Below are 54,812 nucleotides of genomic sequence, written 5' to 3'. Positions count from 1 at the left end.
CGATCGCGGCGCTCGCGCTCGACGCCGCCGGTCGGGTGCCGTGGTGGGGGGACGGCGGCGCCGACGTGACGCTGAACCGCGTGATCGTGCACGTGATCGCCGAGACCCACCGGCACGCCGGGCACGCCGACATCGTCCGCGAGCTGATCGACGGCTCGGTGGGCTTCGACTCGGTGGGCGACAACCTGCCGGAGCAGGACGACCGGTGGTGGCGGGAGTACCGCGACCGGCTGGAGCAGGTGGCTCGCCAGGCGGCGGGGCCGGAGCACCCGGAGCCCGGCGAGCAGCCGCGGGGCTAGGCCCTGGCGAGCTCGGGGGCCAGCCACACGTGGTGGTCGGCGAAAGCCCGGCCGTCGGGCAGCAGCCCGCCGTCGTCGTCGAACAGGACCACACCGTTGCAGAGCAGGCGCCAGCCCTGCTCGGGTCGGCTACGTACCACGGCGGCGAGGTCGCGCGCGTCGCTGGCGGGGTCGGGACAGGGGGTGCGGTGGGTGCACATGGCAGGACATCCGTTCCGCCGGGGAGAAGCCGGCAGTCACTGGTGGTACTCGCCCGATTACCGGACTCTTCCAGTGTCGGCACGACCGGGGGTCGAGGTCACGTGATCCGGGTCACCGAGTCACCCGTCCGGGTCGGCAGTTCCTGCCATGACCGGCCCGCGGCGGGCGCCCGCCGGCGCGCCGCGCCGGTTCACAGCTTGCGCAGCAGCACCCGGCGCACGGAGTGGTCGGCGGACTTCTGCAGCACCAGGCGCGCCCGCGACCGGGTGGGGGCGATGTTGTCGCGCAGGTTCGGCCCGTTCACCGCCGACCAGATGTCCAGGGCCGTCTCCCGGGCCTGCTCGTCGCTGAGACCGGCGAAGCGGTGGAAGTAGGCGGTGCTGTCCTGGAAGGCCGTGCGGCGCAGCGCGAGGAAGCGCTCGACGTACCAGCGCTGGATGTCGGCCTCGGCGGCGTCGACGTAGACCGAGAAGTCGAAGAAGTCCGACAGGAAGATCTCCGGGGCCGAGCCGTCGGTGCGCCGCCCGGCCTGCAGGACGTTGAGCCCCTCGAGGACCAGGATGTCCGGCCGGTCGACGGCCTGCACCTGTCCCGGCACGATGTCGTAGGACTGGTGGTCGTAGACCGGCGCGAAGACCTCCTCGCGGCCGGACTTCACGTCAGCCAGGAAGCGCAGCAGCGCCCGGCGGTCGTAGCTCTCCGGAAAGCCCTTGCGCCCCAGCAGCCCGCGCTCGTCCAGGACCGCGTTGGGCAGGAGGAAGCCGTCGGTGGTGACCAGGTCGACCCGGTGGGCGCCCGGGGTCGCGGCCAGCAGGGTCTGGAGCAGGCGGGCGGTGGTGCTCTTCCCGACGGCGACGCTGCCGGCGACGGCGATGACGAACGGCACCTTGGCGGTGGCGTCGCCGAGGAAGTCGCTCTGCGCCGCCCACAGCCGGCGGCTGGCCGTGACGTGCAGGCTCAGCAGCCGGGCGAGCGGCAGGTAGACCGTCGCCACCTCGTCGAGGTCGATCCGGTCCCCGAGGGAGGCCAGGGTGTCGAGCTCGGCGGCGTCCAGCGGGAGGCTGGTGCCGGCCGCCAGGGCCCGCCACGAGTCGCGGTCGAACACCGCGTAGGGCGAGATGGAGCCACGAGTTCCAGCCGTCACCCGGCCCATGGTGCCGTCTGGCCGTGCGGCGACCTGCGCGCGGGTCACCCGCGGGTGTGGGCGGGGCCGCCGACGGCGCAGCGGAGCACGCGGTGGGGACCGCCGCCGTCTAGGGTCGGGGCGTGCCTTCCCGCCCGGGACTGCTCGAGTGCATCGAGCGGTACTTCGCCGTCGCTCCCCTCCCGGATGCGCGCATCGAGACCGCGGGGGCGCTCGACGTCCCCCTCGCCGACCCGACCTGGCCCTATCCCGCCCGGCCGCGCCGGGACGCCGGCCCGGTGACCGCCGACGACGTCCGCGCGGCGCTGGCCCTGCAGGAGGCCGCCGGCCTGCCCACGGCCCTGGAGTGGGTGCCGGAGTGCTCGCCGGAGGTCGGCGCGGCGGCGCGGGCCGCCGGGATGGCGGTGGAGGAGCTGCCGCTGCTCGTGGCCGACGACGCCGTCGACCTGGTGCTCCCGGCGGGGGTGCGGCTGTTCCTCGTCGGCGCCGACGACCCCGAGCTGCCCTACTACCAGCAGCTGGCGGTCGTCGCGTTCGCCCACCCCGGCGGCGTGGCGGACGTGCACGAGATCCCCGTCGACACCTCTCCGGAGGCCGTCGCGCGCACCGCCGTGCTGCGGGAGCGGATCGCCGGGGGCCGCACGGTCATGGTGGTCGCCAAGGAGAACGGGTCGCCGGTCGCCGTGGGCTCGCACCAGCCGGTCGACATCGACGGCACGGAGGTCAGCGAGATCGTCGGGGTGGCCACGCTGCCGCGGCTGCGCGGCCGGGGGCTGGGCGCCGGGGTCGTCTCCGCGCTGGTCGCGCACGCCCGGGAGACCGCCGACCTGGTGTTCCTCGCCGCCGGCGACGACGACGTCGCGCGGGTCTACGAGCGCATCGGCTTCGCCCGGCTGGCCACCACCGGGGTGGCGGAGCTGCGGGCGGGGGAGTGACCGGCGCGCCGGCTCACCTCCCACCCGGGGAGCCGGTGCCGGCCGCCACCGCGGCCCCGGCCGCGGTGAGCGCGGCCCGCGCGGTCCCGTAGCCGACCGACCGCGGGACCTCGCTGAGCAGGACGACCACCCGGGTGCCGAGCACCGCCACCGAGTGCAGGTGCCGCTGACCGTCCACGCAGCACATCCAGCCCTGCTTGACCGCCGGTTCGCCGGGGAGCGTGCCGAAGAGCCCGAACCGCTGGTCGAAGCCGTCGGCGGCGGCGGGGGTCGCCTCCCGCATCCAGCGCAGGAGCGTCTCCGCGTCGTCCGGGTGGGCGACGACGGGCAGCAGCGCCAGGAAGCGCGCGACGTCCCGCGCCGTGGTGATCGCCTGCCCCCACTGGCCGGGGATCTCGGCGGGCGGGGGGCCGGTGCCGGAGAGGTCGTAGCGGTCGGCCACGGCGCGCACCATCCGGGTGCCGTCGAACCGCACCCAGAGCGCGGAGGCCGCCGGATCGTCGGAGCGGCGGATCATGTCGCGGAGCAGGTCGCGCTCCCCGGCCGAGAGCACCACCGAGCCCGCGCGCGCCCGGGTGAGGATGTCCTCGGCCATGAAGAGCTTCACCAGCGACGCGGTGGGGAGCGGCCGGGCGGCCGCCGGGCCGTTGTCGGAGCCGTAGGCGGCGCGCCGCGCCGTGCTCGCCTCGATCGCCCGGATGCTGCCCTCGGTGGCGCGGACGCGCTGGCGGGCGACCGCCACCGCCAGCGAACCCTCTTCCCCGAAGGCCCGCACGGCGGAGGTGATCGTGTGCTCCGGCGGCGCGCCGCCGGCGCCGGCCGGTCCCGCGCCCGCCAGCAGCAGCACGAGCAGCCCGGCCAGCGGCACCGCGATCCCGGCGACCCGCGCGGGGCCGGCTCGGCGGGGGGCTACTGGATGGTGCACGCCTCAGTTCTGCCCCGCCGGCCGGTTCCGCACGCGCGAGAGGGCGTCCGGCGCCCGCCGGCGGGTGGGCCGTGCCGCTGCGCAGTCGGTTGCCTGCGCAGCGGCGGTCCTCACTCCTGCTCGTACGTCGCGACCAGCGTCGCGCGCGCCAGCGTGTGGAAGAACAGGTTGAACCCGAGCACCGCCGGGGTCGTGTCCGCGTCGACGTCGAGCCGGTCGGTGTCCACCGCGTGCACCACGACGAAGTAGCGGTGCGGGCCGTGCCCGGCCGGGGGAGCGGCCCCCACGAACCCGGCGAAGCCGCCGTCGTTGCGCAGCTGGATCGCGCCGTCGGGCAGCCGGGGAGCGTCCTTGTCCCCGGCGCCGGAGGGCAGTTCGGTCACCGCGGCCGGGATGTTGGCCACCGCCCAGTGCCAGAAGCCGCTGGCCGTGGGCGCGTCGGGGTCGAAGACGGTGACCGCGAAGCTGCGGGTGCCCTCGGGGAACCCCGACCACGACAGCTGCGGCGACCGGTCCTCGCCGCCGGCGCCCATGACGCCGCTGACGTGCGGCATCGGCAGCGCCTGGCCCTCGGACACGTCGCTGCTGGTCACGCTGAAGCCCGGGACCTGCGGCAGGAAGTCGTAGGGGTCGGGCGGGGTGGGCCGGTCGGCCATGGTGGTCCTCTCGTCGGTGGGGACAGGGGTGGATGTCGGGGTAGCGGTGGAACGGGCAGGTCGGATGCGCGCCGTCCCCGTCGGACCCTAGGCAGCCGGGCCCCGGCACGCGCGTCGGCCGCCCGGTGCCGATCCCGCCGCCCGATACCGGACCGCCGCCGTCCCGACACGTGCGCGGCGCCGGGCGCCGGTAGCGTCTCGGCGTGTCCTCTCCGCGATCCCTCGGCCTCCCGGACGGCGTCCGGGCCTGCCTGTTCGACCTCGACGGCGTCCTCACCCGGACGGCGACGGTCCACATGGCGGCCTGGAAGCGCACGTTCGACGACTTCCTGCGCTCCCGCGATCCCGGCGCCGCGGAGTTCACGCAGGAGGACTACAACCGGCACGTGGACGGGAAGCCGCGCGCCGACGGCGTCCGCGACTTCCTGGCCAGCCGCGGCATCGACCTGCCGGAGGGCGAGCTGGGCGACGCCCCGGACGCGGACACCGTGCAGGGGGTGGCCACCCGCAAGAACGAGCTGGTGCAGCAGGAGCTCGAGGAGCACGGCGTCGAGGTGTACGAGGGCTCGGTCCGCTACCTGCGGGCGGTGAAGGAGGCCGGCCTGGCCACCGCGGTCGTGACCGCCTCGGCGAACGGCGAGCAGGTGGTGGCCGCCGGCGGCTTCGCCGACCTGATCGACACCCGGGTGGACGGCGTCGTCGCGCGGGAGCAGGGGCTGGCGGGCAAGCCGGCGCCCGACACCTTCCTCGCCGGGGCCCGCGCGCTCGGGGTGACGCCGGAGGAGGCCGTGGTGTTCGAGGACGCCCTGGCCGGGGTCGCCGCCGGACGGGCCGGCGGCTTCGCGCACGTCGTCGGGGTGGACCGGGTGGGCCATGCCGACGGGCTGCGGGAGTCCGGCGCCGACGTCGTCGTCACCGACCTGGCCGAGCTGCTGGACCGGCCGTGACGGAGGGCCGGGCGGTCTTCCCCGTCGAGCCGTGGGCACTGACCGAGGTGGGGCTGGACCGCGACAGCCTCGGCGTCCACGAGTCGGTGTTCGCCCTGGCCAACGGGCACCTCGGCATGCGCGGCTCGCTGGAGGAGGGCGAGCCGGTCGTCGTCCCCGGCACCTACCTCAACGGCTTCTTCGAGGAACGGCCGCTGCCCTACGCCGAGGCCGGCTACGGCTTCCCCGAGATGGGGCAGACCGTGGTGAACGTGACCGACGGCAAGCTGATCCGGCTCCTGGTCAGGGACTCGCCGCTGGACCTCAACTACGGCGAGGTCGTCGAGCACCGGCGCACCCTCGACCTGCGCGCCGGGGTGCTGCGCCGGTCCACCGAGTGGCGCTCGCCCAGCGGGCGGACGGTGCGGGTGACCAGCACCCGCCTGGTGTCGCTGGCGCGACGGTCGATCGCCGCGATCGAGTACCAGGTGGAGATCGCCGACGACCTCGGTGACCTCTACGTCGCCCTGCAGTCGGACCTGCTGGCCAACGACGACGGCGCGCCCTCCGACGAGGGCGACCCGCGGGCGGCGGCGGCCCTCGCCCGCCCGCTGGAGTGCGAGATCGCCGCCGGGCGGGGCCGCCGGGCCGTCCTGGTGCACCGCACCAAGCGCAGCCGGCTGCGCATGGCCGCCGGCATGGACCACGTCATCCAGATCCCCGACAGCTGCACCGAGGACATCGAGGCCGCCGGCGACCTCGCCCGCTACACCCTCGCCGCCCGCATCCCGCCCGGCGGATCGCTCAAGCTGGTCAAGTTCCTCGCCTACGGGTGGTCCTCGCGCCGCTCCGGCGCCGCGCTGCGCGACCAGGTGGAGGCGGCCCTGGCGACGGCGAAGCTGGCAGGCTTCGAGCGGCTGCTGCGCGAGCAGCGGGAGCTGCTGGACCAGCACTGGGACGAGGCCGACGTCGAGATCGACGGCGACGACGAGCTCCAGCAGGCCGTGCGGGTGGGCATGTTTCACGTCCTGCAGGCCGGGCTGCGCGGTGAGCGGCAGGCCATCCCGGCGAAGGGGCTGACCGGCCCGGGGTACGACGGGCACACCTTCTGGGACACCGAGACCTACGTCCTCCCCGTGCTCACCTACACCGCGCCGCACGCCGCGCGGGACGCGCTCACCTGGCGGCACACCACCCTGGCGCTGGCCCGGGAGCGGGCGCGGGTGCTCGGCCTGCGCGGGGCGGCGTTCCCGTGGCGGACCATCCGCGGCGAGGAGACCTCGGGCTACTGGCCGGCGGGAACGGCGGCCTTCCACATCAACGCCGACATCGCCGACGCCGTCATCCGCTACCTCGACGCGACCGAGGACGACGCGTTCGACCGCGACTACGGCGCCGAGCTGCTGATCGAGACGGCGCGGCTCTGGGCGTCGCTGGGGCACTTCGACGCCGAGCACGGGTTCCGCATCGACGGGGTCACCGGCCCGGACGAGTACACCGCCGTCGTCGACAACAACGTCTACACGAACCTGATGGCCCAGCGGAACCTGCGCGGCGCGGCCGACGCGGTCCGCCGGCAGCCGGAGGTCGCCGGCCGGCTCTCGGTGACGGAGGAGGAGGTCGAGGAGTGGCTGCGGGCCGCCTCCCTGGTGGCGGTGCCGTACGACACCCAGCGCGGCGTGCACATGCAGTCCGACGGCTTCACCCACCACGAGGAGTGGGACTTCGCCGGGACGCCGGAGGCCAAGTACCCGCTGCTGCTGAACTACCCCTACTTCGACATCTACCGGCGCCAGGTGGTCAAGCAGGCCGACCTGGTCATGGCCCTGCACCTGCGCGGCGACGCCTTCACCCTGGAGGAGAAGATCGCCGACTTCGCCTACTACGAGGCCCGCACGACCCGGGACTCGTCGCTGTCGGCCACCCAGCAGGCCGTCGTGGCGGCCGAGACCGGGCACCTGGAGCTGGCCTACGACTACTGGGCCGAGGCCGCGCTCACCGATCTGCAGAACCTGCACCACAACTCCGGGCACGGGCTGCACATCGCCTCCCTCGCCGGGGGCTGGACCGTCGCGGTGGCCGGCTTCGGCGGCCTGCGCGACCACGGGGGAGAGCTCTCCTTCGCCCCGCGGCTGCCGCCGCGCATCCGCCGGTTGCGGTTCCGCGTCGTCTACCGCGGACGGCGGCTGACCGTCACGGTGGAGCCCGAGCGCGCCACCTACCGGCTGGTCGACGGCGACCCGCTGCACATCCGGCACCACGGCCGCGCCGTGCTGGTCGACCACAGCGACGTGGTCCTCGACGTCCCGCCGGCGCCCGCCGTCGAGCCGGTGCGCCAGCCGCCGGGGCGGGAGCCGCGCCGCCGCCGCCGGGCCGCCGGCTGACGGCAGCCGTTCGTCGGCACCCGATCCGTCCGCGCCGTCCGGCGACATCCGGCGACGTCCGGCGGTCTGCGTAGGACCGTTATCCCCAACAACGAACTGACTGTGACCGGGGTTCAGCCGACGAGCCAGCTCGCGCCCAGAACAAGTGCAGCAACATCCACGACCAGGAACGCGCCGACCCAGGCGATCGCCGGCAGCCCGGTCAGGCGGGCCAGCTGGTCGGCGTCGGAGTCCGGAGCGCCACGACGCCGGCGGGCGGCCTGCAGTTCGAGCACCGCTCGCGGCGCCGCGAGCAGGAGGAACCAGGTGGCCAGCGCGGCGAACGCGGACTGACCGACCGGGGGGAGCCACCAGGTGGCGGCGAAGACGACCCCGCCGGTCAGGAGGACCGACCAGAGCCCGTACCAGTTGCGGATCTGCACCAGCAGCAGCGCGAGGAGCAGCAGCAGCGCCCAGAGCAGCCCGACGGCGTGTCCGGCCGCGTAGAGGGCCGCGGCACCCAGGCCGAACAGCGCCGGGCCGGTGTAGCCGGCCGCGCAGGTCAGCACCATGCCGGGGCCCGACGGGCGGCCCGCCGAGACGGTGAGGCCCGAGGTGTCCGAGTGCAGCCGGATGCCGGCCAGGCGGCGGCCGGCGGCCGCCGCCACCAGCCCGTGGGCACCCTCGTGCGCGATGGTCACGACGTTCCGGCTGAGGCGCCAGAGCTCGGGGACCAGCACCAGCAGCGCCGCCGCGGCCGCCGCGCCCAGCAGGACCGGCGTCGTCGGCTCGGCCGCGGGAGCGGTGACCCGGTCCCAGAGGTCGACCGCGCCCGCCACGCGGAGGAGTCAACCGCACGCCCGGGGGAGCAGGCGGGAGGCCGGGCGGGTGGGGGAGCGCCGGACCCCGCGCCCGCCCGCTCAGCGCCCGCCCACTCAGCGCCCGCCCACTCAGCGCCCGCCCACTCAGCGCCCGCCCGGCGCCCCCGACCCAGCGCCTACCGGCGGGTGCGCCGCCGGTAGGCCCAGGCGGCGAACCCCGACGAGACCACCAGCAGGCCGACGCACCACAGGACGGCGGCCCAGCCCGCGGAACCGATCGGCGCCCCGGTGAGGAGCCCGCGCACCGTCTCGATGACCGGGGTGATCGGCTGGTGCTCGGCCACGGCCCGCAGGACCGCCGGCATCGTGCCGGTGGGGACGAAGGCGCTGCTCAGGTAGGGCAGGAAGAGCATGAAGAAGGTCAGCGCGCTGGCCGACTGGACACTCGAGGCGAGCGCTCCGAGGCCCGCGGCCAGGGCGGACAGCGCGAGCACGTACAGCAGGAGCAGCCCCAGCGCGGCGGCCCATTCCAGCGGCTCCGCGTCGGGCCGGAAGCCCATGGCGATCGCGGCCGCGACGACGACGCCGGTCGCCAGGGCGTTCCGGGCGACGCTGGCCACCACGTGCCCGGTGACCAGCGCCGCGGCCGCCACCGGCATGGACCGCAGCCGGTCCACCATCCCGCGCCCCATGTCGTCGGCCACGGCCGGCGCGGTGGCGGCCGCCCCGAACCCCACGCAGAGCAGGACGATCCCGGGTACGACGTAGGTGAGATAGGCGCCGCCGGTCTCGATCGCGCCGCCGAAGACGTAGACGAACAGCGCCATCATCAGCAGCGGCAGGGCGATCGCCATGACCAGCGTCTCCACGTCGCGGCGGCTGAGCCGGACGCTGCGACCGACCAGCACGAGGCTCTCGGCGAGCGCGGCGGACCGGTGGCGGGGGAGTGCGGGGGCGGTCACACGGTCTCCTGGGTGCCGGCGCCGGTGAGGGCGAGGAACACGTCGTCGAGCGATGGGCGCGACGCCGTCACGCGGGTCACCGGGATCCCGGCGACGTGCAGCCGGTCCAGCACCCGGCGCAGGTGCTCCGCTCCGCCGTCCGACGGCAGCACCGCGGTCAGGGCGTCCGCACCGCACGCGGCGCCGTCGGCCGCGAGCGCGCGGACGGCCGCGGAAGCTGCGGGACCGTCCGGGAACGCGAGGAGCAGCCGCTCGCCGCCCAGGCGGGACTTGAGCTCCTCCGGCGTGCCCTCGGCGGCCACCCGGCCGCCGTCGATCAGCACCACCCGGTCGGCGAGGCGGTCGGCCTCCTCCAGGTACTGGGTGGTCAGCAGCACGGTGGTGCCGTCGCGGACGAGCTCGCCGACCGCCGTCCACATCGTGCTGCGGCTGACCGGGTCCAGGCCGGTCGTCGGCTCGTCGAGGAAGAGCACCGCGGGCGGGACGACCAGGCTCATGGCCAGGTCCAGCCGCCGCCGCATCCCGCCGGAGTACGTCTCGACGAAGCGGTCGGCGGCGGCTCCGAGGTCGACGCGGTCGAGCAGCTCGGCGGCCCGCCGGCGGGCGCCGACCCTCCCCAGCCGGCGCAACCGGCCGATCATCTCCAGGTTCTCCCGCCCGGTCTGGCGCTCGTCGACCGCGGCGAACTGGCCGGTCAGGCTGATCAGGCCGCGCACGGCCATGGGGGAGCGGACGACGTCGTGGCCCGCGATCCGGGCGCTGCCGCCGTCGGGACGGGTGAGGGTGGACAGGATGCGGACGGTGGTGGTCTTCCCCGCTCCGTTCGGCCCGAGCAGCGCGAGCACCGATCCCGCGGGAACGGCGAAGCTCACCCCGTCGAGCACCCGGCGGGACCCGTAGTTCTTGACCAGTGCGTCGACGTCGACGAGCACGGCTCCTCCTGACGAAGTAGATGCGTATGCGTTATGCATACGCATAAAAGCGTACGGCCTACGCTGTTCCCGCGGCAAGACCGTGTCGCGGGAGAGGAGAGGTCCGTGGACGACCAGCAGCCGGAGCTGCCCGACGACGTGGCGCTGCTCTGGGGGCGCCGGCCGGAGTCGCGGCGGGGTCGGAAGCCCTCGCTGACGCTCGCCGATCTCACCGAGGCGGCCGTGCGCCTCGCCGACGCGGAGGGACTCGCGGCGGTGTCGATGGCGCGCGTGGCCGCCGAGCTCGACGCCTCGCCCATGGCTCTCTACCGGTACGTCGCCAGCAAGGACGAGCTGCTGCTGCTGATGTCCGATGCGGCGCTGGAGGAGCCACCCGCGACGCCGCTGGCGGGGGAGTGGCGGGAGCGGGTCGCCGCCTGGGCGCGCGAGGTGCTGGCGGCCATCCGCCGGCACCCCTGGTACCGGGACATCCCGATCAGCGGCCCCCCGGCCGGGCCGCGCAACCTGGCCTGGCTGGACCGGGGCCTGAGCGCCTTCGCCGGGCTGGACATCGACGAGGAGGACAAGGTCCTCGTCTACCTCGGGGTGCTGCCGCTGATCCACGGGCAGGTGCGGTTGAGCATCGACCTCGCCGCCGGCTTCGCCGAGGACCCGGCCGCCTTCGGCGAGCGGTACGCGACCGCGCTGGAAGTGCTGGTCGACCCCGCCCGCATGCCGCACCTCGCGCGGGCGGTGGCGGCCGGGGTGTTCGCCCCCGGCGGCCAACCGGACACCGAGGCCGACGCCGACGCCGACGCGTACGACGGCTTCCAGGCGGAGTTCGAGTTCGCCCTGGGCTGCTACCTCGACGGGGTCGAGCGGTACCTGGCGCAGCGCCCGGCCACCCGGCCGGAGAGCGGGTGCTGAGCGGCGGCCGGGATCAGTTGCCGGGCTTGACCGCCTTGCCGCGCTCCCGCTCGGCCTCGTCGGCCTCGTAGGCCCCTGGGATCGCCTTCGCCGCGCCGTCATCGCCCGGCGTGACCGGGCGGTCGGTCAGGTGGTCCGGACCGGGGGAGGGCGTGCCGCCCGGCTCCCGGTGCTCGTCGGTGTCGGGGCGGTTCTCGGTCACGTCGTCCTCCACGGTCTCGGGGGTGGTCCGACCGGACGCCTACCCGACCGGCGGTCGGAGAACCCCGCTGCGGGACCGTCCGGCATCCGAGCGGCCCGGTCGCCGGGACGGAGAGCCCGTCGGCTAGTCCAGCACACCGTCGGGTGAAGCGCCCCGGCCGCTGCAGGCCGGCCGCCGCCGCCCGTGCCACGCTGCACCCGGCCGGACGGGGGACGCGGAGCCGGTGCGAGCAGGACGCGGGAGGCCGTCGTGAGCAGGTACCGGTACAAGCCCAGCAAGCCCGTCGCGCTCCTCGGTGCGGTCGTCGGGGCCGCGGTGCTCGTGTTCGGCGTGGTCGGCATGCTCTCCGGCGACGCCGCCGACGACGGGCTGGGCATCGCCTTCCTCGTCCTGTGGTGCGCCGCCGGCGTCTGCGTCATCGGCTTCAACCTGTGGGCGGCGTTCGCCGAGAAGGGGTCCCTGGCCACGTTCAGCCGCGTCGAGGAGGACGACCCGGCGCGCTGAGCCTCAGAGCAGGCCGGCGTCGTGCACCACGAGGGCGACCTGCACCCGGTTGGCCGCCTCCAGCTTGGTGAGCAACCGGGAGACGTGCGCCTTCACCGTGGCCACGCTCATGTACAGCTCGGCGGCGATGTCGGCGTTGGAGAGACCGCGGCCGACCGCGAGCGCGACCTCGCGCTCCCGCTCGGAGAGCCGCGCCAGCAGCGGGCGCGCCCGCTGCTCCGGGTCGTCCTGCGGCGCCGCCGCCTCGGCGACGTGCGCGATGAGCTGGCGCGTGACGGTGGGGGAGAGCATCGGCTCGCCGTCGGCGACGCGGCGGACGGCGTCCACGATCGCCGCCGGGGGCGTGTCCTTCAGCAGGAACCCGCTGGCGCCGGCGCGCAGCGCGCGCAGCACGTGGTCGTCGGCGTCGAAGGTGGTCAGCACGATGACCTGCGGCCCGTCGCCGCGGGCCAGGAGCCGCTCGGTGGCGGTCAGCCCGTCGGTGCGCGGCATGCGGATGTCCATGAGGACGATGTCGGGCGCGGCCCCGGCCACGGCGGCCGGCACCTCGTCGCCGTCGGCCGCCTCGCCGACCAGCGCGAGGCCGGGCGCGCCACCGAGCACCATCGCCAGCGCCGACCGCACCAGGGGGTCGTCGTCCACCACCAGCACCCGGACGTCGGGCCCGTCCTCGGTCACGCGACCGCCACGGGAGCCGGCCAGGGCAGCACGGCCCGGAGGCGGAACTCGCCCTCGGGCGTCCAGCCGTGCTCGAGCGTCCCGCCGGCCAGGCTGACCCGCTCCAGCAGGCCCACCAGGCCGGTGCCGCTGCCCGGCAGGTGCCCCGGCGCCTCGTCGCCCACGGGCGGCGGGTTGCGCACCTCGACGGTGAGACCGGTACCGGCACCGCCGGCGACCAGGACGTCGGCCACGGTGCCCGGTGCGTGCTTGCGCACGTTGGTCAGCGCCTCCTGCACCACGCGGTAGGCCGCGCGCCCCGCCGACGGGGGCACGGTGGCCAGCTCGGGGACGCGGTAGCCCACCCGGATGCGCAGGCCGGCCTGACGGCACTCCTCGACGAGCGCCGGCAGGTCACCGAGCGCCGGCTGAGGAGGCTCCACGGCACCGGGTGCTCCGGACTCCCGGAGCACCCCGATCACCTCGCGCAGGTCCTCCAGGGCCTGCCGGGCGCTCGCGCGGACCACGCCGGCGGCGGCGGCCACGTCGGCCGGCGGCGCATCGGGCCGGAACTCCAGCGCCCCGGCGTGCATGCTCAGCAGCGAGAGCCGGTGGGCCAGCACGTCGTGCATCTCCCGGGCGATCCGGGTGCGCTCCAGCTGCCGCGCCTGGTCCACGCGCAGCCGTTGCTCGGCCTCCGTGCGGACGGCGCGGTCGCGCAGCGACACCACGAGCTGGCGGCGCGCCCGCACGAACATGCCCCAGGCGACGACCGCGGCCATCACCAAGACGCACAGGGCGGCGAACACCGGGACCGGCAGGTCCGGGTCGGGTCGCAGCCAGACGTACACCGCGAGCGCGCACAGGTTCGCCGTGGCCACGGCGAGCACCGGTCGCCCGATCCGGTGCACCGCCACGGTGAACAGCCCGACGAGCACCGCGATCCCCGACATGTCCGAGACGGTTCCCACCAGCGCCAGCAGGAGCGCGGTGCCCACCGGCCACCGCCGGCGTCCCCACAGCAGCAGGCAACCCAGGCACCCGAGCACCAGGTCGGCGAACAGCAGCCCGTCGGGTGGGGGGTCGGGCCGGCTCGAGGCCTCGGCGAGGAACACCAGCCCGACGACCAGTGCGAGCAGGAACAGGCTGACGTCGACCACCCAGTCGCGCACCGAGCGACGGACGCCGCGGCGCGACGGGCGGGGGCCGGCTGCGGGGGAGAGGGCGTCGGCGAGCAGCAGCGCCGGCACCAGGGACGGGTGGTCGACGCCCGACGGCGCGGTCGGTGCCTGCCCGGTGGCCGTGCTCACGGCCTGAGGCTACGGGTGGAACGGCCGGTAGCGGCACCGACGAAGGTCGATGCCACCCCCCGTGGGGGCCGACCGAAGTCGGCCGGTCGCCGACCGGTGGCCGATGCACCCGGGGCCCGGTGCCCGCCAGGGTCGCGGGCATGATCGAGATCGAGCACCTGACCCGGAGGTACGGCACCCAGCTGGCCGTCTCCGACGTGACCTTCAGCTGCCCGGCGGGAACCGTGACCGGCTTCCTGGGGCCGAACGGCGCCGGCAAGAGCACCACGCTCCGGACGCTGTGCGGCCTGGCCGCACCCACCAGCGGCTCCGCCACGATCGGTGGGCGCCAGTACCGCGAGCTGCCCAATCCCGGCCGCCACGTGGGCGTCCTGCTCGACGCCGGCGCCCAGCACGCGGGCCGGACCGGCGGTGAGGTGCTGACGCTGACGGCGAAGGTCCTCGGGGTGCCGCGGACCAGGGTCGGGGAGATGCTCCAGTTGGTCGGCCTGGACGGCGGTGCGGCCGGCAAGCGGGTGGGGAAGTACTCGCTGGGCATGCGCCAGCGCCTGGGCCTGGCCACCGCCCTGCTCGGCGACCCCGAGGTGCTGGTGCTCGACGAGCCGGCCAACGGGCTGGACCCCGAGGGCATCTACTGGATGCGCGGTCTGCTGCGCGGCTTCGCCGACCGCGGCGGCACGGTGCTGCTCTCCTCGCACCTGCTGCGCGAGGTGGAGGCCGTGGCCGACCGGCTGGCGGTCATCGCGGGCGGTCGCCTGGTCGCCTCCGGCTCCAAGGAGGAGCTGCTCGCGGCGGCCGGCACGGTCGTGCGGGCCCGCGAGCGCGTCGCGCTCGAGCAGGCGCTGGCCGCGGCCGGCATCCGGTACGACGCGGCGGAGGACGGCGCGCTGCTCGCCGGTGACGAGCCGGAGCCGGTGGGCATCGCGGCCGCCCGGGCCGGTGTGCCGCTCCTCGAGCTGCGGCCGGCGTCCGGCGCCGGGCTGGAGGAGCTCTTCCGGTCGCTCACCCACGCCGGCGGCCCCGCCGACGCAGCCCCGACCACCCCGACCGCTCAGGAGGCCCGCGCATGACCACCACCACCGAGCCCGCCCGGAGCTCCGCGCTGGACGCCCCCGCGCCGTCGCTGGCCACCCTGGTGGGCGTGGAGCTGCGGAAGTCCCGCGACACCCGCGCCGGCTTCTGGCTGCTGCTGACGATCGGGGCGCTCGCCCTCGCCGTCCCCGCGCTGGTGCTGTTCTTCGGCGAGCCGCCGGAGAAGACCTTCGCCGAGTACGTCGGTGCCGCCCAGCTGGCGGTCGCGCTGCTGCTGCCGGTGCTCGGCATCCTGCTGGTCACCAGCGAGTGGTCGCAGCGCACCGCGCTCACCACGTTCGCCCTCGTGCCGCAGCGCTCCCGCGTGCTGGTCGCGAAGCTGGTCGCGGCGGCGCTGCTCGCCGTCCTGGGCGTGGTCGCGACGCTGGTCGCCGGAGCGCTCACCGCGGCGCTGACCCCGGTCCTGACCGACGACCCGACCTCGTGGTCGATCGACGCCGAGCAGGTCCTGCAGACCCTGCTGGTGCAGGTGCTCAACGTGCTCATCGGCGTGGCGTTCGGCCTCCTGCTCCTGAGCTCGCCGCTGGCCATCGTCACCTACTTCGCGCTGCCCACGGCCTTCACCGTGCTGGTGACCACGGTCGGCGCCCTGGACTGGGTCCGCGACTGGCTGGACCTGACCACCACCACGGGGCCCATGTACGAGGGCCGGCTGGACGGGCAGGGGTGGGTGCAGGTGGCGACGTCGGCCGCCCTCTGGCTGCTGCTGCCGCTGGTGGCCGGCTGGATCCGGGTTCACCGCACGGAGATCACCTGACCGGCCGGTCTCACAGCTGCTGGGTGAGGTTGAGCGCGTTGCCGTCGGGGTCGGTGACGTGCGCGACCCGCTGGCCCCACGGCATGTCCGCCGAGCCGGACGGAGCGGTGCCGCCGAGCTCGGCGACGCGGGGGAGGAGGGCGTCGACGTCGGGCACCTCGATGCCGAGCAGCACCCGCCCGGGCTCCCCGGTGCTCACCGAGTCGTCGGCGGTGAGGCCGAGGGCGGTGTCGCCGACGCGGAGGCCGAGGTAGAAGGCCGGGCCCTCGGCCGGGAACCGCTCGGTCTCCGCGTCGTCCAGGAGGCCGGTGTAGAACGCCCGGAGGCGCTCGGGGTCGGGGGTGACGAGGATCGGCTGGACGGTGCTCACGGAACTCCTCCGGCAGGACGTGGGTGTCCGGGACAGGACCGACCCGGCCGGCAGAACTGAGCGGTCAGTCCTGCCGGGAGAACAGCCACCGGGCGAAGGCGGCGTCCTCGTACAGCTCGGTCCGCCACAGCACCGACAGGCCGAAGGTGCCCGGCGGGACGACCAGCAGCGGGCTGCCCGGGTCGAGGACGTCGTCGTCCAGGTCGTCGGACGCGGGGGTCGGCCCGGGCTGCTCGGGGAGCAGCAGGGCGCCGTCCTCACCCGTTCCGTCGAGCGCCGCGCTGATGAAGGCCAGCCGTCCGCTGGCGACCGGGACGGCGTCGCCGGGCTGGTCGCCGGTCGACGGGAAGCGCAGGGCCGCCTCGATCGTCCCGCGGTAGTCGCCGGCGGCCACCTGGACCACCGCGACGCTGCCGTCGTCCCCGCGGAAGACCTCCAGCCAGCCCTCGTCGCCGATCTCGGGGTCGGTGAGGACGACGGCGGCGCTGCCCGGGCCGACCGGGATGCTGGTGAGCTCGTAGTCCAGCCGGGGGACCAGCGCCTCGTAGGCCTCGTCGGAGAGCCCGCGCCAGTGGGGGAGGAGCTCCTCGTCCAGGGCGAGGAAGGGCTCGCCGTTGGTCCAGAAGCGGCCGACGTGCGTCCAGGCGGGGGGCATGCCGCCATCCTCCCCGCAGGGCGCTCACCCGGTGCCGGTGGTCAGCAGATCCGCCAGCTCCTCGGGCCGGCTCAGCGCGACGCAGTGGCTCGCCGCGATCTCGGCCGGGACCACCCCGAGGCGCTCGACCGCCACGCGGCGCAGGAGGTCGGCGGGGAAGAACCGGTCCTGGGTGCAGAGCACGAACCGGGTGGGCACGGCCGGCCACGCAGGCAGCGGCCAGGGCTGGGTGTAGGCGGCGGGGGAGGGATGGGCCCGGTCCCTGCTCAGCGCCTCCTCGGCGAGCGGGCGGGGGACGTCGTGGCAGAAGGCGACGTAGGGGTCGTCGTTGCCGGTGAGCCCGCCGTCGAGCGCGGCCTGGCGGCGGACCGCCTCGCGGTATCCGGTGGCGGCCCACCACTGCTCCGGTGACTCGCCGGGTGCCGGCACCATCGCGGCCACCAGAACCAGCGCGCGCACCGGCCGGCGGGCGGCGACCAAGGGTGCGGTGAACCCGCCGAACGACTGGCCCACGACGACGAGGTCCGGGGCGTCGCCGACGGCCGCGACGACCGCGTCGGCGTAGTCGTCGAGGGTCAGCGAGTCGTCGTCGGCCGGCAGGTCCGGCGCCACCACGTCGTGCCCCCGGGCCCGCAGCCGGGGCTCGACCAGGTGCCAGTACCAGCCGCCGTCGCCGGCACCGTGGATCAGGGCGAACGTGCTCATCCGGGGTCTCCCGTCCCTCCGCCGCGTCTGCGGTCTCCTCGGGGACGGGACTCGTCACGGGCGTCGGACTCATCGGTGCGCCGGCCGCGGGCTCAGCCGATCTCGGCCGCGACGATCTCCTGGAGGGCCCGCACGTGGCCGCGGTAGGCCCGGCGCCCCTCGGCGGTCAGGGAGAGCCACAGCCGGCTCCGGGCGTCGCGGACCGAACGCTCCTGCGTGACGTACCCGCTGTCCACCAGCTGCGAGAGGTGCTTGCTGAGTGCCGACTTCGACAGCGCCAGCTCATCCTGCAGGACGGCGAACTCCACCTTCTGCGCGGCGCTGAGCATCGCGCAGATGCGCAGCCGCTGCGGAGCGTGGATCACCTCGTCGAACGCCGGCGCCTCAGCCGTCATGACCGAACTCCCGGCCGTAGCGGTACCCGGTGACCAGCACGACGCCTGCGGTGAACACCGCCGTGACGATCCAGATCCACCACGCGTCAGTGGTCTCGTCCACGAGCCAGCCCACCGCCAGGGCGCCGAGCAGGAGGGCGAGGAAACCCGCCATGTCCGAGAACTTGGCCGAGGCCCAGGAGACGCCGTCCCGGTTGAGCCAGTAGCGGTGACCGAGCAGCCCCATGACCACCGCGAGGCCGAGCACCAGGGCGCTCCCGGCCGCGTCGGGGAGCAGCTGGGCGAGGCTGATCCCCGCGACGGCCGAGGCCTGCACGACGTAGAACCAGCGGGGGATGGGCGGGTACCGGACCGCGTCCTCGTCCCGGGCGAGCTGGGCCAGCACGTCCTGGGCTTCCCGGCGGGACGGCGGCGGGGTGGCTGCGGTTTCCATAAAGGAAACAGTAGGGCAGAGTTTCCTGTATGGCAACAACTCGGACGGGTCGGTCGCGGACTGCCGGGGGACCCGGGACATGCTGGACGCCGTGGAGATCCGCGAGCGCACCGAGGCGGATCTGCCCGGCTGCGTCGCGGCGCTCCGCGCGGTGCACGCGGCCGACGGCTATCCGACCTGGTGGCCGGCGGATCCGGCCGGGTGGCTGGACCCGGCCGGCACCGCGGCGGCGTGGGTGGCCGTCGACGAGGCCGGGGCGCCCCGAGGGCACGTGTGCGTCGTCCGCGGCGTGGACGACCCGGTGGCGGCCGCCGCGGCCGGCGTGCCGACCGGGGACCTGGTGGCGATCTCGCGGCTGTTCGTCGACCCGGCCGTCCGGGGACGGGGTCTGGGTCTGGGAACGGCACTGCTGGCCGCAGCGCAGGCGTGGGCCGGAGGTCACGGCCGGCAGCTCGTGCTCGACGTCGTCGACGACGGAGGTCCGGCGGTCGATCTCTACGAGCGGCTGCGCTGGCGGCTGGTCGACCGGCGGCAGGCCGACTGGATCACGCCGGAGGGGATCCGTCATCCGGTGCGGATCTACCTCGCACCGACCGGCGCCGCGTCGGGGACAGCAGACCGGAGGGACCGCTCCCGCTTCGACGAGTTGACATAACGTCGATTATCGGCGCGGGATCCACCTGGGCGGGAAGGGGTTGTCGATCTTGTGCGACCAGCACGCGCCGGGCTGCCGCGTCACCGCACCTCGCCGCACGTCGCGCCGTCCGGACACTCGCTGCACGCTCGCACCCGGGGCCAGACGTCGCCACCCCCGTCGCCGGCCGGCCCCGGCGAGCCTGAGCGCCCGACGCCGGCCGCGACAGCACTGCGGCCGTCCTCGCCCTCGCCCCGATGTGCGACTCCCCTGTTGTCGATCTTGATGCCGTTCATGATCATCCTCGACGACCGCAGCCCGGATCGGCGCCCGAGGCCTCCGGTGGACCGTCCTGGGTCGCCCTCCCCCCATCCACCCAGTCCATCCGTATTGCGTCACTGTGACGTAAGAACTGGAGTGTCCGCGGTTCGACGGGCGCCCGAGGGCGTGCGTTCGTAGGGTCGGAGCATGAGGATTCGACGACCGTTCGCCGCACTGATGACTTCGCTGGCAGTGCTCGGCGGAGCAGCCTCGCTGACCGCCTGTGGCGACCCGGCCGGTCTGGACCGCAACGACGGTTCGACCGACGAGGTGGTCGAGACGGCCGGCCCGGAGGAAGCGGACCGGGAGAACATGCCGGACAACAGCAACCCGGAGATCGACCAGAACACCGACGAGGACACCACGGACCCGGACTGATTCGGGCGGCGGGCTCAGCTGGAGCGTTCGTTGACCCACAGCCGGTCGAGCCGGCCGGTCGACCGGACCAGGTCGGTGAGCGAGCGCTCCAGCTCCGCCTTGGTCGGCCGCTCCTGCAGGAGGGTCTGCACGTCCTCCAGGGCGCAGCGGAGTTGGAACAGCCGGTCCTGCAGCCCGTCGAGCTCCGCGCGGGACACCAGGACGACGTCGCCGGGCAGGCCGGCCTTGGCCGTGGCCGCCCGCTGCTCGTAGGCGCGCTGCCGGCACGCCTGCCCGCAGTACAGCCGCGGCCGGCCGACCGAGCCCTGCTGCGGCAGGATGCGGCGGCACCAGCCGCACCGCCGTTCCTCGCCGCTCCCCCGGCTGGGGAGGGGCGCGACGGAAGCCGAGGTCAAGGTGCCGGACGCGTGCTGCTGTGCCACGTCTGCGCACGGTAGACGTCCCTGCTGACAGCTCCCGGTGACACGCCAGGACGGCGCACGGAAGGGCTCTGCGAATGACCGATCGACCGCTCGAGGACCTCTCCCCGGTCTTCGACAGCCTCAGCGAGGAAGGGCTGCGCGCCGCGGGCAGCCTCAAGTGGACCCGCTACGGCGGGGCGATCGGCGCCTTCGTGGCCGAGATGGACTTCGGCACCGCGCCTGCGGTCACCCGGGCGCTGACCGCGGCCGTCGAGGACAGCCGGTTCGGCTACCTCACCCCCGAGGCGGCCGCGGACATGGCGCGGGCCTGCGCGCTCTGGCAGGCCGACCGCTACGGCTGGGCGGTGCCCCCGGAGTGGGTGACGCCGCTCCCCGACGTGCTGGCCGGGCTGCAGGCGGCCATCGAGCACTTCACCCCGCCGGGCAGCCCGGTGGTGCTGCCGACGCCGGCCTACATGCCGTTCCTCCTCGTGCCCGGGGTGCTCGGCCGCGAGGTGATCGAGGTGCCGATGCTCCGGCGGGGCGGGCAGCTCGGCTACGACCTCGACGGCATCGCGCGCGCCCTGGACGCCGGGGGCGGGCTGGTCGTGCACTGCAACCCGCACAACCCGACCGGCCGGGTGTTCACGGCGGAGGAGCAGCTGGCGCTGGCCGAGGTCGTCGATCGCGCGGGCGCCCGGGTCTTCTCCGACGAGATCCACGCGCCGCTGGTGCTCCCCGGCGCCGTCCACCGGCCCTACGCGTCCCTCGGGCCGGTGCCCGCGGGGCACGCGGTCACCGCGACCTCGGCGTCCAAGGCGTGGAACCTGCCCGGGTTGAAGACCGCCCAGCTGGTGCTGTCCCGCGAGGAGGACGCCGAGCACTGGGCGCGCGTCGGCTTCCTGGCCGGCCACGGCGCGTCGACGCCCGGTGTCCTGGCCGCCACGGCGGCCTACACCGAGGGCGGCCCGTGGCTGGACGCGGTGCTGCGGTACCTGGACGGTAACCGGCAGCTGCTGGCCGAGCTGCTCGCCGCCCGCCTTCCCGGCGTCGGGTTCGACCCGCCGGCCGGCACCTACCTGGCCTGGCTGGACTGCCGGCAGCTGGACCTCCCCGGGCCCGCGGGCGGGTTCTTCCTGGAGCAGGCGGGGGTCGCGCTGGTCGACGGCGCGGAGTGCGGGCGGGCCGGCGAGGGGCACGTGCGGCTCAACTTCGCGACGCCGCGACCGGTCCTGGCGACGATGGTCGACCGCATGGCGGCGGCCCTGGGGCGCTCCTGACAGGGGCCCGCACGGGTCGCGCGGGCTGCCACTAGCGTGAACGCGTGCCTGCCGCGCGGTTCGCCTTCCTCGACGGGCCGACGCCGTTGGCCATGGCGCACCGTGGCGGGGCCATCGAGCACCTGGAGAACACCATGCCGGCCTTCCAGGCCTGCGTGGACCTCGGCTACCGCTACCTGGAGACCGACGTCCAGGTCACCGCCGACGGCGTGCCGGTCGCCTTCCACGACCCCACGCTCGAGCGGATCACCGACCGCACCGGCCGGCTGGACGGGCTGACGTGGGCGGAGGTGGCGGAGGCGCGCATCGGCGGGCGGGAGCCGGTGGTGCGGCTGGAGGACCTGCTGGGCGCCTGGCCCGACGTCCGCTTCAACCTCGACATCAAGGCCGCCGGTGTGCTGGCCCCGCTGGTGCGGCTGGTCCGGCGGATGGAGGTGCTCGACCGCATCTGCCTCGGGTCCTTCTCCGATGCCCGCGTCGCCGCCGCCCGCCGGCTGTTCGGCCCGACGCTGTGCACCTCGCTGGGGCCCCGCGGGGTCGCCGCGCTCCGGCTGTCGTCCTACTCCCCCCGCGCCGCGGGGCTGGTGCGCATCTCGGCCGGCTGCGCTCAGGTGCCGCTGCAGCTCGGCGGCCGGGCCCTGGTCGACGAGCGGTTCCTCGCCGCCGCCCACGATCGCGGGCTGCAGGTGCACGTCTGGACGGTGGACGACCCGGCGGAGGCCGAGGCCATGCTCGACCTCGGGGTCGACGGGATCATGACCGACCGCCCCGCCATGCTGCGGGAGGTCCTGGAGAAGCGCGGTCAGTGGGCGCCGCGGTGAGCCTCGGCGAGCGGCTGCGCCGCTGGCATCCCCGCACCCCGTCCCTGCCGCAGGACCTGGCCGACCTCGTCCGCGCCGATGACCCCGAGTGGTTCGCGCGCGAGCTGGCGATCGCGGTGGCGCCGCCGTGGTGGTTCTGGCGCCTCCTGCTGCGCCGCTTCTCCTGGCTGGTGGCCGTCTTCGGCCGGGTGGAGGTGACCGGCGGCATCCCCGAGGAGCTGCGCGGCGGCCCGCTCCTGCTGGCGGCCAACCACATCGGCGACTTCGACCCGTTCGTCGTCGCCGTCGCGCTGGCCCGGCTCGGCGTGGCGCCGCGGATCATGACCACCGGCGGCATCCTGGCCGCCCCGGTGGCCGGGCCGCTGCTCGAGCGGACCGGGGCGATCCGCGTGGAGCGCGGCACCGAGCTGGCCCGGCACGCGGTCCGGGTGACCGAGGTGGCCCTGGTCCACGGCGGCCACGTCGTCGCCTATCCCGAGGGCCGGGTGGGGCTGGCGCCGGACCTCTGGCCGGAGCGCGGGCGCACCGGGATGGCCCGGCTGGCCCTCGGGCTGCGGGTGCCGGTGATCCCGGTCAGCCAGTGGGGCGCCCACGAGGTGCTCCAGTACGGCAACGACTGGGGGAAGCTCCGCACCGCCGCCCGGGCCGTGCTGCGCCGCCCGGCGCTGCGGGTGCACGTCGGCCCGCCGGTGGCGCTCGACGACCTGCGGATGGGCCGCGTCGGCGACGCCAACCGGGCGCGCTACCGGATCGCGGCGGCGATCACCCGGGGGCTCGGGCCGCTGCGGACCCGGGAGATGGACCGCCCGGCGTTCATCGACCCCACCCGCCCGGTCACCGCCGTCGCCGCGTACCCCGGTGGTGTGGTTCCGGAGGACATCCCGTGAACGGCCGGGCCCGGTGCTGGACCGGCCGCACCCTGCCTGGCACCCTGCCGCGGTGACTTCTGCCCCGGCCGGCGCCGGCCCGTCGGCGGCCCCCGCGGATCGCGCCCTGAAGCGGGAGCGGTTCGGCTGGTACTCCTACGACTGGGCCATGTCGGTCTTCAACACCTCGGTGACGACCGTCTTCCTCGCGCCCTACCTCACGTCCATCGCCGAGGCGGCCGCCGACGCCGGAGGCGACGTCCATCCCTTCGGCCTGTCGGTGCCCTCGGGCAGCGTGTTCGGCTACGTGCTCTCGCTGTCGGTGATCCTGCAGGTGCTGGTCCTGCCGCTCACCGGCGCCGTCGCCGACCGCAGCGGGCACAAGCGGCAGCTGCTGGCCGGCTTCGCCACCCTGGGCTCGCTCTGCACCATGGCGATGTTCTTCGTCGCCGACGACCGCTACCTGCTCGGTGCCGGGTTGTTCATCGTCGCGAACCTCTGCTTCGGCGCGGCCACCGTCGTCTACTACTCCTGGCTGCCGGACCTGGCGGGTCCGGACGAGCGGGACGCCGTCTCCAGCCGTGGCTGGGCGGTCGGCTACCTCGGCGGGGCGCTGCTCCTGGCCGCGAGCCTCGTGCTGTTCACGCAGCACGAGAGCCTGGGCCTGACCGAGGGTGAGGCGGTGCGGATCTGCCTGGCCTCAGCGGGCATCTGGTGGGCCGGGTTCACCGTCGTCAGCGTCTCGCTGCTGCGCAACCGCCGTCCCCGACACGTGGTGCCGGCCGGGACGCGGGCCGGGGCGGTCACCGGGAGCTTCCGGCAGCTGGGCGCAACCCTGCGGGACATGCGCCGCTACCGGCTGACGCTGTGGTTCCTGGCCGCCTACCTGCTCTACAACGACGGGGTCCAGACGATCATCGGGGTCTCCGCGCAGTACGGCGCCGAGCAGCTCGAGCTCTCCCAGACCACGCTGGTGTCGGCGATCCTGCTGGTGCAGGTGGTGGCGTTCTTCGGGGCGCTGTCGCTGGGCCGGGCCGCCGCCGCCATCGGCGCCAAGCGGACCGTGCTGGGGGCCCTGGTGGCGTGGACCGGGGTCCTGGTCGCCGCCTACTTCCTCGAAGCGGGCGACGTCCTGGGGTTCTACCTGCTCGCTTCGGTCATCGGCTTCGTGCAGGGCGGCACGCAGGCGCTGTCCCGCTCGATGTTCAGCCAGCTCATCCCGCGGGGGAAGGAGGCCGAGTACTTCGGCTTCTACGAGATCAGCGACCGGGGCACCAGCTGGCTCGGGCCGTTCCTCTTCGCGCTCACCTACCAGCTGACTGGCTCCTACCGGTACGCCATCTTCAGCCTGATCTTCTTCTTCGTCGTGGGCGGCTTCCTCCTCGCCAAGCTGGACCTGCGCAAGGCCATCGTCGAGGCCGGGAACACCCCGCCGGTGCGCCTGTGAGCGAGGAGATCGCCCCTCCCCCGCTGCTCGGGCCGTCGGCGGTGCCCGCCTCCGGCGACCGGCGCCGCCACCCGGCGCCGGCGCACCTGCGCTTCTTCCACGGCCCGATGGACTGCGGGAAGTCGACGCTGGCGCTGCAGGTCGACCACAACCACAGCCGGCAGGGCCGGCAGGGCCTGCTGGTCACCCAGGGCGACCGGTCCGCCGCCCCGCAGATCAGCTCCCGCGTGGGGCTGCGCCGGGCCGCGGTCGAGATCGACGGCGGCTCCGACCTGCGGCTGCTGGTGCGGGACCGCTGGGCCGACGGCCACCGGGTCGACTACCTGATCGTCGACGAGGCGCAGTTCCTCTCCCCCGGTCAGGTCGACCAGCTCGCCGAGCTGGTCGACGAGTCGCACGTCGACGTCTACGCGTTCGGCCTGACCACCGACTTCCGCACCCGGCTCTTCCCCGGCACCCAGCGGCTGCTGGAGGTCGCCGACGACGTCCAGCGCATCCAGGTCGAGGTGCTCTGCTGGTGCGGGCTGCCCGGGCTGCTCAACGCCCGGGTGGTCGACGGCGTCATGGTGCGCTCCGGCGCCACCGTCGTGGTCGCCGACACCGCCCCGCCCGAGCTGCCCGGCGAGGCCGGCTCCTCCCCCGCCGTCCGCTACCAGGTGCTCTGCCGGCGGCACTACGTGCGGGGCGAGCTGGGTCCCACCGCCGCCGGTCCGGGGCAGCTGGCCCTCTCCTGAGGGCCTCCGCTCACCCGTGCGGGGGGCGCCGAGCGGCCGGATCCCACCCCATGCGATGATGAGCAGCCGATTCGGCGGAATCTTCCCGCCTTTTCCGTCGTTCATCTCTCTGACTCCCCGGTTGCCTGGGTACTGCCCTGGCTACTGGACGTCGAGTCCCTACCGACACAAGTACGAGAGGACGGTGTGCCATGGGCGAGCGTTCCCTGCGCGGCAGCCGACTGGGCAGCGTCAGCTACGAGACCGAACGGAACACTGCGCCCATCGAGCGGCAGTACGCCGAGTACCGGTGCCCCTTGGGCCACCTGTTCACGGTGCCCTTCGCCGATGACGCGGAGCTCCCCGACACCTGGGAGTGCAAGTTCGACGGCGCCGCCGCCAAGCTCGTCGGTGGGACGGAGCCGGCCCCCAAGAAGGTCAAGCCCCCGCGCACCCACTGGGACATGCTGCTCGAGCGGCGCAGCGTCGAGGACCTCGAGGAGGTCCTCGCGGAGCGCCTCGAGGTGCTCCGCGGCCGGCGTACCCGCGCCAGCTGAGCACCGGCCCGCCTCCCCCGGAGGCGGGCCGCCGCAGGACCTCGGGACGGCCCCGGTGGAGATCCTCCACCGGGGCCGTCCCACGTCCGGCCGCGGGCGGAGCGGCCGGTCAGGCCGGCGGCCGCCGATCGGGGCCCGGGAGGACCTCCCCCTCGATCACCAGCGGGTCACCGTCGGTCTGCGGCCGCCCGGCCATCCCCGGCACCCGGGTGCTCCCCACCCGGACCGGGCCGCGGACGTGCTCGGGCAGCCGCGCGAGGACCAGCCGGGTCAGGACCCGGCGCAGCAGCCCGCGCGTGCCGGGGATCAGGCAGAGCAGGCCGACCACGTCACCGATGAACCCGGGCAGCACCATGAGCAGGCCACCGACGGCGACCAGGCCGGCGTCGCCGAGCTCCTTGGCCGCGCCCTGGCGGGTGCGGGCCCGCGTCCGCAGGTCCAGCAGCGCCCGCCTCCCCTGCCGGGCGAGCAGCGCCCAGCCCAGGGCGGTGGTGAGCAGGGTGGCGAGGATCGTCCAGCCCAGCCCGATCCAGGCGGCCACGAGGACGAACACGACCAGCTCCGCCAGGGCGGTGAGGCCCACCACCACGCGCAGCCGCCGGCGCACCACGTCAGCCACGACGGTCCCTCCTCCCGATCGTCCCGCTCCTGCCGCGGTCCCGCCGCAGGCGGGTCACCGCCCCGGTACCCCGGCCCGACCGGCCAGGGGCGGGCGCACCCGGCCCGGCAGCCAGTCGGCCAGCCGGTCCTGCACACCCCACATCGTCACGCGTGCCCATGCCTCCCCAACGATCGGGCCGCTCATCTTGCTCCTGCCCCAGGTGCGCTCGGAGAAGGTGATCGGCACCTCGGTCACGCGGGCGCCGGACCGGAGGGCCCGCCACGCCCAGTCGACCTGGAAGCAGTAGCCCTCGCTGGCGACCTCGTCGAAGGGGAGCCGGTCGATCAGCTCGGCCCGGGCGGCGCGGAAGCCACCGGTGGCGTCCCGCAACGGCAGGCGCAGGGCCCAGCGGGTGTACCGGTTGCCCACCCGCGACAGCACCAGGCGGTGCAGCGGCCAGTCCTCGACCCGCCCCCCGTCGACGTACCGGGAGCCCAGCACCAGGTCTGCGTCGGCGAGGGCGCGCAGCAGGGCGGGCAGCTGCTCGGGGGCGTGCGAGCCGTCGGCGTCCATCTCCACCAGGACGTCGTAGCCGTGCTCCCGGCCCCACCGGAAGCCGGCGACGTAGGCCCGGCCGAGACCGGCCTTCGCCGTCCGGTGCAGGACGTGGACCCGCGGATCACGGGCGGCCAGGGCGTCGGCGAGCGCGCCGGTGCCGTCGGGCGAGGCGTCGTCGACGACCAGGGCGTGGGCGTCGGGCACGCTGGCGTGCAGCCGTTCCAGGACCCGCCGCAGGTTCCCGACCTCGTCGTACGTCGGCAGGACGACCAGGACGCGGTCGCTCACCCCGCGCTCCCCGCGCGGCGCCGGCGGAGCGACTCCAGCACCGCGCCCGCGGCCAGCGCGGTGAGCAGCCACTCCGGCGCGGCACCCAGCCGCTGGGCCACCGTGCGGTCGTCGCGCTGGGCGATCTCGGCGACGAAGACCGCCGGCTCGAACAGCTCCGAGGAGCGGACGACCGTGCCGTCGGGGGCGACGATCGCCGAGATGCCGCTGGTCGCGGCGATGGCCACGGCGCGGCCGTGCTCGACCGCCCGCACCCGGCTCATGGCCAGCTGCTGGGCGCTCTCGTCGGTGTAGCCGAAGGTGGCGTTGTTGGTCTGCACGACCAGCATCCCCGCTCCGCCGTCCACGACGTCCCGGACCAGCCCGTCGTAGACCACCTCGAAGCAGATGAGGTCGCCGAGCCGCATCCCGCCGACGTCGAGCACGCCGACCTCGTCGCCGGCGGCGAAGTCGCGGCGCACCAGGTCGACCTTCTCGCTGAAGAACCGGAAGAAGTCGCGGAAGGGCACGTACTCGGCGAAGGGCACCGGATGGCGCTTCATGTAGGTGGCGCCGGGGCCCTCGTCGGGCGCCCACACGATCGCGGTGTTGCTGATGAACTCCTGCGGGCCGCCGACCACCGCCCCCACCAGCACGGGGGCGCCGACGGCGTCGGCGGCCCGCTGGATCTGCGCGGCCGCGTCGGCGTTGCGGTAGGGGTCGATGTCGGAGCTGTTCTCCGGCCACAGGACGACGTCGGGCTGCGGCTCCTCCCCCGCCGCCACGGCCTCGGCCAGCTGCAGGGTCTGCTGCACGTGGTTGTCCAGGACCGCCCGCCGCTGGGCGTTGAAGTCCAGCCCGGCCCGCGGGACGTCGCCCTGGATGACCGCGACCGTGGCGGTCGGGCCGCCGTCGGTCAGCGAGGCGCCCGGCAGGGGCAGCCAGGCCAGCGCGCCCAGCAGCGGGACGGTCAGGACGGCGGCTCCGGCCCGCAGCACCCGGCCGCGGGCCCTCCGCGCCTCCCCCGCCTGGTCGCCGGCCCGCCGCCGGGCCCGCGCGAGCGCCAGGACGGCGGCGGCCAGCAGCGTGCCGGTCAGGGCGACGGCGAAGCTCAGTAGCGGCACCCCGCCGTAGGCGGCGAACGCCAGCAGCGGGCCGTCGGTCTGGGACAGGCCCAGCCGCCCCCAGGGGAAGCCGCCGAACGGGAACCGCCCGCGGACCGCCTCGTCGGCGACCCACAGCGCCGCCGTCCACAGCGGCCAGTACGGCAGCCGGGAGACCGGGGCCGTCAGGCCGCCCAGCAGCGCGAGGAACAGCGCCTGGCTGACCGCCAGCGCGAGCCACGGGAACGAGCCCACGTACACACCGGTCCACGACAGCAGCGGCACGAAGAACGCCAGCCCGGTGACCAGGCCCAGCCACAGCCCGGTGCGGACCCGCTGCCCGTGGACGGCGAGGGCGAGCGCGGCCGGCCCGAGCACGGCCAGCGCAGGCAGGTCGTAGCCGGGGAAGGCCAGCACCATGGCCAGGCCGCCGGCCGCGGCCAGGAGCGTCCGCCACAGGAGGCTGCGCCGCCGGTCGGCGACCGGCGTCCCGGCCGTTCCCGGGGACGAGCCGGGGCCCTCCGGCCGCTCCAGCGTCCCCGTTCCCGGCCCGCCGTCGACTGCGGGCACCCAGCGCCTCCCCGGTGCTGCGGCCCCGGTCGGGGCGCATCCTCCCCGCACCGCTCGGGCGGGGTCCGGGCCGCAGCGTTCCTGCGGCCCGACCCCAGCATCCCATCCCGGCCCGGCGCGGGGTGGGGCGTCGGATGACGCCGCCCCGTCCGGGCTGCGGATGCCCTGCCCGGCACGGGCCGGCGGGGACCGCACGGAGGCGACGCGGCTTCGGGCCGACCGGCCGGTCGCTGGCTGCGAGCGGCACGACCGTTGTCTGATGGCGCGGGTCTCCGTGGGCTCCGCCGGGGGAACCGCCGCCGTGCTCCCCGGGGCCCGCCGCTCCCCCGCGACCCGGAGCGCGGACGGCCGGGGGCCGTGCCGCGCGGCCGGGGGGAGCCGGCGCGCCTGCCGGAGGGCGCACGGTGCGGTGCGTCCGGTCAGGAACTGCAGCGACTGTAGGAAACGCACCGGACTCGACCGGCACCGGGGAGTAGCCCGGGGCAGAGTGTGACCAGATCGTTACTGATCGCGATGGTTCCGGGCGGCTGCGGTCAGGGGTGGCGGTCAGCCGGCGGTGTGCACGGACTCGCCGTCGACCAGCAGCAGCCGGCACGCCGGACGGGCCCGGTCGGCCAGCACCCGGGACAGCCCCTCGGAGCTCGCCCACAGGGCGAGGTCCGCCGCCGCGCCGGGCGCGAGCGGGCCGGCGGGGTGCTCCTCCCGGGCGGCGATCCAGCCGCCGTGGGTGGCCGCGTCGAAGGCGTCGAAGGGGCGTAGCCCGGCGCCCGGTGTCCGGTGGTCGACCGCCGCGTGCACCCCGCCCCAGGGGTCCAACGACGTCACCGGCGCATCACTGCCCAGGGTCAGGGCCACGCCGGCGTCGGCCAGGTCGGCCAGGGGGTTGGTCGCCAGCGCGCGGGGCACCCCGAGCCGCTCGGCGTACATCCCCGCGTCCCCGCCCCAGGCGGCGTCGAAGGCCGGCTGGACGCTCGCGACCATGTGCCAGTCGCGCATCCGGTCGATCCCCGCGGCCGAGGGCATCTCGAGGTGCTCCAGCCGGTGCCGGCAGCGACGCACCGCGGCGAGGCCGAGCTCCTCCACGACGGCGCCCACGGCGGCAAGCACCTGGTCGATGGCGGCGTCCCCGATGACGTGGAAGCCCGCCTGGACGCCGGCCAGGGTGCAGCGGCGCACGTGGTCCACGAGGGCGCCGGTGTCGAAGCGGAGCGCGCCCGAGGTGTCGGGGCGGTCGCGGTAGGGGGCGCCCAGGGCGGCGGTGTGCGACCCGATGGCGCCGTCGCAGAACAGGTCTCCCCCGGCTCCGGCCAGGCCGAGCTCGGAGACCAGGTCCAGCCCGCCACGCTCGGCCAGCTCGCCCCAGTAGCCCAGCACCCGCGGGCCGGGGACCGCGGCCGCCAGCTCCAGCAGGTCGCGCAGGTCGTCGGCGGAGGAGACCTCCGGGCCGGCCATCTCGTGCACGGTGCCGATGCCGAGCGCTGCCGCCGCGGCGCGGGTGGCCTCCTGCGCCGCCCGCCGCTGGGCGCCGGTGACCGCGCCGTAGGCCGCCTTCCGCGCCGCGTGGTGGGCGTCGAGCCGGAGCCGGCCGTCCGGGGAGAAGCCGGGCAGGTCGGCGATGCCGGGGATGCGCTCGAGCATGGCGGTGGACACCGTCGCGGAGTGCACGTCGACCCGCGCCAGGTAGACCGGCCGGTCGCCGGCCACCGCGTCGACGTCGGCGCGGGTCAGCCCCCGCTGCTCGGGCCAGCCGGTCTCGTCCCAGCCGGTGCCGAGGACGACCCCCGGACCCGAAGCGGCCACGTGCGCCCGCAGCCCGCCGAGCGCGGCGTCGAGGCTCGAGCTCGAGTGGAGGTCGAGACCGGTCAGCGCCAGCCCGGTCGCGGTGGCGTGCACGTGGGCGTCGACGAACGCCGGCGTCAGCAGCGCCCCCTCCCCCGGGAGCACCCGGTCGGCCGCCGGCGCGTCGCCCGCCGCACCGGTCCAGGCGATCCGGCCCGCCAGCACGTGCACCGCGCGACCCGGGCGGTCGCCGACGGTCACGTCGGTGATGAGCAGACTCATGCGGGGCCGTCCTCCTCCGGATGGGCGCCGCCGGCCGCGGACGCGGGCACAGCAGATCACGCGACCCGGGATCGGCTCGCCGGGGCGCCCCGGAGCGGCGCCGGCGCCGTGGATGCAGCGGCTGCAACGACCGCGCCCCTCGCCGGTCCCCCGGGTGGCCGGACGTCTCCACCGGCGGTAGGCAGGAGCGATGTCGGCGCCCGAGGAGGACCTGCGCACCGACCGGCTGGGGCTCCGGCCCTGGCGGACCGACCAGGCCGACCTCGACCGGCTCACCGACCTCTACGGCCGCGACGAGGTGACCCGCTGGCTCGGCGGTGCACCCACCCTGCCGGCGGTCGAGCTGGTCGCCCGCTGGGCCGAGGTCCACCGGCGCGATCTGCGGTACCTGTGCTGGGCGATCGAGCGCCCCGACGGGGTGCCGGCCGGAACCGTGCTGCTCAAGCCGCTGCCCAACGGCGTCGGCGAGGTGGAGGTCGGCTGGCACCTGCACCCCGACTCGTGGGGCACGGCTACGCCACCGAGGCCGCGCGGGCGGTGATCGAACGGGCGTTCGGCCTGGGCCTCCCCGAGGTCTACGCCGTGGTGCGCCCCGGCAACGAACGGTCCGTGGCGGTCTGCCGGCGGCTGGGCATGACGCCGCTCGGCCGGATGTGCCGCTGGTACGACGTCGAGCTCGAGGCGTTCCGGCTCATCGCGCCGGCGGTGGTGGTCTGACCGGGCGTCAGTGGCGGCGCAGGAGGCCGGTCATCCGGCGGCGCAGGGAGGGGCGACGGCGCCGGGTCGCGAGACCGGCGGCCCGCACCTTGTCCGCCGCCGCGGCGTCCCCGGGGGTGGGGGCGGTGCCCCCGAGGTGGGCGGGCAGCCACCAGCGGTCGGCGTCACCGGCCGGCTGGTCGGGGTAGCTGCGCTGCGCCTCGTCGAGCAGCGCCTCCATGGCGACGCGGATGCGGTCCAGCAGGGCCGGGATCCGCTCGCCGGGCTGGGCGGTGATCGGCTCGCCGAGGAGCACGGTCACCGGCACGGAGCGGCGCAGCTGGACCTTGTGCCCCTTCGTGGCCACCCGGTGCCCGCCCCACACGGCGGCCGGGACCAGCGGCACACCCGCGTCGATGGCCATGCGGGCCGCACCGGCCTTCAGCTCCTTCACCGTGAAGCTGGTGCTGATGGTCGCCTCGGGGAAGATGCCGACGACCTGCCCGTCCTTGAGCGCGCGCACGGCGGCCTCGAACGCGGCCGAGCCGGCCTTGCGGTCCACCGGGATGTGCCGCATGGCCCGCATGAACGGCCCGGACAGCCGGTGGTCGAACACGGCGGACTTCGCCATGAAGCGCACCAGCCGGTGCTGCGGGAGCGCGCCGAGGCCGAGGAAGGTGAAGTCGAAGAAGCTGACGTGGTTGCTGCAGATGATCGCCCCGCCGGTGGCCGGCACGTGCTCGGAGCCGCGGACCTCGAACCGGAAGCGGAACAGCCGGAAGACCACGAGCGCCAGCCGGATGATCAGCCGGTAGGGCCGGTCGCGCGGATCGGGCGCAGCGCCGAACAGCTCGGGTCGGATGACGTCACGCCAGCTCGCGGTGTACCTGCTCCCGGTGGACATGGGCGGGAATCTAGCGGCTTCCCCCGGCGTCCGGCTCGGCGGCGTCGGTACCTGCGGTGACCGCGACGGCGGCCCGGACGACCGCGCGGAGGTCGCCGGTCTCCCGGTGCACCCGCCGCTGCAGCTCCGCGCCCGTGCCGCGGGCGAGCAGCGCGTGCACCCCGTCGGTGACCCTCGCCTGGTCACCGGCATCCGCCAGGGCGGGGCCGACGTGCCCCAGGAGATCGGCCAGGACGTCGGCCGCGGGCGCCGGCCGGCCGGTGCGCGGGTGGACCAGGTCGCCGCCGAGCCCGGAGCGGCTCGCCCGCCAGGCGGCGAGGCCGAGGACCTCCGAGGGGACGTCCGGTGGCGCGGTCCCGGCCCCGGCTTCCCGCGCGGCGGTCTCGACGAGCGCCCGGACCAGGCCGGCGAGCGTGACCGCGTCCTCCACCCGCAGCAGGACGTCGGCCGTGCGCACCTCGACGGTGGGCCAGGTGGCCGACAGCCGCGCGTCGAAGTAGAGCTGCCCCTCGTCCAGCACCGTCCCGGTCGCCAGCGCCGCGCGCACGAGGCGGTGGTAGCCGGCGGCATCGCCGAAGGTGCCGGTGGGACCGGCCGAGGGCCAGCGGCGCCAGACCTGCGACCGGTAGCTGGCGTAGGCGGTGTCGGCGCCCTGCCAGAAGGGCGAGTTCGCGCTCAGCGCGGTGAGCACCGGCAGCCACACGCGGATGCGGTCGAGCACGGCCACGCCCTCCTCGTCGTCGCCGACGGAGACGTGCACGTGGCAGCCGCAGGTGAGCGCCTCCTCCGCCGTCCGGCCGAACGCGTCGAGCATCCGGTCGTACCGCTCCCCCGGCGTCGGCACCGGGTCGACGGCGACCGGTGAGGTGCCCAGGGCGGCCACCCGCAGGCCCCGGCTGACGGCCGCCGCGTCGGCGCGGTCGCGCCAGTGCCGCAGCTGGTCGTGCACCTCGCCGAGCGTGCTGCAGACCGGCGTCCCCAGCTCCAGCTGCTGCGCCTTCAGCTCCGGCACGAGCCGGGCGTCGTCGGGGACGCCGGCGTCCTCCCCGCGATCGGCTCGGTCGTGCTGGTCCACGTCCTCGGCCTCGCCGCGCCGTGCTGCGGTCGCCAGGGCAGCCGGACCTCCCGGCACCGGCACACCGTCGGCCCCGACCACCAGCAGCTCTTCCTCGACGCCCACGGTCCGCACCGCCCCATGATCGGGAACGCCCGCGTCCGGGTGTGCACCGGCCCTGCTGGTGTCTGGCCGCCCGGAGGGCGGCCCCTCTTGTCAACGGCAGGTGACCACGACGAAAAGTCGTCCTGTTGTTGGGGATAACGGTAGTGTCGCGTCATGCCGCGCGCGTGGCAGCAGCCGCTGCCGGAGATGCCGTCCCTGCCCCCGGCTCGCGCCTGGGCGCGCCTGCTGCCGCCGCCCGGGTACGAGGTGCAGTGGGGCCGGCTGGTCGATGCCGCCCTCGAGCTCGGCCTGGGGCCCGATGCACTGGCCGCCGGAGGGCTCGGCGACGTGGCCGCCGCCCGCGGGTGGCGGCCGGCGACGGTGGCGCTGTACAGCAAGGTCGCCCGGTACGGCGGGCTGGCCCTGCCGCTGCCGGCCACCCCCGAGCCGGACCCACCGCTGCTCGATCTCCGGCCGCTCACGCAGCTCCGCGGCGAGGACCCGGAGCACCTGCGGTCGGTGGCCTGGTGCGCCCTGGCGCTCGGCTGGCCGGCACCGGTGGGCACCTTCCGGTCGCTGCGCCGCGACCAGGTCCGGGCGACCACGCGGCGGCTGCTGGTGACCACCGAGGACGGCGAGTGGGCCGTCGCCGGCGCGGTGAGCGCCTGGCACGCCTGGGAGGCGACCCGCGCCAGGTACCCGGCCCTGGCCGCGAGCCCCTGGGTGCTGCCCGCCCTGCGCCGAGGGCCCGGCATCGACTCCCGGATCGGCGGCCGGCTGTCCAACCAGGCGCTGCAGGCGACGTTCACCAAGCACGTCCGCACCACGGTGGGGCACCTGCGGGCGACCGCGGCCCCGTCCCGTCGCGAGGCCGTGGAGGAGCTCGCCGCCGCCTACCGCTCGCTGTCCTACGACTCCTACCGCCGGCTGGCGCTGGCCGCGGGCGCGCCGCCGGTGGGGCGCCGCGGCGTCGTCCGGGCGACCCGCGCCGTGGCCCGCAGCGCGCGGCTGGCCGGCTGAGCGCGGCTCACAGCAGCGACAGCTGCTCTCCCGCCGGGGTCGGCGCCGGCCCGGCGGGTGCGCGTCCGGCGGGCACCGGGATGCCGTCGGCGGGCAGGCTGCCGGCCGGGAAGCCGACCTCCTCGTCGTCGGGCACGCCGGCGGTGCCCTCTCCCACCCGGCGGGCCGCTCCACCGGAGCGCCGGTCCAGGCCGTGCCGCGCCAGCAGCGGGGCGACCCGCCGGGCCAGCCAGGCCCGGTACTCCGGCGGTACGTAGGCCCGCCGGGCGTAGAGCCGCTCGTAGCGCGGGACCAGCTCGGGGTGGGCCGTGCCGAGCCAGGCGGTGAACCACTCCCGGGCCCCCGGGCGCAGGTGCAGCGGGATCACCGTCACCCCCGTGGCGCCCGCGGCGGCGATCGCGGCGAGGGCCGCGTCGAGGTGCTCCACCGAGTCGGTGAGCCCGGGGAGCACCGGGGCGAGGAACACCCCGCAGGGCAGCCCGGCGTCGGCGAGCGCCCGCACGAGGTCCAGCCGCGCCCGCGGTGTGGGCACCCCCGGCTCCAGGCCGGCGTGGAGGTCGTCGTCCCAGATGGCGATGGAGACGCCCAGCCCCACCGGGACGTCCCGCGCGGCGGCCGCCAGCAGCGGGACGTCCCGTCGCAGCAGCGTGCCCTTGGTGAGGACCGAGAACGGGGTGCCGGACCGGGCGAGGGCGCCGATCACGCCGGGCATCAGCCGGTACCGGCCCTCGGCCCGCTGGTAGGGGTCGGTGTTGGTGCCGAGGGCCACGTGCTCCCGCTGCCACGACGGCCGGGCCAGCTCGCGCTCCAGGACCTCCACCAGGTTGGTCTTGACCACGACCTGGCGGTCGAAGTCGCGGCCGCTGTCGAACTCGAGGTACTCGTGCGTCCGGCGGGCAAAGCAGTAGACACATGAATGGCTGCAGCCCCGGTAGGGGTTGATGGTCCACGGGAACGGCATCGCCGACTCCCCCGGCACCCGGTTCAGCGCGCTCTTGGCGCGCACCTCGTGGAAGGTCAGCCCGGGGAACTCGGGCACCTGCACGCTGCGCAGCAGGCCCCGGATGCTGGGCATGCCGGGCAGCGCCCCCGGCTCGTCGAGGTCCAGTCGCTGCGCATCCCACCGCACACCCTCATCCGAACACACGTTCGAATCGTTGTCCACCGGTTCCGAGGTCGGCAGCGATCCGGAGTCGGCGGCTCAGCGCCGGACCGCGTACCTCGTCAGGTGCACGCCGCCGGGGAACGTCCGGGTCTCCACCAGGTCCAGCCGCACCCGGTCGTCCAGGGCCGGGAAGAACGGCGTGCCGCCACCGACCAGCACCGGATGCGTGACCAGCACGTACTCGTCGACCAGCCCGTGCCGCATCGCCGCCGCGGCGAGCGTGGCGCCACCGATGTCCATGGGGCCGCCGTCCCCGGCCTTGAGCCGGGCGATCTCGGCAACCGCGTCGCCGGTGACCAGGCGGCTGTTCCAGCCGACCGGGCCGGTCGTCGAGGAGAACACCACCTTCGGCATGGCCCGCCAGCGCTCGGCGTACTCGACGTGCGCCGGGGGGGCGCCCGGCTGCTCGTCGGCGGTGGGCCAGTGCGAGCTCATCCCTTCCCAGAGCCGGCGGCCGTACAGCGCCAGGCCGGTCGCGCCGACCCGGTCGGACCACCACTGGAACAGCTCGTCGCTCGGCACACCCCAGCCGAGGTCGCCGCCGGGCGCGGCGGTGTAGCCGTCCAGGCTCAGGTTCATGCCGCAGGTCAGGGTCCGCATGGCGTCAGCTCCGTGGGTCGGGATCCGGGGTACCGACCGGCGCGGCACGCGGAGCTCATCGGTGCGGCCCTCAGATCGGCGGGCGCGCCTCGTAGGACGTGGAGAGCACGACGGTGGTGCGGGTCGTGACGTTGGCCGCGGCCCGGATCTCCTTGAGCAGCGCCTCCAGGGCATCGGGCGAGGCCACCCGGACCTTGAGGATGTAGCTCTCCACCCCCGCGACCGCGTGGCACTCCTCGATCGCGGCCAGGTGCGCCAGCAGGGTCGGCGCCTCGTCGGACTGCGCGACGTCGGCCGGGCTGATCGACACGAACGCGGTGAGCGGCAGCCCCAGCTGCTTGGCGTCCAGGGTCGCCCGGTAGCCGGTGATCAGGCCCCGCTGCTCCAGCCGGCGCACCCGTTGGTGCACCGCGGACACCGACAGGCCCACCCGCTCGGCCAGGTCGGTGTAGCTGGCCCGGCCGTCGCGGGCCAGGACGGCCATGAGCGCGCGGTCCACGTCGACCGCGGCGCCCTCAGCCGGGGAGTTCGACGAGCTCACGGGGACCGTTGTTCAGGACGCGGACGCCGTCGTCGGTGCAGACCACGATGTCCTCGATGCGGGCGCCGTGCCGGCCGGGCAGGTAGATGCCCGGCTCTACCGAGAAGGCCATGCCCGGCTCCAGGGGCAGCGCGTTGCCGGCGACGATGTAGGGCGCCTCGTGGCTGTCCAGGCCGATGCCGTGGCCGGTGCGGTGGATGAAGTACTCGCCCCAGCCGGCGTCGGCGATGACATCGCGGGCCGCGGCGTCGATCTGCTCGGCGGTCACGCCCGGCCGCACCGCCGCCGTCGCCGCCTGTTGGGCGGCGTGCAGCACGCCGTACCACTCGGCGACCTCCGCCGGCGCGCTGCCGCCGACGACGTAGGTGCGGGTGCAGTCGGACCGGTAGCCGGTGGCCGTGGCCCCGCCGATGTCGACGACGACGACGTCCCCAGCCTCGACGGTGCGCCCGGAGAGCTCGTGGTGCGGGCTCGCGCCGTTCGGCCCGGACCCGACGATGGTGAAGTCGACGCCGACGTGCCCCTCGGCCAGGATCGCCGCGGCGATGTCGGCCCCGACCTGCGCCTCGGTCCGGCCGACGGTCAGCCACTCCCCCATGCGCGCGTGCACCCGGTCGATGGCCGCGCCGGCGAGGGCGAGCTCCTGGATCTCGGCGGGGGTCTTCACCATGCGCAGCCGGTCGACGACCGGCGAGGCGAGCTCGAGCGTGCAGCCCGGCAGCGCCCGCTGGACGCCGAGGGCGTGCTCGGCCCAGGTGCGGGAGCCGACCGCCACCCGCGCCGGGGACGAGCCCAGCCGGGCGGTGGCGGCCTCGGCGAGCACCGCGAAGGCGTCGTCGGTCTCGTCCCAGGCCAGCACCTCGAGCCCCAGCGCGCCCGCCGGGCCGGCGTCGACCATGGGGGCTTCGAGCCGGGGCACCACGAGGAACGGCTCCCCCGTCCGCGGCACGGCCAGCGCGGTCAGCCGCTCCATCGCGTGGGCGTCGTAGCCGCACAGGTAGCGCAGGTCGGCGCCGGGCGTGAGGACCAGCAGATCGACCCCCCGCTCCTCGGCGAAGGACCGGGCGGCGTGCACCCGGTCGACGGTCATGAGCGGGCCGGCGGCCTCCGGTGCTGGTGCGGTTCCCACCCGCGCAGACTAGCCACGCGCACTGCCATTGCCCGCAATCGTTGCCAGACCGCTACCGTCCGCCGTCGTGACGACGATGCTGCTGGACGCCGCCTCGCTCTACTTCCGCGCGTTCTACGGGGTGCCGACCAGCGTCACCACCCCCGACGGGCGGCCGATCAACGCCGTGCGCGGCTTCCTGGACATGACCGCGCGCCTGGTGACCACCCACGGGCCCGACCGGCTGGTCGCCTGCTGGGACGACGACTGGCGCCCGGCCTTCCGCGTCGAGGCGCTGCCGTCCTACAAGGCGCACCGGGTGGCGCCCGAGGGCGGCGAGGAGACCCCCGACGAGCTGGGGCCGCAGGTGCCGATCCTGGTGGACGTGCTCGCCGCCGCGGGCCTGGCCCGGGTGGGCGCGCCGGGCTACGAGGCCGACGACGTGATCGGCACGCTGGCCACCCGCGCCCGCGGCCCGGTGGACGTGGTCACCGGGGACCGCGACCTGTTCCAGCTGGTCGACGACGCCCGCGGCGTGCGGATCCTCTACACCGCGCGCGGGATCTCCGACCTGGAGTTCGTCGACGAGGCCGCGGTCACCGCCAAGTACGGCATCCCCGGGCGCTCCTACGCCGACTTCGCCGTGCTCCGCGGCGACCCCAGCGACGGGCTGCCGGGCGTGGCCGGGGTGGGTGCCAAGACCGCCGCGGCGCTGATCGGCGAGTTCGGGGACCTCGCGGGCATCCGCGCGGCGGTCGCGCGGACCGTCGTCCCGAAGCCGCCGCTGACCGCCGCGGTGCTCAAGAAGCTGCACGTCGCGAGCGACTACCTCGACGCGGCCCCGGTCGTGGTGGCGGTGGCCACGGGCATCGACCTGCCGGCGGTCGAGGGCACGCTCCCCCGCACGCCCGCGGACCCGGGAGCGCTCGCCGCCCTGGCCGCAGCCCACGGACTGCAGTCGTCGCTGGGCCGGCTGGGCGCCGCCCTCGGCTGGCCCGACGGCGTGCTGGGCTGACGGCGTGCTGGACCGACGACGTGCTGGGCTGCCCCTGCGTCAGGGCTCCGTCCAGGTGTAGCGGGCGCCGTCCTCGTCGGTGATCTCGATTCGCAGGGTCACCTGCTCGTCGTCGGCGGTGACCCCCGAGCACTCGTAGGTCGCCCCCACCTCCACCCGCATCTCCTCCGCGCAGCGCAGGTCGAGCGGCACGCCCTCGCGCTGCTCGAACTGCGCGGCGACGTCGCGCTCGACCGCGTCCGCTTCGAGCACCGTGGGCCCGGTCGACGCGGCCAGCACGGCTCCGCCGGCGACCGCGGCCATCGCGACGGCGGCCAGCCCCGCGACCAGGCCGGCGTGGCTGCGGCGCGGCGGCGGGCCCCAGCCGGCCGGCTGCGGCCCGCCGGGGCCGGAGGACCCGTACGGCCCGCCCGGTCCCGGGGGAACCTGCCCCGGCTGCCGGGGACCGCCCGGGGGCGGGCCCCACGGCGGGCGCGGCGCCTGCCCCGGGGGCCCGAAGGTCGCGGGGAAGTCGCCGTATGGCTGGGTGGCGCCATGGGGTGGGAAAGTGCCCGACGGCGGCAGGAAGCCGGAGGAAGGCGGGAAGCCGGGCGGCGGGGACCCGGGCGGCGCCCCCCACGGCTGCTGCGCCCACCCCGCCCCGGCCGAGGGCGGCTGCGGACCGGGCGCCGGGGCCGGCGGCTCGCCCGGCCGGCCGGGCGGCACGCGCCCGGGCTCGCCGTCGCCGTGCGGGTCGGTCATGGTCGCTCCCCTGTCCGTGCCCACCGCGGACGGGGACGTCCGGATTGTGCCGCACCTACCCGGTCCCGGCCGTTCGCCGACCCGCCGGTCAGCCGCCGACCGCGACGGCGACGACCCCGCGGCGCACCCGCTCCACCGCCGCGCGGGCGGTGCGGGCAACCTGCTCGTCGGCGACCTTGGCCAGCTGGTCCAGCAGGTCCAGCAGCTGCCGGGCCCACCGGACGAAGTCGCCGCCGGAGAGCTCGGTGCCGGCCTGCTCGGCGCCGGCCAGCACCCGGTCGAGGTTCTCCCCGTCGGCCCAGCGGTACGCCGCCCAGGCGAAGCCGAGGTCGAGGTCGCGGCTGGCCGGCACGCCGTGGTCGAGCTCGACGTCCTGCAGCCGCGACCGGATGCCGCGCATCCGCCCGATGGCGTCGGCCACCGCACCGGCCGGCACCGCGGGCAGCCCGGGGGTGTCCCGGCGGGCCTCGAAGACCAGCGTCGACACCGCCGCGGCGAGCTCCGCCGGGGTGAGCCCGCGCCAGATCCCGGCCCGCAGGCACTCGGCGACCAGCAGGTCGGACTCCGACCAGATCCGAGCCAGCCGGCGGCCGTCGTCGGTGACCACCGGCACGTCGTCGACCGCGCCCACCTCGGCGGTGTCCGCCGGCACCAGCGGCGCCGCCTCCGGCACCAGGTAGCCGAGCTCCTCGAGGACGTCGCAGGTGCGGTCGAACTGCCGGGTGAGCGAGCCGGTGCGCTCGGCCATCGTCCGCTGCAGCGACTCGGCCTCCCGGACCTCCCGCAGCCACCGCTCGGCGAACCGGACCCGCTCCTCGCGGTCGGGCAGCGCGTGCACGGGGTGGTTGCGCAGCGCCTGGCGGAGGTCGGCGAGCACCGGGTCGTCCGCGGCGGCCGAGCGGTTCTTCACCCGGCGCGCGCCCAGGTCGTTCTCGACCCGCGCGTTGCGCAGGGTGGAGGCGAGGTCCCGGCGGGCGTGCGGGCTGCGGTGGTTGAAGTTCTTGGGCACCCGGACGCGGGCCAGGGCCGTCACCGGCCCCGGGAAGTCCACCGAGCCCAGCCGGCCGGCCCACTTGTCCTCGGTGAGCACCAGCGGCCGCGGGTCGGCGAGGTCGGTGATCCCGGGGTCGAGGACGATCGCCAGCCCCTGCCGCCGTCCGGTCGGCACCCGGATGACGTCACCGGGGCGCAGCGCGGCCAGCGCGTCGGAGGCCTCCATGCGCCGCTTGGCCTGCGAGTCGCGGGACAGCTCCTTCTCCCGGTCGGCGATCTCCCGCCGCAGCCGCGCGTACGCGCCGACGTCCCCGCGCTCGGAGCTCATCTCGGCGGCGAACCGGGCGGCGTCCCGCTCGTGCCGCGCGGCCGCGCGCGCCAGGCCCACGACCGAGCGGTCGGCCTGGAACTGGGCGAACGACGACGCCAGCAGCTCCCGGGCGCGGGCCCGCCCGAACGAGCTGACCAGGTTGACCGCCATGTTGTAGCTCGGCCGGAACGACGACCGCAGCGGGTAGGTGCGGGTGCTGGCCAGGCCCGCGACCACCGAGGGGTCCATGCCCGGGGCCCAGACGACGACGGCGTGCCCCTCGACGTCGATGCCGCGGCGGCCGGCCCGGCCGGTGAGCTGGGTGTACTCCCCCGGCGTCACGTCGACGTGCGCCTCGCCGTTCCACTTCACCAGCCGCTCGAGGACGACGGTGCGGGCCGGCATGTTGATGCCCAGGGCGAGGGTCTCGGTGGCGAACACGGCCTTGACCAGGCCGCGGACGAAGCACTCCTCGACGGTCTCCTTGAACGCCGGCACCAGCCCGGCGTGGTGCGCCGCCAGCCCGGCGAGCAGGCCCTCGCGCCACTCCCAGAAGCCGAGGACGTGCAGGTCCTCCTCCGGCAGCGAGCCGGTCCGCTCGTCGATGATCGCGGCGATCTCGGCGCGCTCGGTCTCGTCGGTGAGCCGCAGCCCGCTCATCAGGCAGTGGTGGACCGCGGCGTCGCAGCCGTTGCGGCTGAACACGAAGGTGATCGCCGGCAGCAGGCCGGCCTTGTCCAGCCGCTCGATGACGTCGGACCGGGCCGGCGGGCGGTACCGGGGCCGGTGGGAGCTCTCCCGGCGGCCGGAGCCGCCCCAGCTGTCGATCCGGCGCTCGTGCTCGCGCACGTAGCGGACCAGCTCGGGGTCGACCACGGAGGCGCCGCGCTCGCGGGTGGACAGCATCCGGGGTGTCTCCCCCTGCTCCGCGGCGTGCGCGGCGGGGCGCAGCGAGAACAGGTCGAACACCCGGTTGCCGACCAGCATGTGCTGCCACAGCGGGATCGGGCGGACCTCGCTGACCACGACCTCCGTGTCGCCGCGCACGGTCACCAGCCAGTCGGCGAACTCCTCGGCGTTGCTGACCGTGGCCGAGAGCGAGACCAGCGTGACCGACGGCGGGAGGTGGATGATCACCTCCTCCCAGACGGCGCCGCGGAACCGGTCGGCCAGGTAGTGCACCTCGTCCATGACCACGTACCCGAGCCCGCGCAGCGCCGGGGACTCGGCGTAGAGCATGTTCCGCAGCACCTCGGTGGTCATCACCACCACCGGTGCGTCGCCGTTCACGGCGTTGTCGCCGGTGAGCAGGCCCACCCGGTCGGCCCCGTAGCGCGCCACCAGGTCGGCGTACTTCTGGTTCGACAGCGCCTTGATCGGCGTCGTGTAGAACGCCTTGCGGCCCTCCGCGAGCGCCTTGTGCACGGCGAACTCGCCCACCACGGTCTTGCCGGCGCCGGTGGGCGCGCAGACCAGGACCCCGGAGCCGCGCTCCAGCGCCTCGCAGGCCTCCACCTGGAACGGGTCCAGGGAGAAGCCGAGCCCGGCGGTGAAGTCGGCCAGCGTCGGGTGGGCGGTCCGCCTCCGGGCAGCGGCGTACCGCTCAGCGGGGCTGGACATGGCTCCACGTTAGGCGCTGGCGCCCCGACGATCAGGTCGGCTGATCGTTTGTGGTCCTGGCTCAGCACCGGTGGTGAGCCAGGACCACGAACGATCAGGTCACCTGATCATCATGGGCCGGCGCCGACCACCCGCAGCGCGCCGGGGACGCACTCGGTGACCGCCGGGAGCGGCGCCACCGGCTCCCCGTCGGCGTAGGTGGTGACCCCGGCGCAGGACAGCTCCACGCGGGCCGCCCGGTGCACGGTCACCGCCGGGTGGGCGACGTGCGTGCCGTCGGCCAGCCGGGGCTTCGTGGCGATCAGGTCGCGCCGGGAGACCGCCCCCACCACGGTGACGTCGAGCAGCCCGTCGGCGGGGTCGGCGGCCGGGCAGATGCGCAGCCCGCCGCCGTACCAGGCGGTGTTGCCGACGGCGACCATCGTGGCCGGCAGCGTCCGCTCCGCACCGTCGAGCACGAGCGTCACCTCGTAGGGGCGCAGCCGCGCCAGCTCGGCGAGGACGGCGAGGTCGTACCGGCGCCGGCCGCGCGGCCAGCGCAGCCGGTTGGCCCGTTCGGTGACGGCGGAGTCGAAGCCGCAGCAGAGCACGGTGGCCCACCACCGGCCCGCGGTCCGGGCGGCGTCCAGCGTCCGGTCCCGCCCGGCGAGCAGGTCGGCCGCCGCGGCGCGGGCCGCCGACACCGGGTCGGGCGACACGCCCAGCGCCAGCGCCAGGTCGTTGCCCGTCCCGGCGGGGACGACGGCCAGCGGCGTGCCGGTGCCGGCGACGGCCTGGAGGGCGGCGTGCGCGACCCCGTCGCCGCCGATGGCCACGACGGCGGCCGCACCTGCCCGGACGGCGTCGGCGGCGCAGCGCTCCGCGTCCGGGCGGGTGACCGCGTCGAGCACCCGCGGCCGCAGCCCGGCGTCGCGCAGCGCCGCCAGCACCGACGCGGACACCGTGCGGGCCCGGCCGCGGCCGGCGACCGGGCTGACGAGGACGGCGACGTCCACGGCCGTCAGCGGCGGGTCGAGGGCGCCGGATCCGCCGGCTCGTCCAGCGTCGAGGGGCGGACGTCGAGCGGTGAGGCCTCGTCGTCGCCGAGGTCGTGGAAGTGCTCGAGGGCGGCCCGCCGGGCCCGCCGACGGTCGACGAACCGGGCCACCTGGATCGCCAGCTCGAACAGCACGATCATCGGCCCGGCCATGAGCAGCATCGTGAACGGGTCCTGCGTCGGGGTGACGAACGCGGCGAAGACGATGGTGAGGAAGAAGATCCACCGACGGCTCTTCCGCAGCACCTCGTAGCTCAGGGCGCCGATCAGGTTGAGCGCGACCGCGATCAACGGCACCTCGAAGCTGACGCCGAACGCGACCAGCAGCGACAGCACGAAGCCGATGTAGTCCTGCGCGGTCAGCGCGATCACGACCCCGTCACCAGCGAGGGAGAGCAGCAGCTCCAGGCCGGCCGACAGCGAGACGTAGGCCAGCACCGCACCGAGGGCGAACAGGGCGCTGGAGACGGCGACGAAGGCGACGCCGTAGCGCTTCTCGTTCTTCTTGAGCCCCGGGGTGACGAAGGCCCACAGCTGCCACAGCCAGAACGGGGCCGACAGCACCGCACCGGCCAGGAAGGCCACCTTCAGGCGGATGAACACACCGCCGAAGACGTCGGTGATCAGCAGGCCGCACCCGCCGGCGTCGTCACCCCCGTAGCGCAGCTCCTCGGGCAGACCGCAGTACGGCGCCCGGATGAAGACGCCGAGGCCGTTGTCGTACCACCAGAACGCGATGGCGGTGGCCACCAGCAGGGCCAGCAGCGCCTTGCCGATGCGGTTGCGCAGCTCGGTGAGGTGGGCGATCAGGCTCATGGTGGCCTGCTCGTCGCGGGGGGTACGACGCCGGCGGCGGGTGCCGCGGGTCGACTCGCTCACCGCCGTGCTCCCGGGTGCAGGGGGTTCAGCGGGAGCCGTCGGCCGCGCGCGCCTGGTCGGCGCGGGCCCGCAGCTCGGCGGCGCGGAGCTCGGCCGTCCGGGCCTCCTCCTGCAGCCTGATGTTCAGATCGTCCGAGGGCGAGGACGCGGGCGCGACGATCTCACCGCGCACCGGCGTGGTGGTCGCGGCGTCCTTGGCACGGACGTCGTCGTCCTTCATGCCCTTCATCTCGCCCTTGAAGATGCGCAGCGAGCGCCCCAGCGAACGCGAGGCGTCGGGCAGCTTCTTGTAGCCGAAGAGCAGCAGGATGGCCAGGATGATCAGGCCGATCTCGAGCGGGCCGAGTCCCATGGCGCGTCCTCCAGAAGTCGGGTGGCTGGGGCGATGCTACGCCCGGGTCCGGACCGATTCTCCGTGCCCGGCGGCTGGACCGGGAGGCGCGGCGGGCGAGTTCGCCCGCCGTTCAGCTCGCCGTCGTCCGGTCGTCGCGCAGCCGCGCGGCGCGCTCCACGGACTGCTGCAGCTCCGCGCGCACCGGTGCGACGTCGCGCTCGGCCGCCGCCAGCTCGCGGTTCAGCCGGCCGAAGGCGCCCAGCGTCCCGTACGCGACCACGCCGAGGACGACGAGCGCCAGCACCACCACGACGACCAGCACGATCCAGAACAGCACGGGGCGACCCTAGCCGTCGCCGCCGGCGCGCACGCCGTACCGGGCCAGCGCCGCCCGCGCCTCGGCGGCGACCTGCGCGCCGATCTCGGCCGGCTCGTCGACGACGGCGTGGCCGCCCAGCGTCGCCACCAGCCGCCGGGCCCAGGCGAGGTCCGCGGTGCGCACGGTCACCGCCAGCCCGCCGGGCGGGTCGTCGACCGGGACGACGTCCTCCACCGGGTAGTAGTCGGCCACCCAGCGGGCGCGGCGGGCCAGCCGCAGCCGGACGGCGGGCGCCTCCGGCCCGGGCCGGTACACGCCGTCGTCGACGCTGCGGCCGGTCGCCTGGGGCGGCGGCGCGGCCGGCTCGTCGAGCACCGCCACCTCGTCCACCCGGTCCAGCCGGAACAGCCGCACGCCCTCGGCCCGCCGGCACCACGCCTCCAGGTACCAGGAGCCGTCGACGAACAGCAGCTGCATCGGGTCGACGGTCCGCTCGGTGCGCTCGTCGCGGGTGGGCACGTAGTAGTGCAGGTACAGGGCCCGGCGGCGCTCCAGGGCGTCCCGGACGACGGCGAGGGTCTCCGCGCGGGCGTCCATGCTGACCGCCACCGGGGTCACCCGCCCCGCCGCGCCGGCCGCGGCCGACACCTTCGCCAGGGCCCGGCTCACCGCGTCCCGCTCGACCAGCCCGGGCAGCTCCAGCAGCGTGCGCAGGGCCACGACCAAGGACACCGCCTCGTCGGTGGTCAGCCGCAGGGGCCGCACCATGCCGGCGCTGAAGGTGACCCGCACCCGGTCGCCCTCGAAGGCCACGTCGATCAGGTCACCGGGGCCGTACCCGGGCAACCCGCACATCCACAGCAGCTCGAGGTCGCCGCGCAGCTGGCGCTCGGTCACCCCGAAGTCGCGGGCCGCCTCGGCCACCTCCACCCCGTCCGGGCGGGCGGCGAGGTACGGGACGAGGGCCAGCAACCGGGTCATCCGGTCGGTGGTGCCGGTGGCGGTCATGCCGTGCCTCCCATGGCGGCCAGGCGGGTCAGCCGGGCGATGACGGCGTCGCGCATCTCGGTGGGCGCCTCGACCACGACGTCGGCCCCGTGGGCCGCCAGCTGGTCGGCCAGCGCCCACGGCTCGGTGGTGCGCAGCTCCAGCCGGTCGTCGCCGTCGTCGGCCGGGCCCAGCGAGGTGGCGTGCCGCCGGACCCCGATCGCCGTCCCGGGCCGGGCGCGCACCACCACCAGGTGCTCGGTGCCGCCGACCTGGCCCGCGACCACGGCGGGGAGGTCCAGGTCGGCCGGGGGCTCGAACGCGCCGGCCGGGCCGACCGCCCGGGGCGTGCCGGTGACCCGGGAGAGGCGGAAGACCCGCGGCGCCTGCCGGTCCAGGTCGAACCCGACCAGGTACCAGCGGCCGTGCCAGGCCACGACCCCCCACGGCTGCACGTCCCGCCGGACGGCGGCGTCCTCGTCGGGACGGCGGTAGTCGAACTGCAGCCGGCGCCGGTCCCGCGCGGCGGCGTAGCAGGGCTCGAAGGCGGCCTCGCCGCGGTCCAGGCGCGGCTGGATCGGGATGGCGCGGGAGGTGTCGACCTCGACGCCGGCCGCCTTCAGCTTCACCAGGGCGCTCTGCGCCGCCCCGGCCAGCTGGGCGGACTCCCACAGCCGCACGGCGAGGCCCACCGCGGCAGCCTCCTCGCCGGTCAGGTGGATCTCGGGCAGCTCGTAGTCGGCCCGGGCGATCCGGTAGCCGTCCTCGGTGTCGAAGACGCTGGTGCGGCCGGTCTCCAGGGGCACGCCCATCTCGCGCAGCTCGGCCTTGTCCCGCTCGAACATCCGCTTGAACGCCTCGTCGGCGCGGGCCGTGCCGTCGTCGGCCTCGTAACCGGGCACCGTCGACCGGATGCGCGCGGCCGTGACGAACTGGCGTGTGCTGAGCAGCGCGATCACCAGGTTGACCAGTCGCTCTGCCCGCTTGGCCGCCATGGCGCCCAGGCTAGTCAGCCGGGGCCGGCTCCACCTCGCCGGTGCGCCGCCGGCGGATCCGCTGGCTAGCCTGCCTGCATGCCGTTCTCCGCCACTCCTCCCCCGCCCTCGCGCATCCGCTGGCGCCGCGGCCGGGTGACGACCAGCACGCGGAGCGGGCGCGACACGTTCCAGCTGACCGTCGACGTTCCGGGCGAGGGCGAGCTGCCGGCCCTGGCCTACGCGTCGCTGGTCGGGGCGCCGGAGGCGGGCGACGACGTGCTGCTCAACACCACCGCGCTCGCCCAGGGGCTCGGCACCGGCGGCTTCGCCCTCGTCGTCGCCATCCCCGACCGGCTGCCCGCGGACCCCGAGGGCCCGGGCCACCTGGTGAAGGCCCGCTACACGCCGCTGCAGGTGACCGTGCAGGGCGTCGACGAGCAGGAGACCGAGCACCACGCGGCGATCGCCGCGGCCGACGACCTCGCCGGCATGCCGGTCGTGGTGGCCGACCTGCACTCGGCGCTGCCCGCGGTGCTGATCGGGATGCTGGCGACCGATCCCGACCTCAAGGTCGCCTACGTGATGACCGACGGCGGCGCCCTGCCGGCCGCCTTCTCCCGCACCCTCGACGCGCTGCACGCCTCCCTGGCGGGCGTGGTCACCGTCGGGCAGGCGTTCGGCGGCGACCTGGAGGCGGTGACCCTGCACACCGGGCTGCTCGCGGCCCGGCACGTGCTCGGCGCCGACCTGGCGGTGGTCACGCAGGGCCCGGGCAACCTGGGCACCGGGACGCCGTGGGGCTTCTCCGGGGTGGCGGCGGGTGAGGCGTGCAACGCCGTGGTGGCGCTCGGCGGCCTGCCGGTGGGTGCGCTGCGGATCTCCGACGCCGATCCGCGCGAGCGGCACCGCGGCGTGTCCCACCACTCGCTGACCGCGTTCGGCCGGGTGGCGCTGGGCGGGGTGACGCTCGTGGCGCCCCGCGGTCTCTCCTCCGAGCTCGGCGGGCAGATCGACGAGGACCTCGCCGGCCAGCCGGACCGGAACCCGGTGGTCTGGGTGGACACCGACGGCCTCGACGCCGCCCTCGGCCTGTCCCCCGTGCCGCTGCGCACGATGGGCCGCGGCTACCCCGAGGAGCGCGCCTACTTCCTCGCGGCGGCGGCCGCGGGGAGGTACGCGGCGCTACAGGTGCCGGTGGACGAGGTCGAGCCCGCCGTGCACGTGGAAGCCGGGGACGGCACGGATACGTGAATCGAGCCGAGTGGGGCCCGGAGGGTCCCGCGCAGGCTCGAACCGGGGCTCAACGCAGGTCGGGACGGCTCCTGGCCGCGGTGCGGTCCGGAGGACCGCAGATCACATCGAGGCGATCAGCTTCTCCACGCGCTCGTCGACGGACTTGAACGGGTCCTTGCACAGCACGGTGCGCTGCGCCTGGTCGTTGAGCTTGAGGTGCACCCAGTCGACGGTGAAGTCGCGGCGCCGCTCCTGCGCCTTGCGGATGAACTCGCCGCGGAGCTTGGCCCGGGTGGTCTGCGGGGGCACGTTCTTGGCCTCGAACACCCGCGGCTCGTGGGCGACCCGGTCCACCTGGCCGGCGCGCTCGAGCAGGTAGTACAGCCCGCGGGTGCGGCTGATGTCGTGGTAGGCGAGGTCCATCTGGGCGATCCGGGGGTGGCTCAGCGGCAGGTCGCGCTTGGCGCGGTACCGCTCGATCAGGTTGAGCTTGATGGCCCAGTCGATCTCGCGGTCGATGAGGCTGAGGTCCTCGCTGTCCACGGCCTTCAGCACCCGGCCCCACAGCTCGAGCATCTGCCGGTGGACGGGGGTGCAGCCCTCGCGGTCGACGAACTCGGTGGCCCGGCTGTGGTACTCCGACTGGATCTCCAGCGCCGACATCTCGCGGCCGCTGGACAGCCGCACCTTGCGGCGGCCGGTCAGGTCGTGGCTGATCTCGCGGATGGCCCGGATGGGGTTCTCCAGCGTCATGTCCCGGATCGGGACGCCGGCCTCGATCATCCGCAGCACGAGGTCGGTCATGGTGACCTTGAGCAGCGTCGTCGTCTCGCTCATGTTCGAGTCGCCGACGATGACGTGCAGCCGCCGGTAGCGCTCGGCGTCGGCGTGCGGCTCGTCGCGGGTGTTGATGATCGGGCGGGAGCGCGTCGTGGCGCTGGAGACGCCCTCCCAGATGTGCTCGGCGCGCTGGCTCACGCAGTACAGCGCCCCGCGCGGGGTCTGCAGCACCTTTCCCGCGCCCACGACGATCTGCCGGCTGACCAGGAACGGGATCAGGACGTCGGCCAGCCGGCCGAACTCCCCGTGCCGGCCCACCAGGTAGTTCTCGTGGCAGCCGTAGCTGTTGCCGGCGGAGTCGGTGTTGTTCTTGAACAGGTAGATGTCGCCGGTGACGCCCTCCTCGGCCAGGCGCTGCTCGGCGTCGACCAGGAGGCCCTCGAGGATCCGCTCCCCCGCCTTGTCGTGGACGACGAGCTCGGTGAGGTCGTCGCACTCGGCCGTGGCGTACTCGGGGTGGCTGCCCACGTCGAGGTAGAGCCGCGAGCCGTTGCGCAGGAAGACGTTGGAGCTGCGCCCCCACGACACCACCCGCCGGAACAGGTACCGGGCGACCTCGTCCGGCGACAGCCGGCGCTGGCCCTTGAAGGTGCACGTGACGCCGTACTCGGTCTCGATCCCGAAGATCCGTCGGTCCACGACCCGAGACTAGGCGCCCGGGGCGACAGCGGCCCGGCGCCGGACCGCCGGGCCGGTCACCGACCGCAGCGGGGCGCTACCGCTTCGCGTCCAGCCGCTGCAGCAGGTCGTCGAAGGCCTGCTCGATCTCGTCGTGCCCGTTCTGCGCCGCCCGCTGCTTGCCGTGGATCAGCGCGGCCCGGTTGACCGTGGCGAAGTCGCCGTACGGGAAGGAGTAGCGCTTCTTGGTCTCCTCGTTCGCCTCCGGGTCCACGGCGAGGTGCCAGGAGGCGTAGCCGTCCCAGCCGTGCTGCTCGATCTCGGTGTTGCCGTCGTCGGCCGACGGCGCGGCGTCGGACCACTCCGTGGCGTCGTCGTAGGTGCCGTCGTCGATGAGCTTCCGGGCCTGGGCGACGGCGTCGGCGTTCAGGTCGTAGTTCGGCATGGCGGTGCCCTACCCGGGCACCGCCACCTACTCCCCCGGGTCGCCGTCGGTCTGCGGGTGGCCCTCGCCGGTGTCGGGCACGCCGCCGGCCGTGTCGGCCGCGGCGGGGTCGCCCAGTCCGGCGGGGGTGCCGGGCTGCGGGTGGGTGGGGACGTGCGGCGAGGTCGCGGTGCCGGAGCCGTCGGCGTCGGTCTGCCCGTCGCCGAGGAGCGTGTGCAGCGCCGCCCCGACGACGCGGCGGAACGCCCGCTTGGGCCGCCGCCGGTCGAGGACGGCCACCTCGAGCTGCCCGGCGCTGAGCCGGGCGTGCTCCCCGTGGCCGGAGCCCGCGGTCACCGGGCTGACCGCGGAGAGCGCGTCGACGCCCACCTTGAGCGCGTCGGCCAGGCCCATTCCCGCGTGGAAGTTCTGCCGCAGGTGGCCGGTGACGGCGTCGGCCTGGCCGCCCATGACGACGAAGTCGGGCTCGTCGACCACCGAGCCGTCGAAGGTGAGCCGGTAGAGCTGGTCGTGCTCGGGGGCGTCGCCCACCTCGGCGACGCAGAGCTCGACCTCGTAGGGCTTCATCTGCTCGGTGAAGATGGCGCCGAGGGTCTGGGCGTAGGCGTTGGCGATGACCCGCCCGGTCACGTCCCGGCGGTTGTAGGAGTAGCCGCGGACGTCCGCGAGCCGGACACCGGCCACGCGCAGGCTCTCGAACTCGCTGTAGCGGCCCACCGCGGCGAAGCCGATGCGGTCGTAGATCTCGCCGATCTTGTGCAGCGTGGAGCTGGGGTTCTCGGCGATGAGCAGCACGCCGTCGGCGTAGGTGAGGACGGCGACGCTGCGGCCGCGGGAGATGCCCTTGCGGGCGTACTCCGAGCGGTCGCGCATGACCTGCTCGGCGGAGGCGTAGTAGGGCATGGTCATGGCGCTCAGGCCTCCCGGTCCATGTTCTGGCGGTCGGCGGCGGCGCGCTCGGTGACGATCCGGTCGGCGACGGCGGCCACCTCGGCGTCGGTCAGCCGGACGGCGCCCTCGGCGTCGACCCGGTAGACGATCGGGTACAGCCGGCGCACCGGGTCGGGGCCGCCGGTGGCCGAGTCGTCGTCGGCGGCGTCGTACAGCGCCTCGACGACGGTGCGGGTGGCCTCGTCGGCGGGCAGGCCGTAGCGCCAGGTCTTCTTGAGCGAGTTCTTGGCGAACAGCGAGCCGGAGCCGACGGCCGCGTAGCCGCGCTCCTCGTAGTTCCCGCCGGTGACGTCGTAGCTGAAGATCCGGCCGGGGGCGGCACCCGGGGCGGCGTCGAGGTCGAACCCGGCGAACAGCGGGACGACGGCCAGGCCCTGCAGCGCGGCGCCCAGGTTGCCCCGGATCATCTGCGCCAGCCGGTTGGCCTTGCCGTCGAGGCTCATCGTGAGCCCCTCGATCTTCTCGTAGTGCTCGAGCTCGACCTGGTAGAGCTTCACCATCTCGATGGCGATGCCCGCGGCGCCGGCGATGCCGATGACGCTGTAGGAGTCGGCCGGGTAGACCTTCTCGATGTCCCGGCTGGAGATCAGGTTGCCCATGGTGGCGCGGCGGTCGCCGCCCATGAGGACGCCGCCGTCGTAGGTGGCGGCGACGATCGTGGTGCCGTGCGGGGCGATCTCACCCACGGGCAGCTGCGGCACCGGACGCCGGCCGGGCAGCAGGTCGGGGGCGGCCGACGACAGGAAGTCGGTGAACGAGGAGCCCACCCGGTCCAGGTAGGCGGGCGGGAACCCGCTCCGGCCAGCTGACGACTCGTTCACCCATCCACCTCTCCCGCCTGCGTCTGCCGGCGTGACCCACTGCTCCGCCCGGTGCTCCGCGTGCTCGTGCCGGGAGCTCCTGGGCGCCGTTGCGACCCTACCGGCGGCTACTCCACGCGGATGGGTCGGACCGGTCCGAGGCCGGCCGCCGCGAACGCCGCGACCAGGTACTGGCTCAGCGCGTGGAAACGCACGTAGGCGGCGGCCTCCTGCAACACGTCCGGGTCGTCCCTGAACTGCCCGAGCCCCCCGTTGCAGTTGAAGCACAGGAGGGCTCGCACGGCACCGGTCGCGTGGTCGTGGTCCACGTGCGCCGCCGGGGCGGTGCGACAGATTGCGCAGACGCCGCCCTGGGCGGCCAGCATGGCGTCCGCGTCGTCAGCGGTGATGCCGTAGCGCCGACGCAGGTGATACGTGCGCTCCCCGCCGACCAGTTCCTTCGAACGGCGGGTTCTCGCGTTGTGGCAGGGCTTGCAATAGGAGTTGAGCCCCGTCCTCGCTGCGGAGTTGCGCCCGAATGCCGAATGGGGCAGTACTTCGCCGCAGTCGGGGCACCACTTGCTGCCCTCGGGAACAACGATCTCCCGTGGGTGACGACTCCGAGGACCGCCCGTCCTTCGATCCCGGCTGTCCCGGTGCCGCCTGCGGGCATGGTCCCGGCAGTAGAAGGCGTACCCGTCCCGGGAGTTCCGATTGCGCGTGAACTCGGCGATCGGCCGGACCGATCCGCAGTCGCGACAGAACTTGCTGTCCACCGTCGTGAATTACGGAACTAGATCGTTCACTGACCCCCCTTTTGTACGTACGCCCTAACAAATTCCTCCGAGTTCTCCTCGAGGACGCCGTCGATCTCGTCGAGGAGCGAGTCGACGTCCTCGGTCATCTCCTTGTGCCGCTCGGCGGCCTCGCTGTCGACGGAGGCCTCGACCTCGTCGGTCTCCTCGCGCGAGCGCGTCGCCTTCTGCTGCCCGCCGCTGTCCCTGGTGGCCATCGCCGTCCTCCGGTACCTCGGATCCGCTGGTGGCTGAAAGCTACCCGCCGGCACCGACATCCGGCGGTTTCCCGGGCAGGTGACGCCCCGGCTCGGGGCGCCGGGCGCGCATGTTGCGGCGGCGTCATGCAAGCGTCACGGTTTCGCACTCGTCACCCCGGTCCGGGGTGGGCACATCACCAGCACGGAGTTGCCGCTTCCCGGGACCACCGCCTCGGGCGGCCTCCTCGCCGCAGTGCCGCACCAGCAGGCACCGCAGCCCACCACAGTCGACGCACGAGGAGACAGACGTGAACCTGCGACTTCGAGGACGACGAGGCACTGTGACCGGCGCCGGCGCCGCGGCCCTGACCGCTGCCGCGGTGTTCATGGCCCCGGCGGCGGCAGCAGCCCCCTCCGATGACATGCGCGAGGCCGCCGAGGCGGCCCAGGAGCAGGCCCAGGACGCCGTGAACGAGGCGGAGCAGGCGCTCGAGGAGGCCCGCCAGGAGGCCGAGCAGGTGGCCGAGGAGGGCAGCGAGCGGGCTCAGCAGGAGGCCGAGGAGACCGTCGACGAGGCCGAGCAGGCCCTCGAGGAGGCCCAGCAGGAGGCCGAGCAGGCCCTCGACGAGGCGGAGAAGACGGCGCAGGACGTCTTCGGCAGCATGCAGCAGGTGGACATGGGCGACTGGCTGCCCGATGACCTGCAGCAGGACCTGAGCAACCTCTCCGACCTGCCGGCCGATGAGCGGGCCCAGGAGCTGCAGGAGATCGTGCAGAACGGTCTCAGCGGGGACTACGGCAACGAGGTCGAGAGCTGGACCGAGCGCATCGGCGGCGTGATCTCGGGCCTGCCGCAGGACCTGCGCCAGGACATCCAGTCGGTCTTCGGCCAGGAGCCGGAGGAGGCGCGCGCCGACATCCGGCAGATCGTCGAGGGCGCCGTCGACGGCGAGTACGGCCAGGACGTCGAGCAGTGGGCCGACTGGCTGCGGAACACCGCCCAGCGCTGGGACCTCTCCCGCGCGATCCAGGGCAGCAGCCCCGCCGAGATGTCGGGCAACCTCCCGGACAACATCATGGACCGGCTCCCGGCCGACGTCCGGGAGCAGATCCCGAACGACGTCCTCGAGCGCATCGAGGACCAGCTCCAGGGCAACTGATCCGATCCGGCAGGCCCCCGCCAGGACACGGTCGGCGACCGTTCCGCCCGGCGGGGGCCGCCGGCCGGTCCCCCGGCCGTGATCGGCCTCCGGCGGCTCGGCCTCCCGCGCTCGGCTCCCGGCGGCTCAGCCCCCGGTGATGGTGTCGACCAGCTCCTGGGCCGTCGCCGACGCCTCGAACAGGGCGCCCACGTGCTCGCGGGTGCCGCGCAGGGGCTCCATGGTCGGGATCCGCACCAGGGTGTCGCGCCCCAGGTCGAACACGACGGAGTCCCACGACGCCGCGGCGACCTGGGCCGGGAACCGGCGCAGGCACTCCCCGCGGAAGAACGCCCGCGTGTCCCCGGGCGGGGTCCCCATCGCCTGCGCCACCTCGGCGTCGCTCAGCAGCCGCTGCATCGCCCCGCGGGCCACCAGCCGGTTGTAGAGCCCCTTGTCGGGCCGGACGTCGGAGTACTGCAGGTCGACCAGCCGCAGGCGGGAGTCCCCCCAGCCCAGCCCGTCGCGCGAGCGGTAGCCCTCCAGCAGCCGCAGCTTCGCCGGCCAGTCCAGCCGGTCGGCCAGGCGCATCGGGTCGGTCTCCAGGTCGTCGAGCACCTCGGCCCACCGGCGCAGCACGTCGGCGGTCTGCTCGTCGGC

Annotated in this window: 61 protein-coding genes and 1 pseudogene (2 of these 62 cut by a window edge); 21 read left to right on the top strand and 41 right to left on the bottom strand. The window is 75.2% G+C overall.

Going from position 1 to position 54,812, the window contains the following annotated elements:
* On the top strand, window positions 1-299 hold the end of the coding sequence (locus BD833_RS06845) for a DinB family protein (protein WP_166532355.1). It extends 319 nt beyond the left edge of the window; only the last 299 of its 618 coding nucleotides appear in the window; the start codon falls outside the window, past its left edge; the stop codon is at window positions 297-299.
* On the opposite strand, the gene BD833_RS06840 is transcribed toward BD833_RS06845, so the two are convergent.
* Both BD833_RS06840 and coaA read right to left on the bottom strand, forming a co-directional pair.
* A complete protein-coding gene (locus tag BD833_RS06840; RefSeq protein ID WP_166532354.1) occupies window positions 296-499 on the bottom strand; it encodes a DUF5999 family protein in 204 nt (67 codons plus the stop codon). The genes BD833_RS06845 and BD833_RS06840 overlap by 4 nt on opposite strands.
* A 191-nt stretch (window positions 500-690) precedes the next feature.
* On the bottom strand, window positions 691-1,653 hold the full coding sequence (gene coaA, locus BD833_RS06835; protein ID WP_166532450.1) for a type I pantothenate kinase: 963 nt from the start codon (window positions 1,651-1,653) through the stop codon (window positions 691-693).
* 113 nt (window positions 1,654-1,766) lie between these two features.
* On the opposite strand from coaA, the gene BD833_RS06830 reads away from it, so the two are divergent.
* Entirely contained in the window at window positions 1,767-2,579 is an 813-nt protein-coding gene (locus BD833_RS06830) for a GNAT family N-acetyltransferase (RefSeq protein ID WP_166532353.1), read from the top strand.
* Between the two features lie 13 nt (window positions 2,580-2,592).
* Here BD833_RS06830 and BD833_RS06825 read toward each other — a convergent pair whose 3' ends face one another.
* Both BD833_RS06825 and BD833_RS06820 read right to left on the bottom strand, forming a co-directional pair.
* Window positions 2,593-3,504: a serine hydrolase gene (locus BD833_RS06825; RefSeq protein WP_166532352.1), complete on the bottom strand. Its 912-nt coding sequence runs from the start codon at window positions 3,502-3,504 to the stop codon at window positions 2,593-2,595.
* Window positions 3,505-3,614: 110 nt separating this feature from the next.
* Entirely contained in the window at window positions 3,615-4,160 is a 546-nt protein-coding gene (locus BD833_RS06820) for a YbhB/YbcL family Raf kinase inhibitor-like protein (protein ID WP_166532351.1), read from the bottom strand.
* A 203-nt stretch (window positions 4,161-4,363) separates the two neighbouring features.
* Here BD833_RS06820 and BD833_RS06815 point away from each other — a divergent pair, with 203 nt between their 5' ends.
* Entirely contained in the window at window positions 4,364-5,107 is a 744-nt protein-coding gene (locus BD833_RS06815; protein ID WP_166532350.1) for a beta-phosphoglucomutase family hydrolase, read from the top strand.
* A complete protein-coding gene (locus BD833_RS06810) occupies window positions 5,104-7,470 on the top strand; it encodes a glycoside hydrolase family 65 protein (RefSeq protein ID WP_166532349.1) in 2,367 nt (788 codons plus the stop codon). Before BD833_RS06815 ends, BD833_RS06810 begins: the two co-directional genes overlap by 4 nt.
* 113 nt (window positions 7,471-7,583) lie before the next feature.
* On the opposite strand, the gene BD833_RS06805 is transcribed toward BD833_RS06810, so the two are convergent.
* The 3 genes from BD833_RS06805 to BD833_RS06795 form a co-directional block, all read right to left on the bottom strand.
* Complete coding sequence (locus tag BD833_RS06805) at window positions 7,584-8,288, bottom strand: M50 family metallopeptidase (RefSeq protein ID WP_166532348.1); 705 nt, start codon at window positions 8,286-8,288, stop codon at window positions 7,584-7,586.
* 158 nt (window positions 8,289-8,446) lie between these two features.
* Window positions 8,447-9,232, bottom strand: a complete 786-nt coding sequence (locus BD833_RS06800; RefSeq protein ID WP_166532347.1) for an ABC transporter permease — start codon at window positions 9,230-9,232, stop codon at window positions 8,447-8,449.
* On the bottom strand, window positions 9,229-10,164 hold the full coding sequence (locus tag BD833_RS06795) for an ATP-binding cassette domain-containing protein (RefSeq protein WP_243737497.1): 936 nt from the start codon (window positions 10,162-10,164) through the stop codon (window positions 9,229-9,231). Before BD833_RS06795 ends, BD833_RS06800 begins: the two co-directional genes overlap by 4 nt.
* 105 nt (window positions 10,165-10,269) lie before the next feature.
* Here BD833_RS06795 and BD833_RS06790 point away from each other — a divergent pair, with 105 nt between their 5' ends.
* Window positions 10,270-11,070: a TetR/AcrR family transcriptional regulator gene (locus BD833_RS06790; RefSeq protein WP_243737496.1), complete on the top strand. Its 801-nt coding sequence runs from the start codon at window positions 10,270-10,272 to the stop codon at window positions 11,068-11,070.
* 13 nt (window positions 11,071-11,083) lie between these two features.
* On the opposite strand, the gene BD833_RS06785 is transcribed toward BD833_RS06790, so the two are convergent.
* Complete coding sequence (locus tag BD833_RS06785; protein WP_166532344.1) at window positions 11,084-11,272, bottom strand: hypothetical protein; 189 nt, start codon at window positions 11,270-11,272, stop codon at window positions 11,084-11,086.
* 249 nt (window positions 11,273-11,521) lie between these two features.
* On the opposite strand from BD833_RS06785, the gene BD833_RS06780 reads away from it, so the two are divergent.
* Window positions 11,522-11,776: a hypothetical protein gene (locus tag BD833_RS06780; RefSeq protein WP_166532343.1), complete on the top strand. Its 255-nt coding sequence runs from the start codon at window positions 11,522-11,524 to the stop codon at window positions 11,774-11,776.
* A gap of 3 nt (window positions 11,777-11,779) precedes the next feature.
* On the opposite strand, the gene BD833_RS06775 is transcribed toward BD833_RS06780, so the two are convergent.
* Both BD833_RS06775 and BD833_RS06770 read right to left on the bottom strand, forming a co-directional pair.
* Window positions 11,780-12,454, bottom strand: coding sequence for a response regulator (locus BD833_RS06775; protein ID WP_243737495.1), 675 nt, complete (start codon window positions 12,452-12,454; stop codon window positions 11,780-11,782).
* Window positions 12,451-13,743, bottom strand: coding sequence for a sensor histidine kinase (locus BD833_RS06770; RefSeq protein ID WP_208092387.1), 1,293 nt, complete (start codon window positions 13,741-13,743; stop codon window positions 12,451-12,453). Before BD833_RS06770 ends, BD833_RS06775 begins: the two co-directional genes overlap by 4 nt.
* 140 nt (window positions 13,744-13,883) lie before the next feature.
* On the opposite strand from BD833_RS06770, the gene BD833_RS06765 reads away from it, so the two are divergent.
* Window positions 13,884-14,813 (top strand): ABC transporter ATP-binding protein, encoded by a 930-nt coding sequence (locus BD833_RS06765; RefSeq protein ID WP_166532342.1) that lies wholly within the window; start codon window positions 13,884-13,886, stop codon window positions 14,811-14,813.
* Window positions 14,810-15,592: an ABC transporter permease gene (locus tag BD833_RS06760; RefSeq protein ID WP_166532341.1), complete on the top strand. Its 783-nt coding sequence runs from the start codon at window positions 14,810-14,812 to the stop codon at window positions 15,590-15,592. Before BD833_RS06765 ends, BD833_RS06760 begins: the two co-directional genes overlap by 4 nt.
* Before the next feature lie 10 nt (window positions 15,593-15,602).
* Here BD833_RS06760 and BD833_RS22900 read toward each other — a convergent pair whose 3' ends face one another.
* The 5 genes from BD833_RS22900 to BD833_RS06735 all read right to left on the bottom strand — a co-directional run bounded on the left by BD833_RS22900 (window position 15,603) and on the right by BD833_RS06735 (window position 18,150).
* On the bottom strand, window positions 15,603-15,962 hold the full coding sequence (locus BD833_RS22900; RefSeq protein WP_166532340.1) for a VOC family protein: 360 nt from the start codon (window positions 15,960-15,962) through the stop codon (window positions 15,603-15,605).
* Window positions 15,963-16,026: 64 nt separating this feature from the next.
* Window positions 16,027-16,617 (bottom strand): hypothetical protein, encoded by a 591-nt coding sequence (locus tag BD833_RS22895; RefSeq protein ID WP_166532339.1) that lies wholly within the window; start codon window positions 16,615-16,617, stop codon window positions 16,027-16,029.
* A gap of 24 nt (window positions 16,618-16,641) precedes the next feature.
* Entirely contained in the window at window positions 16,642-17,322 is a 681-nt protein-coding gene (locus BD833_RS06745; RefSeq protein WP_166532338.1) for an alpha/beta fold hydrolase, read from the bottom strand.
* A gap of 92 nt (window positions 17,323-17,414) precedes the next feature.
* Window positions 17,415-17,717, bottom strand: coding sequence for a transcriptional regulator (locus tag BD833_RS06740; RefSeq protein WP_166532337.1), 303 nt, complete (start codon window positions 17,715-17,717; stop codon window positions 17,415-17,417).
* Window positions 17,707-18,150: a hypothetical protein gene (locus tag BD833_RS06735; RefSeq protein ID WP_166532336.1), complete on the bottom strand. Its 444-nt coding sequence runs from the start codon at window positions 18,148-18,150 to the stop codon at window positions 17,707-17,709. The genes BD833_RS06740 and BD833_RS06735 overlap by 11 nt, the downstream gene beginning before the upstream one ends.
* A 79-nt stretch (window positions 18,151-18,229) precedes the next feature.
* Between BD833_RS06735 and BD833_RS06730 the strand changes: the two genes are divergently transcribed.
* A complete protein-coding gene (locus BD833_RS06730) occupies window positions 18,230-18,805 on the top strand; it encodes a GNAT family N-acetyltransferase (protein ID WP_208092386.1) in 576 nt (191 codons plus the stop codon).
* Between the two features lie 447 nt (window positions 18,806-19,252).
* Window positions 19,253-19,483, top strand: a complete 231-nt coding sequence (locus BD833_RS06725) for a hypothetical protein (protein ID WP_166532335.1) — start codon at window positions 19,253-19,255, stop codon at window positions 19,481-19,483.
* Window positions 19,484-19,497: 14 nt separating this feature from the next.
* Here the strand turns inward: BD833_RS06725 and BD833_RS06720 are convergent, their stop codons facing one another.
* Window positions 19,498-19,905 (bottom strand): hypothetical protein, encoded by a 408-nt coding sequence (locus tag BD833_RS06720; RefSeq protein ID WP_243737494.1) that lies wholly within the window; start codon window positions 19,903-19,905, stop codon window positions 19,498-19,500.
* Between the two features lie 74 nt (window positions 19,906-19,979).
* Here BD833_RS06720 and BD833_RS06715 point away from each other — a divergent pair, with 74 nt between their 5' ends.
* The 6 genes from BD833_RS06715 (at window position 19,980) to BD833_RS06690 (ending at window position 25,568) form a co-directional block, all read left to right on the top strand.
* The gene (locus tag BD833_RS06715) at window positions 19,980-21,164 is read left to right on the top strand and encodes a MalY/PatB family protein (protein ID WP_166532334.1); all 1,185 of its coding nucleotides are present in this window, start codon (window positions 19,980-19,982) and stop codon (window positions 21,162-21,164) included.
* Between the two features lie 44 nt (window positions 21,165-21,208).
* Window positions 21,209-21,985: a glycerophosphodiester phosphodiesterase family protein gene (locus tag BD833_RS06710; RefSeq protein ID WP_208092385.1), complete on the top strand. Its 777-nt coding sequence runs from the start codon at window positions 21,209-21,211 to the stop codon at window positions 21,983-21,985.
* The gene (locus tag BD833_RS06705) at window positions 21,970-22,872 is read left to right on the top strand and encodes a lysophospholipid acyltransferase family protein (RefSeq protein ID WP_243737493.1); all 903 of its coding nucleotides are present in this window, start codon (window positions 21,970-21,972) and stop codon (window positions 22,870-22,872) included. Before BD833_RS06710 ends, BD833_RS06705 begins: the two co-directional genes overlap by 16 nt.
* Before the next feature lie 52 nt (window positions 22,873-22,924).
* Window positions 22,925-24,298, top strand: a complete 1,374-nt coding sequence (locus tag BD833_RS06700; RefSeq protein ID WP_166532333.1) for an MFS transporter — start codon at window positions 22,925-22,927, stop codon at window positions 24,296-24,298.
* Window positions 24,295-25,032 (top strand): thymidine kinase, encoded by a 738-nt coding sequence (locus BD833_RS06695; protein WP_243737492.1) that lies wholly within the window; start codon window positions 24,295-24,297, stop codon window positions 25,030-25,032. The genes BD833_RS06700 and BD833_RS06695 overlap by 4 nt, the downstream gene beginning before the upstream one ends.
* A 191-nt stretch (window positions 25,033-25,223) precedes the next feature.
* Window positions 25,224-25,568, top strand: coding sequence for an RNA polymerase-binding protein RbpA (locus BD833_RS06690; protein WP_166532332.1), 345 nt, complete (start codon window positions 25,224-25,226; stop codon window positions 25,566-25,568).
* A 109-nt stretch (window positions 25,569-25,677) separates the two neighbouring features.
* Here the strand turns inward: BD833_RS06690 and BD833_RS06685 are convergent, their stop codons facing one another.
* The 4 genes from BD833_RS06685 to BD833_RS06670 all read right to left on the bottom strand — a co-directional run bounded on the left by BD833_RS06685 (window position 25,678) and on the right by BD833_RS06670 (window position 30,728).
* Window positions 25,678-26,187 carry an FxsA family protein gene (locus BD833_RS06685; protein WP_166532331.1) on the bottom strand — a complete coding sequence of 170 codons (510 nt, stop codon included), beginning with the start codon at window positions 26,185-26,187 and terminating at the stop codon, window positions 25,678-25,680.
* Window positions 26,188-26,241: 54 nt separating this feature from the next.
* Window positions 26,242-27,015 carry a polyprenol monophosphomannose synthase gene (locus tag BD833_RS06680; protein WP_166532330.1) on the bottom strand — a complete coding sequence of 258 codons (774 nt, stop codon included), beginning with the start codon at window positions 27,013-27,015 and terminating at the stop codon, window positions 26,242-26,244.
* A complete protein-coding gene (lnt, locus tag BD833_RS06675; protein ID WP_166532329.1) occupies window positions 27,012-28,667 on the bottom strand; it encodes an apolipoprotein N-acyltransferase in 1,656 nt (551 codons plus the stop codon). The genes BD833_RS06680 and lnt overlap by 4 nt, the downstream gene beginning before the upstream one ends.
* 546 nt (window positions 28,668-29,213) lie before the next feature.
* Window positions 29,214-30,728 (bottom strand): amidohydrolase, encoded by a 1,515-nt coding sequence (locus BD833_RS06670; RefSeq protein ID WP_166532328.1) that lies wholly within the window; start codon window positions 30,726-30,728, stop codon window positions 29,214-29,216.
* A 190-nt stretch (window positions 30,729-30,918) separates the two neighbouring features.
* Between BD833_RS06670 and BD833_RS06665 the strand changes: the two are divergent.
* Window positions 30,919-31,445, top strand: a pseudogene (locus BD833_RS06665) (GNAT family N-acetyltransferase).
* 7 nt (window positions 31,446-31,452) lie between these two features.
* Here the strand turns inward: BD833_RS06665 and BD833_RS06660 are convergent.
* Window positions 31,453-32,328: a lysophospholipid acyltransferase family protein gene (locus BD833_RS06660; RefSeq protein WP_166532327.1), complete on the bottom strand. Its 876-nt coding sequence runs from the start codon at window positions 32,326-32,328 to the stop codon at window positions 31,453-31,455.
* Window positions 32,329-32,338: 10 nt separating this feature from the next.
* Window positions 32,339-33,517: a carboxylate-amine ligase gene (locus BD833_RS06655; RefSeq protein ID WP_166532326.1), complete on the bottom strand. Its 1,179-nt coding sequence runs from the start codon at window positions 33,515-33,517 to the stop codon at window positions 32,339-32,341.
* Window positions 33,518-33,661: 144 nt separating this feature from the next.
* Between BD833_RS06655 and BD833_RS06650 the strand changes: the two genes are divergently transcribed.
* On the top strand, window positions 33,662-34,507 hold the full coding sequence (locus BD833_RS06650; RefSeq protein ID WP_166532325.1) for a hypothetical protein: 846 nt from the start codon (window positions 33,662-33,664) through the stop codon (window positions 34,505-34,507).
* Window positions 34,508-34,514: 7 nt separating this feature from the next.
* On the opposite strand, the gene BD833_RS06645 is transcribed toward BD833_RS06650, so the two are convergent.
* From BD833_RS06645 to BD833_RS06630, 4 genes are all read right to left on the bottom strand, one after another.
* Entirely contained in the window at window positions 34,515-35,654 is a 1,140-nt protein-coding gene (locus BD833_RS06645; RefSeq protein ID WP_243737489.1) for an Rv2578c family radical SAM protein, read from the bottom strand.
* 54 nt (window positions 35,655-35,708) lie between these two features.
* Window positions 35,709-36,272 carry a dihydrofolate reductase family protein gene (locus tag BD833_RS06640; protein ID WP_166532324.1) on the bottom strand — a complete coding sequence of 188 codons (564 nt, stop codon included), beginning with the start codon at window positions 36,270-36,272 and terminating at the stop codon, window positions 35,709-35,711.
* Window positions 36,273-36,342: 70 nt separating this feature from the next.
* Window positions 36,343-36,813: an Lrp/AsnC family transcriptional regulator gene (locus BD833_RS06635; RefSeq protein WP_166532323.1), complete on the bottom strand. Its 471-nt coding sequence runs from the start codon at window positions 36,811-36,813 to the stop codon at window positions 36,343-36,345.
* Window positions 36,788-37,942 (bottom strand): M24 family metallopeptidase, encoded by a 1,155-nt coding sequence (locus tag BD833_RS06630; RefSeq protein WP_243737488.1) that lies wholly within the window; start codon window positions 37,940-37,942, stop codon window positions 36,788-36,790. Before BD833_RS06630 ends, BD833_RS06635 begins: the two co-directional genes overlap by 26 nt.
* A gap of 76 nt (window positions 37,943-38,018) precedes the next feature.
* Here BD833_RS06630 and BD833_RS06625 point away from each other — a divergent pair, with 76 nt between their 5' ends.
* Complete coding sequence (locus tag BD833_RS06625; protein WP_166532440.1) at window positions 38,019-38,936, top strand: 5'-3' exonuclease; 918 nt, start codon at window positions 38,019-38,021, stop codon at window positions 38,934-38,936.
* Window positions 38,937-38,975: 39 nt separating this feature from the next.
* Here the strand turns inward: BD833_RS06625 and BD833_RS06620 are convergent, their stop codons facing one another.
* The 8 genes from BD833_RS06620 to BD833_RS06585 form a co-directional block, all read right to left on the bottom strand.
* Window positions 38,976-39,677, bottom strand: coding sequence for a DUF4333 domain-containing protein (locus tag BD833_RS06620; protein ID WP_166532322.1), 702 nt, complete (start codon window positions 39,675-39,677; stop codon window positions 38,976-38,978).
* Window positions 39,678-39,765: 88 nt separating this feature from the next.
* Window positions 39,766-42,600 carry a DEAD/DEAH box helicase gene (locus BD833_RS06615; RefSeq protein WP_166532321.1) on the bottom strand — a complete coding sequence of 945 codons (2,835 nt, stop codon included), beginning with the start codon at window positions 42,598-42,600 and terminating at the stop codon, window positions 39,766-39,768.
* A gap of 110 nt (window positions 42,601-42,710) precedes the next feature.
* The gene (locus BD833_RS06610) at window positions 42,711-43,595 is read right to left on the bottom strand and encodes a diacylglycerol/lipid kinase family protein (protein WP_166532320.1); all 885 of its coding nucleotides are present in this window, start codon (window positions 43,593-43,595) and stop codon (window positions 42,711-42,713) included.
* A gap of 5 nt (window positions 43,596-43,600) precedes the next feature.
* A complete protein-coding gene (gene tatC, locus BD833_RS06605; protein WP_243737487.1) occupies window positions 43,601-44,515 on the bottom strand; it encodes a twin-arginine translocase subunit TatC in 915 nt (304 codons plus the stop codon).
* A 25-nt stretch (window positions 44,516-44,540) separates the two neighbouring features.
* Complete coding sequence (gene tatA / locus BD833_RS06600) at window positions 44,541-44,867, bottom strand: Sec-independent protein translocase subunit TatA (protein WP_166532319.1); 327 nt, start codon at window positions 44,865-44,867, stop codon at window positions 44,541-44,543.
* Window positions 44,868-44,979: 112 nt separating this feature from the next.
* Window positions 44,980-45,186 (bottom strand): hypothetical protein, encoded by a 207-nt coding sequence (locus BD833_RS06595; protein WP_166532318.1) that lies wholly within the window; start codon window positions 45,184-45,186, stop codon window positions 44,980-44,982.
* Between the two features lie 9 nt (window positions 45,187-45,195).
* Entirely contained in the window at window positions 45,196-46,176 is a 981-nt protein-coding gene (locus BD833_RS06590; protein WP_166532317.1) for a helix-turn-helix transcriptional regulator, read from the bottom strand.
* Window positions 46,173-47,150, bottom strand: a complete 978-nt coding sequence (locus tag BD833_RS06585) for a helix-turn-helix transcriptional regulator (protein WP_166532316.1) — start codon at window positions 47,148-47,150, stop codon at window positions 46,173-46,175. Before BD833_RS06585 ends, BD833_RS06590 begins: the two co-directional genes overlap by 4 nt.
* A 78-nt stretch (window positions 47,151-47,228) precedes the next feature.
* Between BD833_RS06585 and BD833_RS06580 the strand changes: the two genes are divergently transcribed.
* Entirely contained in the window at window positions 47,229-48,383 is a 1,155-nt protein-coding gene (locus BD833_RS06580) for a DUF3866 family protein (RefSeq protein ID WP_166532315.1), read from the top strand.
* Window positions 48,384-48,485: 102 nt separating this feature from the next.
* On the opposite strand, the gene pafA is transcribed toward BD833_RS06580, so the two are convergent.
* The 6 genes from pafA to BD833_RS06550 form a co-directional block, all read right to left on the bottom strand.
* The gene (pafA, locus tag BD833_RS06575) at window positions 48,486-49,844 is read right to left on the bottom strand and encodes a Pup--protein ligase (protein WP_166532314.1); all 1,359 of its coding nucleotides are present in this window, start codon (window positions 49,842-49,844) and stop codon (window positions 48,486-48,488) included.
* A 76-nt stretch (window positions 49,845-49,920) separates the two neighbouring features.
* A complete protein-coding gene (locus tag BD833_RS06570; RefSeq protein ID WP_166532313.1) occupies window positions 49,921-50,268 on the bottom strand; it encodes a hypothetical protein in 348 nt (115 codons plus the stop codon).
* Window positions 50,269-50,295: 27 nt separating this feature from the next.
* Complete coding sequence (gene prcA, locus BD833_RS06565) at window positions 50,296-51,177, bottom strand: proteasome subunit alpha (protein WP_166532312.1); 882 nt, start codon at window positions 51,175-51,177, stop codon at window positions 50,296-50,298.
* 5 nt (window positions 51,178-51,182) lie between these two features.
* Complete coding sequence (gene prcB / locus BD833_RS06560; RefSeq protein ID WP_208092384.1) at window positions 51,183-52,040, bottom strand: proteasome subunit beta; 858 nt, start codon at window positions 52,038-52,040, stop codon at window positions 51,183-51,185.
* Window positions 52,041-52,147: 107 nt separating this feature from the next.
* Entirely contained in the window at window positions 52,148-52,795 is a 648-nt protein-coding gene (locus BD833_RS06555) for an endonuclease VII domain-containing protein (RefSeq protein WP_166532311.1), read from the bottom strand.
* A gap of 26 nt (window positions 52,796-52,821) precedes the next feature.
* The gene (locus BD833_RS06550; protein WP_166532310.1) at window positions 52,822-53,031 is read right to left on the bottom strand and encodes a ubiquitin-like protein Pup; all 210 of its coding nucleotides are present in this window, start codon (window positions 53,029-53,031) and stop codon (window positions 52,822-52,824) included.
* 323 nt (window positions 53,032-53,354) lie between these two features.
* Between BD833_RS06550 and BD833_RS06545 the strand changes: the two genes are divergently transcribed.
* Window positions 53,355-54,173, top strand: coding sequence for a hypothetical protein (locus BD833_RS06545; RefSeq protein ID WP_166532309.1), 819 nt, complete (start codon window positions 53,355-53,357; stop codon window positions 54,171-54,173).
* A 126-nt stretch (window positions 54,174-54,299) separates the two neighbouring features.
* On the opposite strand, the gene dop is transcribed toward BD833_RS06545, so the two are convergent.
* Window positions 54,300-54,812 carry the final stretch of a depupylase/deamidase Dop gene (gene dop / locus BD833_RS06540; RefSeq protein ID WP_166532308.1) on the bottom strand. It continues 993 nt past the right edge of the window, so the window shows 513 of its 1,506 coding nt (coding positions 994-1,506); the start codon falls outside the window, past its right edge; its stop codon occupies window positions 54,300-54,302.

Source organism: Blastococcus xanthinilyticus, from assembly GCF_008124835.1.
Taxonomy (GTDB): Bacteria; Actinomycetota; Actinomycetes; order Mycobacteriales; family Geodermatophilaceae; genus Blastococcus; species Blastococcus xanthinilyticus.
The sequence above is the reverse complement of the archived record's forward strand: the minus strand, read 5'-3'. Positions and strand labels throughout refer to the sequence as shown.

Bases quoted from the DNA above. Each gene is read 5' to 3' on its own strand.
- BD833_RS06670 (WP_166532328.1), bottom strand. From the start codon at position 30,728: ATGAGTCTGCTCATCACCGACGTGACCGTCGGCGACCGCCCGGGTCGC.
- tatA (WP_166532319.1), bottom strand. From the start codon at position 44,867: ATGGGACTCGGCCCGCTCGAGATCGGCCTGATCATCCTGGCCATCCTG.
- BD833_RS06620 (WP_166532322.1), bottom strand. From the start codon at position 39,677: ATGACCGACCCGCACGGCGACGGCGAGCCCGGGCGCGTGCCGCCCGGC.
- BD833_RS06745 (WP_166532338.1), bottom strand. From the start codon at position 17,322: ATGAGCACGTTCGCCCTGATCCACGGTGCCGGCGACGGCGGCTGGTAC.
- BD833_RS06580 (WP_166532315.1), top strand. From the start codon at position 47,229: ATGCCGTTCTCCGCCACTCCTCCCCCGCCCTCGCGCATCCGCTGGCGC.
- BD833_RS06760 (WP_166532341.1), top strand. From the start codon at position 14,810: ATGACCACCACCACCGAGCCCGCCCGGAGCTCCGCGCTGGACGCCCCC.
- BD833_RS06570 (WP_166532313.1), bottom strand. From the start codon at position 50,268: ATGCCGAACTACGACCTGAACGCCGACGCCGTCGCCCAGGCCCGGAAG.
- BD833_RS06715 (WP_166532334.1), top strand. From the start codon at position 19,980: ATGACCGATCGACCGCTCGAGGACCTCTCCCCGGTCTTCGACAGCCTC.
- BD833_RS06585 (WP_166532316.1), bottom strand. From the start codon at position 47,150: ATGGCGGCCAAGCGGGCAGAGCGACTGGTCAACCTGGTGATCGCGCTG.
- BD833_RS06725 (WP_166532335.1), top strand. From the start codon at position 19,253: ATGAGGATTCGACGACCGTTCGCCGCACTGATGACTTCGCTGGCAGTG.
- coaA (WP_166532450.1), bottom strand. From the start codon at position 1,653: ATGGGCCGGGTGACGGCTGGAACTCGTGGCTCCATCTCGCCCTACGCG.
- BD833_RS06735 (WP_166532336.1), bottom strand. From the start codon at position 18,150: ATGGAAACCGCAGCCACCCCGCCGCCGTCCCGCCGGGAAGCCCAGGAC.
- prcA (WP_166532312.1), bottom strand. From the start codon at position 51,177: ATGACCATGCCCTACTACGCCTCCGCCGAGCAGGTCATGCGCGACCGC.
- BD833_RS06740 (WP_166532337.1), bottom strand. From the start codon at position 17,717: ATGACGGCTGAGGCGCCGGCGTTCGACGAGGTGATCCACGCTCCGCAG.
- BD833_RS06590 (WP_166532317.1), bottom strand. From the start codon at position 46,176: ATGACCGCCACCGGCACCACCGACCGGATGACCCGGTTGCTGGCCCTC.
- BD833_RS06730 (WP_208092386.1), top strand. From the start codon at position 18,230: ATGCTGGACGCCGTGGAGATCCGCGAGCGCACCGAGGCGGATCTGCCC.
- BD833_RS06650 (WP_166532325.1), top strand. From the start codon at position 33,662: ATGCCGCGCGCGTGGCAGCAGCCGCTGCCGGAGATGCCGTCCCTGCCC.
- BD833_RS06765 (WP_166532342.1), top strand. From the start codon at position 13,884: ATGATCGAGATCGAGCACCTGACCCGGAGGTACGGCACCCAGCTGGCC.
- BD833_RS22895 (WP_166532339.1), bottom strand. From the start codon at position 16,617: ATGCCCCCCGCCTGGACGCACGTCGGCCGCTTCTGGACCAACGGCGAG.
- BD833_RS06550 (WP_166532310.1), bottom strand. From the start codon at position 53,031: ATGGCCACCAGGGACAGCGGCGGGCAGCAGAAGGCGACGCGCTCGCGC.
- BD833_RS06840 (WP_166532354.1), bottom strand. From the start codon at position 499: ATGTGCACCCACCGCACCCCCTGTCCCGACCCCGCCAGCGACGCGCGC.
- BD833_RS06640 (WP_166532324.1), bottom strand. From the start codon at position 36,272: ATGCGGACCCTGACCTGCGGCATGAACCTGAGCCTGGACGGCTACACC.
- BD833_RS06660 (WP_166532327.1), bottom strand. From the start codon at position 32,328: ATGTCCACCGGGAGCAGGTACACCGCGAGCTGGCGTGACGTCATCCGA.
- BD833_RS06820 (WP_166532351.1), bottom strand. From the start codon at position 4,160: ATGGCCGACCGGCCCACCCCGCCCGACCCCTACGACTTCCTGCCGCAG.
- BD833_RS06625 (WP_166532440.1), top strand. From the start codon at position 38,019: ATGCTGCTGGACGCCGCCTCGCTCTACTTCCGCGCGTTCTACGGGGTG.
- BD833_RS06615 (WP_166532321.1), bottom strand. From the start codon at position 42,600: ATGTCCAGCCCCGCTGAGCGGTACGCCGCTGCCCGGAGGCGGACCGCC.
- BD833_RS06690 (WP_166532332.1), top strand. From the start codon at position 25,224: ATGGGCGAGCGTTCCCTGCGCGGCAGCCGACTGGGCAGCGTCAGCTAC.